This is a genomic window from Pseudomonas sp. PSE14 (assembly GCF_029203285.1).
Taxonomy (GTDB): Bacteria; Pseudomonadota; Gammaproteobacteria; order Pseudomonadales; family Pseudomonadaceae; genus Pseudomonas.
Genome location: NZ_CP115669.1, coordinates 787,003 through 842,916, shown reverse-complemented (window position 1 = coordinate 842,916; position 55,914 = coordinate 787,003). Strand labels below are relative to the sequence as shown.

Here is a 55,914-nt window from a genome sequence, read left to right as displayed (position 1 = left end):
GCCCTCCGAACCTCCCCGCGCCACCCTAGGGTCTACAACAAGACACCTCAGGGGGCAGCATGAAACGCATCCAGGTTCTCGATTCCCATACCGGCGGCGAACCCACCCGCCTGGTGCTCGACGGCTTTCCCGATCTGGGCAACGGCAGCATGGCCGAGCGCCGCGCGCGGCTGGCCAAGGAGCACGACGCCTGGCGTGCCGCCACGGTGCTGGAGCCGCGCGGCAGCGACGTGCTGGTCGGTGCACTGCTCTGCGAGCCGGTGGACCCGAGCGCCTGTGCCGGGGTGATCTTCTTCAACAACACCGGCTACCTGGGCATGTGCGGCCACGGCACCATCGGCCTGGTGGTTTCGCTGGCGCACCTGGGGCGCATCGGTCCCGGTACGCACAAGATCGAGACGCCGGTGGGTACGGTCGAAGCGACCCTGCACGACGACCGCTCGGTGAGTGTGCGCAACGTGCCCGCCTACCGCTACCGCAAGCAGGTGCCGGTGGAAGTGCCCGGTCATGGCCTGGTGCGCGGCGATATCGCCTGGGGCGGCAACTGGTTCTTCCTGATTTCCGAGCACGGCCTGCGCGTGGCCGGGGACAATCTCGAAGCGCTCACCGCCTACACCGTCGCCGTGCAGAAGGCGCTGGAGGACCAGGGCATCCGTGGCGAAGACGGTGGGTTGATCGACCATATCGAGCTGTTCGCCGACGACCCCGACGCCGACAGCCGCAACTACGTGCTCTGCCCCGGCAAGGCCTATGACCGCTCCCCTTGTGGCACCGGCACCAGCGCCAAGCTGGCGTGCCTGGCCGCCGACGGCAAGCTCGCAGCCGGCGAAGCCTGGCGCCAGGCCAGCGTGATCGGCAGCCAGTTCGAGGGCCGCTTCGAATGGGCCGGCGAGCCGGCCGAGGGGCGTATCATCCCGACCATCCGTGGCCGCGCCAACATCAGCGCCGAAGCCACCCTGCTGCTGGAAGAGGACGATCCCTTCGCCTGGGGCATCCGCCCGTGAGCGATGCCGACATCATCGTCATCGGCGCCGGCATAGTCGGCGCCGCCTGCGCCCACGCCCTCGCCCAGCGTGGGCTGGACGTGCTGGTGCTGGACGCGCGCCTGCCCGGCGCCACCGCCGTCGGCATGGGCCATCTGCTGGTGCTCGACGACAACGCCGCCGAACTCGCACTGAGCGACTACTCGCTGCAACGCTGGCGCGAGTGGGGCCGCGACATGCCCGCCGAGTGTGCCTATCGCAGCAACGGCACGCTGTGGCTGGCGGCCAATGACGAAGAGATGGCCGAAGCCGAGCGCAAGTTCGCCGTGCTGCGCGAGCACGGCGTGGCTGCCAGGCTGCTGAACGGCGCGGAGCTGCAGCGGGAAGAACCCGAGCTGCGCACCGATCTGCACGGCGGGCTGGAGATCACCGGCGACGGCATTCTCTACGCACCGCGCGCCACCGCCTGGCTGCTGGAATCGGCGCGCAAGCCGATCCGCCAGCGCCAGGCCAAGGTGGTGGAGATCGACGAACCCCGCGTGCGCCTGGACAACGGCCAGTGGCTGAGCGCCAGGGCCGTGGTGCTGGCCAACGGCATCCAGGCCGGCGAGCTGTGCCCGGGGCTGCCCATCGAGCCGAAGAAGGGGCATCTGCTGATCACCGACCGCTACCCAGGCAAGGTGCGCCGCACGCTGGTGGAGCTGGGCTACGTCACCAGCGCGCACAACGCCAGCGGGCCGTCGGTGGCCTGCAATATCCAGCCGCGCCCGACCGGGCAACTGTTCATCGGCGCCTCCCGGCAGTTCGGCACCACCGACCCGCAGGTGGAAGGCTGGATGCTGGCGAAGATGCTGCGCCGCGCCGTGGATTACATGCCGGGCCTGGCCAACCTCAACGTAATTCGCAGCTGGGCCGGCTTCCGCGCCGCCAGCCCGGACGGCCTGCCGCTGGTGGGCGAACACCCGCAACGCCCCGGCCTGTGGCTGGCGGTCGGCCACGAAGGCCTCGGCGTGACCACCGCCCCCGGCACCGCCGACCTGCTCGCCGCGCAACTGTGCGACGAGCCACTGCCGCTGGCCGCCGAACCCTATTCCCCGCGCCGCTTCCTCGGAGTCACCGCCCATGCCTGACCTGATCCTCGACGGCCGCCCGCTGCGGGTCGCCGCCGGCACCACGGTGGCCGCCGCGCTCGCCCTGGGTGGCGACGGCACCACCCGCACCTCGGTCAGCGGCCAACGCCGCGCGCCGCTGTGCGGCATGGGCGTCTGCCAGGAATGCCGGGTGAGCATCGACGGCCAGCGCCGCCTGGCCTGCCAGACCCTGTGCCGCGACGGCATGCAGGTGGAGACCCGCCCATGAGCGCAGTGGCCGATATCGTCATCGTCGGCGCCGGCCCGGCCGGGCTGTCCGCCGCTCTCGCTGCCGCACCGAGCGGCGCCAACATCGTCATCCTCGACGACAATCCGTTGCCCGGCGGCCAGATCTGGCGCGACGGTCCGGATGCGCATCTGCCGCGCGCGGCCATCGAATTGCGCGAGAAGGTTGTCGCCTGCGCCAATATCCGCATTCACAACGGCACCCGCGTGGTGGCGTTGGCCGGCGAACAGGGTCTGCTGCTGGAAGATGCCGAGCGCGGCTGGCGGCTGGATTACCGCAAGCTGATCCTCTGCACCGGCGCCCGCGAACTGCTGCTGCCCTTCCCCGGCTGGACGCTGCCGGGTGTTACCGGCGCCGGCGGTTTGCAGGCGCTGATCAAGGGCGGCATGCCGGTCGACGGGCAACGCGTGGTGATCGCCGGCAGCGGACCGTTGCTGCTGGCCAGTGCCGGCACCGCCCGCAGCAACGGCGCCCGCGTCCTGCGCATCGCCGAGCAGGCTTCGTGGCCTGCGCTGGCGCGCTTCGCGATGAAGCTGCCGCGCTGGCCGAACAAGCTGCTGCAGTCCTTCGGTCTCTACGACCGGACCTACCGCGCGGACAGCCATGTGGTCGCCGCGCTGGGCTGCGACCGTCTCGAAGCCGTGCGCCTGAACCAGGGCGGCAAGGTGGTGGAAATCGAATGCGACCGCCTGGCCTGTGGGTTCGGCCTGGTCCCCAACACCCAGCTCGGCCAGGCGCTGGGCTGCACCATCGAGAACGGCGCGATCCGCATCGATGCCTGGCAGGCGAGCACCCGCGCCGGTATCTACGCGGCGGGCGAATGCACCGGTTTCGGCGGCTCCGAACTGGCGCTGGTGGAAGGCAGCATTGCCGGCCATGCAGCCGTGGGCGAACACGAACACGCCCGCTCACTGTGGCCGCAGCGCCAGCGCTGGCAGGGCTTCGCCGATGCACTGCGGCGCGACTTCGCCCTCGCCCCGCGCCTGAGCCAACTGGCCGAGCCGGACACCCTGGTCTGCCGCTGCGAGGACGTGCCCTACTCGGCCCTCGCCGGCAAACCGGACTGGACCGCCGCCAAGCTCGCCAGCCGCTGCGGCATGGGCGCCTGCCAGGGCCGCGTGTGTGGCGCGGCGGCGCAGCAACTGTTCGGCTGGCAACCGCCGGCGCCGCGCCCGCCGTTCAGCCCGGCGCGGGTGGAAACCTTGTTGCAGTTGGCCGAAGACTGAAGGCACAAGCGGCGAGTGGCGGATAACGCTTGAGGCGTTATGCGCCCTACGTCCGCCTCACACATCGCACCCCGTAAGGCGGATAAAGCGGCACGCTTTATTCGCCGTCTCTACCTCCCGCCCTACGCACGCACACGCAGCTTCCCCCTGGCGTATTCGTCCCGTATCTTCAGCCGTGTTCCGACAGCCAAGCCGCTTCCCGATGCACGACCTGATTCCCCAGGGCGCCCGCGACCTGGACAGCCTGCTGCAGACCCTGCAGCAGATCACCCCGCTGCTAGACGCCATGCCCGGCGTGGTGTTCTTCATCAAGGACACCGCCGCGCGCTACGTGATGGTCAACCGGACCCTGGCACGGCGTTGCGGCGTGAAGGATGCCGGCGAGCTGCTCGGGCGCACCGCCGAGGACGTCTTCCCCTCGCGCTTCGGGCCGATCTACACCGAGCAGGACCGCCGCGTGCTGGAAACCGGCGGGCAGCTCAGCGACCAGCTGGAACTGCACCTCTACCCTGCACGCCAGCCCGGCTGGTGCCTGACCCACAAGCTGGCGCTGCGCGATGCAAAAGGTAACGTCATCGGCATGGCCGGCATCTCCAGCGACCTGCAGGCGGCGCAATCGACCCATCCGGCATACCAGCGCCTGGCCACGGTGGACGCCTATATCCGCGAGCACTTCGACAAGCCGATCAACCTCAGTGAACTCACCGAGCTGGCCGGTCTGTCCGTCGCCCAGTTGGAGCGTCACTGCAAGCGCATCTTCCAGCTCACGCCACGGCAGATGATCCACAAGGCGCGCCTCGGCGCCGCCACCCGCCTGCTCACCGAAGACCTGCCGATCACCGAGATCGCCCTGCGCTGCGGCTACACCGACCACAGCGCCTTCAGCCGCCAGTTCCGCGCCCTCACCGGGCTGTCGCCGACCCAGTACCGCGAGTCGCAGGCCACGCTGCGCTGACTCGCAGTGCTTCCATTCGGGGCAGCGAAACACTCGCCTGCTTCATTCGGTAACAGCCTTCGGAAGCATCCCTTCAGCCACTTCCCTCGCTTACCAAGGGTCCGCCCCCTCAACGGCGGGGCCTGCGTCCCACGACACCCGCTCGGACGATTTCTGGCACATGCCTTGCTCTAGAAAATATCGTATACGAAATCCCTAATACAAAAATCACTGCACAACACTGACCAGAGCGAGGCCCCCATGAAATTCAGTCGAATCGCTGTAGCCCTCACCGCTGTTGCCAGTACCTTCCTTATCAGTCAGGCCCAGGCCGACAAGCTCGACGACATCATCGAATCCGGCAAGCTGCGCTGCGCGGTGACCCTGGACTTCCCGCCCATGGGCTCGCGCGATGCGCAGAACAACCCGGTGGGCTTCGACGTCGACTATTGCAACGACCTGGCGAAAGTCCTCGGCGTCACCGCCGAAGTCGTCGAAACGCCCTTCCCCGACCGCATCCCGGCGCTGGTCTCCGGCCGCGCCGACGTCATCGTCGCTTCCACCTCCGACACCCTGGAGCGCGCCAAGACCGTGGGCATGACCGTGCCCTACTTCGCCTTCCAGATGGTAGTGCTGACCCGCGAAGACACCGGCATCAACAGCTACGCCGACATCAAGGGCCGTCCGGTGGGCAACACCAGCGGCACCTATGAAGCCATCGCCCTGGAGAAGGACGTGAAGAAGTGGGGCAACGGCAGCTTCCGCGCCTACCAGACCCAGAACGACACCATCCTCGCCGTCGCCCAGGGCCACATCGACGCCACCGTGGTCACCAACACCGTCGCCGCTTCCACCCTGAAGTCCGGCAAGTACAAGGGCCTGAAAGTGGCGGGCAATGCGCCCTACGTCATCGACTATGTGTCGCTGGCCGCCCAGCGCAACGAGTTCGGCCTGATCAACTACCTCAACCTGTTCGTCAACCAGCAGGTGCGCACCGGCCGCTACGCCGAGCTGTACGACAAGTGGGTCGGTGGTACCCCGGTCGAACTCACCGTTCCCCACGTGTACTACTGACGGCAGACCGATGATGTCTTCGATGCATGCATCAGACGTTATGGACGAGGCCCTCAGCGGCCGCGTCCTGATGGGCGGCAGCGCCGAGGGGGCGCTGTTGTACGCGGGGACGGGGCTGAGCCTGTGGGGTGGCGTCGATCCCTATACGAGCGAAGTCATCGACCGCCACCACCCGCTCAGCGGCAGCCTGCTGTCCGGCCGGGTGCTGGCGATCCCCTGCGGACGCGGCTCCTGCACCGGCAGCAGCGTGATGCTGGAAATGCTGCTCAATGGCCACGCGCCAGCGGCCTTGCTGTTGGCCGAGCCGGACGAAATCCTCACCCTCGGCGTGCTGGTGGCGCAGGTGCTGTTCGGCCGCGCGATCCCGGTGCTGTGCCTGGGGCGTGACGGCTTCGAGCGGCTCGCCGGCGGTGTCTGGGCGCGCATCGAAGATGACCGGGTAACGCTCCATCCACAGCGCCCCGCCGATGACTGGCGGGGCGTGATGGCCAGCGATGCCGGACCACTGCCCGAGGGCCTGGCGCTGGACGCCGATGATCGCGCCCTGCTCGAAGGCGCGCACGGCAAGGCGGCCCAGGCAGCCATGCAGATCCTCCTGCGCATGGCCGCATTGCAAGGCGCCAAGGACCTGCTGGACGTGACCCAGGCGCACATCGACGGTTGCATCTACACCGGCCCCGCGAGCCTGCGCTTCGCCCGCCAACTGGTGGAATGGGGCGCCAAGGTCCGCGTGCCGACCACCCTCAATTCGATTTCCGTGGACCACCGCCGCTGGCGCGAGCTGGGGGTAGACAAGGACTTCGGCGAGCCCGCCAGCGCGGTGGGCGACGCCTACATGGCGATGGGCGCGCAGCTCAGCTACACCTGCGCGCCCTACCTGCTGGACAGCGCGCCGGGCCTCGGCGACCAGGTGGTCTGGGCCGAGTCCAACGCCGTGGTGTACGCCAACAGCGTGCTCGGCGCGCGCACCCTGAAGTACCCGGATTACCTCGACATCTGCATCGCCCTCACCGGCCGCGCGCCGAACGTCGGCAGTCACCGCGACGAGGGCCGACTGGCCACGCTGCGGGTGGATGTCGAACTGCCGGCGGCCCATGACGAGTCGCTCTACCCGCTGCTCGGCTACCACATCGGTTCGCTGTGCGGCAGCCGCATCCCGGTGGTCGAAGGCCTGCAAGCGCTGGCCCCGGACAGCGACGCGCTGAAAGCCTTCGGTGCGGCCTTCGCCACCACCTCGGCGGCGCCGATGTTCCACGTTGCCGGAGTAACCCCGGAAGCGCCGGACGTCGCCACCGCCCTCGGCGGCCAGGCGCCGCGCCAGCAGTTGCGCGTCACCCCGGCGGACCTGGTCGCCACCTGGCGCGAGCTGGACCGCGCCAGCGAGCCGACCGTGCAGCTGGTGTCCCTGGGCAACCCGCACTTCTCCGCCAGCGAATGCGCCAGCCTCGCCCAACTGCTGGCCGGGCGCCGCAAGCATCCGGACGTCGCGCTGGTCATCACCCTCGGCCGCGCCGTGCAGGAACAGGCGCGGGCAGCGGGACACGTGCAGGTGCTGCAGGACTTCGGCGCACTGCTGGTCAACGACACCTGCTGGTGCATGCTCGGCGAGCCGATCATCCCGCCGCACTGCACCACGCTGATCACCAACTCGGCGAAATACGCCCACTACGGTCCGGGCCTGGCCGGCCGTCAGGTGCATTTCGGCAGCCTGGCTGCGTGCGTCGAGGCGGCCTGCAGCGCACGTGCCGACGGTGGCGTGCCGGCCTGGCTGAGCGGGGAGGCACACTGATGTTCAACTACAGCTTCCACTGGCGCTCCGCCTTCAAGGCGCTGCCTGACATGCTCGGCGGCGCCCTGGTGACCCTGGAGACCGCCGCCCTGTCGATGCTCCTGGGCGTGCTCATCGCCCTGCTGCTGACCGTCATGCGGCAGATGAAGAATCCGTGGCTGAAGGGCTTCGCCGATACCTGGGTATCGATCGCGCGCAACACCCCGTCGCTGTTCCAGATCTACATCCTGTACTTCGGCCTGGGTTCCTTCGGCCTGCACGTCAGCTCCTGGGTGGCGCTGCTGGCGGGGATCACCTTCAACAACGCGGGCTACCTCGCGGAGAACTTCCGCGGCGGCCTGAAAGCCGTGCCGGACACCCAGATGCGCGCCGCGCGCTCGCTGGGCATGAGCGCCTTCCAGGCGTACCGGCTGATCGTCATTCCGCAGCTGCTGCGCATCGTCTTCTACCCGCTGACGAACCAGATGGTCTGGGCGGTGCTGATGACCTCTCTGGGCGTGGTGGTGGGGCTCAACAACGACCTCACCGGCGTCACCCAGGACTTCAACGTGCGCACCTTCCGCACCTTCGAGTACTTCGCCCTGGCCGCGGTGCTCTATTACATCATCGCCAAGGTCATCGTGGCGGCCGCCCGCCTGCTGGGCTGGCGTCTGTTCCGCTACTAAGGGAGGCACGGCATGTTCGAAACGAGCTTCACCGCCAATGACCTGCAGTTCCTCCTCCAGGGAGCCTGGGTCACCGTCAAGCTGACCATCGCCGCCATGCTCATCGGCACCCTGGCCGGCGTGCTGCTGGGCTGGCTGCGCGCCACCCTGCCACGCGCCAGCCTGCCGCTGGGCTGGTTCCTCGACCTGTTCCGCAGCGTGCCGCTGCTGATCCAGTTCGTGCTGTTCAACTCGCTGAAAAGCATCGCCGGGTTGAACTGGAGCGCCTTCTCCGTCGGCTGCCTGGTGCTGGGCATCTACGCGGCGGCGTACTGCACCGAGATCGTCCGCAGCGGCATCCTCGCCGTGCAGCCCAACCTGCGCCGCGCCAGCCGCTCGCTGGGCCTCTCCTACTGGCAGGACCTGCGCTACATCGTCCTGCCGCTGGCCACCCGCGTGGCCTTCCCCGGCTGGCTGAACCTGGTGCTGGGGGTGATGAAGGACACCGCGCTGGTCATGTGGATCGGCATCGTCGAGTTGCTGCGCGCTTCGCAGACCATCGTCACGCGCATTCAGGAGCCCCTGCTGGTGCTATGCATCGCCGGGATCATCTATTACCTCATGAGCTGGGTGGTGGCGCGCCTCGGCACCCGTCTGGAAAGAAGGTGGCAGGAAAATGATTGAAATCGACAACGTGCACAAAGCCTACGGCGATCTCGAAGTGGTCAAGGGCGTGAGCCTGACCGTGAAGAAAGGCGAAGTGGTCTCGATCATCGGCGGCTCGGGCTCGGGCAAGTCCACCCTGCTGATGTGCATCAACGGCCTGGAGCCGATCCAGCGCGGCAAGATCCGCGTCGACGGCACCGAGGTCCATGCCAGGACCACCGACCTGAACAGGCTGCGGCAGAAGATCGGCATCGTCTTCCAGCAATGGAACGCCTTCCCGCACCTCACCGTGCTGGAGAACGTCATGCTGGCCCCGCGCAAGGTACTCGGCCAGAGCAAGGAAGAAGCCGAGGCGATGGCGGTGAAGCAGCTCAAGCACGTGGGCCTGGGCGACAAGCTCAAGGTCTTCCCCAACAAGCTCTCCGGCGGTCAGCAGCAGCGCATGGCGATCGCCCGCGCGTTGGCCATGTCGCCGGACTACATGCTGTTCGACGAAGCCACCTCGGCGCTCGACCCGCAGCTGGTGGGCGAGGTGCTCGACACCATGCGCCTGCTCGCCGAGGAAGGCATGACCATGGTGCTGGTGACCCACGAAATCCGCTTCGCCCGCGACGTGTCCGACCGCGTGGCGTTCTTCCGCAATGGCCTGGTGCATGAAATCGGCGCACCGGAGCAGGTGATCGGCAATCCGCAGCGGGCGGAGACGGCGGAGTTCCTTCGGTCGGTGAACTAGAAACAAGAGCCCCTCTCCCTAACCCTCTCCCGCAAGCGGGAGAGGGGACTGTTCGGAGCAGGGTGAAACCACAGCGTCAGCCGGCACGACCTGCTCCCTCTCCCTCCGGGAGAGGGCTGGGGTGAGGGAAGGCAGGCGGCACAAAGTCAGGAGATAGACATGCGTTCGAGCAAGATCATCCACGTGGTCAGCTGCCACGCCGAAGGCGAGGTCGGCGACGTCATCGTCGGCGGCGTCGCCCCGCCGCCGGGCGACACCCTGTGGGCGCAGTCGCGCTGGATCGCCAGCGACAACACGCTGCGCAACTTCGTCCTCAACGAGCCGCGCGGCGGCGTGTTCCGCCACGTGAACCTGCTGGTCCCGGCAAAGGACCCGCGCGCGCAGATGGGCTGGATCATCATGGAGCCGGCGGACACCCCGCCGATGTCCGGCTCCAATTCGCTGTGCGTGAGCACCGTGCTGCTCGATAGCGGCATCCTGCCGATGCAGGAACCGCAGACCCGCCTGACCCTGGAAGCTCCCGGCGGGCTGATCGAGGCCGTGGCCGACTGTAAGGATGGCAAGGTGCAGCGCGTAGAAGTGCGCAACCTGCCCTCCTTCGCCGACAAGCTCGACGCCTGGATCGAGGTGGAAGGCCTCGGCTCGCTGCAGGTGGACACCGCCTATGGCGGCGACAGCTTCGTCATCGCCGACGCCCACGCGCTGGGCTTCAGCCTGCACGCCTCGGAGGCCGCCGACCTGGTCGCCACCGGGCTGAAGATCACCCACGCCGCCAACCAGCAGCTGGGCTTCGTCCATCCGGAAAACCGCGACTGGGCACACATCTCCTTCTGCCAGCTGGCCGCCCCGGTGGAGCGCATCGACGGCGTACTGCACGGCCGCAACGCCGTGGTGATCCGCCCCGGCAAGATCGACCGCTCGCCCTGCGGCACCGGCTGCTCGGCACGCATGGCCGTGCTGCATGCCAAGGGCCAGTTGAAGGACGGCGACCGCTTCGTCGGTCACTCGATCATCGGCTCGCAGTTCCACTGCCGCATCGACGGCCTCACCAACGTCGGCGGCAAGGCGGCCATCCACCCGCGCATCGCCGGGCGTGCCTGGATCACCGGCACCCACCAGCACCTGCTCGACCCGGACGATCCGTGGCCCGAAGGCTACCGGCTCTCCGACACCTGGCCCAACGGTTACTGACCCACCCCTTTCGCCGCGTAGCGGCACCCAACGGACCCGCGCAACGGGTCGAATGACGAAATGCAGCGGATATCTCCAACTCATTTCGTATACGAAATACGCCAATTGGAGGCAACATGAGCAAGAAGGTTAATTGGAGCGGTGTTTTCCCTGCGGTCACCACTCAGTTCAACGACGATTTCTCGGTCAACCTGGACGCCACCCACAAGGTGATCTCCAACCTGGTGCGCGACGGCGTGTCCGGGCTGGTGGTGTGCGGCAGCGTGGGCGAGAACACCTCGCTGACCATCGAGGAAAAGATGGCCGTGACCGAAGTTGCCAAGGACGCCTCCGGCGGTCGCGTGCCGGTGATCTGCGGCATCGCCGAGTTCACCAGCCACGGCGCCTCCCAGGTGGCCAAGGCGGTGCAGAAGGTCGGCGTCGACGGCCTCATGGTCATGCCTGCGCTGGTCTACTCCTCCAAGCCGCACGAGACCGCCGCGCACTTCCGCAGCGTGGCCACCAGCACCGACCTGCCGGTGATGGTCTACAACAACCCGCCGATCTACAAGAACGACGTCACCCCGGACATCCTCATCTCCCTGGCCGACTGCGAGAACATCGTCTGCTTCAAGGACAGCTCCGGCGACACCCGCCGCTTCATCGACGTGCGCAATGAAGTGGGCGATCGCTTCATCCTCTTCGCCGGCCTCGACGACGTGGTGCTGGAAAGCATCGCGGTGGGCGCCGAAGGCTGGATCTCCGGCATGTCCAACGTCTTCCCGCAGGAAGGCGAGACCATCTTCCGCCTGTGCAAGGCCGGTCGCTTCGAAGAGGCCATGCCGATCTACGAATGGCTGATGCCGATCCTCCACCTCGATGCCCGTCCGGACCTGGTGCAGTGCATCAAGCTCTGCGAAGAGATCGCCGGCCGCGGCACCGCCCTCACCCGCCCGCCACGCCTGGCGCTGCAAGGGGCCGACCGCGAGCACGTCGAGCGGATCATGGCCAAGGCCCTGACCACCCGGCCGAAGCTGCCTGACGTAGGGCTCTGAGCCCGACTGCGCCCCCTCACAGCCGGTGCCGGCAGACCGCGTAATCTCCGCCGGCACCGCCTCGCCTCTCCCCGGGAGAGGCGAGGGTGAGGGACACCCCAACCGCCCCTTCCACCGTGGACCAACGGAGCCCCACCGCCATGACCTCCACGACGACCGCCGCATCCCGTGATCTGCCCCGCGAAACCACCCACGCACCCGCCGGCCTGAAACGCGTGGTCGCCGCCGCCATGGCTGGCACCGTGGCCGAGTGGTACGAATTCTTCCTCTACGGCACCGCCTCGGCGCTGGTCTTCGGCCAGCTGTTCTTCCGCCAGACCGACAGCCCCATCGACGGCATCATCGCCGCCTTCGCCCTCTACGCCGTGGGCTTTCTCGCCCGCCCACTGGGCGGCCTGGTGTTCGGCCACTACGGCGACAAGCTGGGCCGCAAGCACCTGCTGCAGATCAGCCTGATCGTGGTCGGCATCACCACCTTCCTCATGGGGTGCCTGCCCACCTTCGAGACCATCGGCTACGCCGCGCCAGTCCTGTTGGTGCTGCTGCGGCTGATCCAGGGCTTCGCCTTCGGCGGCGAATGGGGCGGCGCGATCCTGCTCGTCTCCGAACACAGCCCGGACGATCGCCGGGGCTTCTGGGCCAGCTGGCCGCAGGCCGGGGTGCCGGCCGGCAACCTGGTGGCGACCGTCGCCCTGTTGCTGCTTTCCAGTGGCCTGTCGGAACAGCAGTTCCTCGACTGGGGCTGGCGCGTGGCCTTCTGGTTCTCCGCCGTGGTAGTGCTGATCGGCTACTGGATTCGCAGCCGCGTCGACGACGCGCCGATCTTCAAGGAAGCCCAGGCACACCAGCAGCACGTCCAGCAGGCCCAGTTGGGCGTGGTGGAAGTCGTCACCCGCCACTGGCGCGCGGTGCTGGTCGGCATCGGTGCGCGCTTCGCCGAGAACATCCTCTACTACACAGTGGTCACCTTCTCCATCACCTACCTCAAGCTCGTGGTGCACAAGGACACCTCGCAGATCCTCCTGCTGATGTTCGGCGCGCATCTGCTGCACTTCTTCATGATCCCGCTGATGGGCTACCTGTCCGACATCGTCGGGCGCAAACCGGTGTACCTGACCGGCGCGGTGCTTACGGCACTGTGGGGCTTCGTCGGCTTCCCGATGATGGACACCGGCAACGACTGGCTGATCATGGCCGCCATCGCCCTGGGCCTGGCCATCGAGTCGATGACCTACGCGCCCTATTCGGCGCTGATGGCCGAGCTGTTCCCCACCCACGTGCGCTACACCGCGCTGTCGCTGTGCTACCAGGTGGCGCCGATATTCGCCGGCTCCCTGGCGCCGCTGATCGCCGTCAGCCTGCTCAAGGAATACAACAGTTCCACCCCGATCGCCTGGTACCTGGTCGGCGCCTCGCTCATCTCCCTGGTCGCCGTCGGCCTGACCCGGGAAACCCGTGGCAAGTCACTGCGCGAAGTGGACGCCGAAGCCGCCGCCCGCCACGCCCAATCCTGATCCGGAGCCCCCGATGACATCCGAACTCGCCCGCAACTTCATCGCCGGCCGCCGCGGCGGCGCCGGCAGCATCCGCCTGCAAAGCCTCGATGCCACGACCGGCGATGCACTGCCCCGCGCCTTCGTGCAAGCCACACCCGAGGAGGTGGACGCCGCCGCTCTCGCCGCCGAAGCCGCCTTCCCGCTCTACAGCAACCTGCCCGCCGAGCGCCGCGCCGAATTCCTCGACGCCATCGCCCGCGAACTGGAGGCACTGGACGACGACTTCATCGCCATCGTCTGCCGCGAAACCGCCCTGCCCGCCGCACGCATCCAGGGCGAGCGCAGCCGCACCGCCAACCAGATGCGCCTGTTCGCCAGGGTGCTGCGCCGCGGCGACTTCCACGGCGCCCGCATTGACCGCGCGCTGCCCGAGCGCCAGCCGCTGCCGCGCCCAGACCTGCGCCAGTACCGCACCGGCGTCGGTCCGGTGGCGGTATTCGGCGCCAGCAACTTCCCCCTGGCCTTCTCCACGGCCGGCGGTGACACCGCAGCCGCGCTGGCCGCCGGCTGCCCCGTCGTGGTGAAGGCCCACAGCGGCCATATGGCGACCGCCGAGCGGGTCGCCGAAGCGATCGTTCGCGCGGCCGAAGCCACCGGCATGCCGGCCGGCGTGTTCAACATGATCTACGGCGGTGGCGTCGGCGAGGCGCTGGTGAAGCACCCGGCGATCCAGGCCGTGGGCTTCACCGGTTCGCTGAAAGGTGGCCGTGCGCTCTGTGATCTGGCCGCCGCCCGCCCGCAGCCAATCCCGGTGTTCGCCGAGATGAGCAGCATCAACCCGGTGCTGGTCCTGCCAGCCGCCCTGCAATCGCGTGGCGAGCAAGTCGCCCGTGAACTGGCAGACTCGGTGGTACTCGGCTGCGGCCAGTTCTGCACCAACCCCGGCCTGGTCATCGGCATCGCCTCGCCGGCCTTCAGCCTGTTCACCGCCCAGCTGATCGCCGAACTCGGCCAGCGCCCGGCGCAAACCATGCTCAACGCCGGCACCCTGAAGAGCTACGAGCAGGGCCTGGCGCGCCTGCACGCCCACCCCGGCGTGCGCCACCTCGCCGGACAGGTGCAGGAAGGCCGGCAGGCGCGGCCGCAACTGTTCCAGGCCGACGCCCGCCTGCTGCTGGAGGGCGACGAATTGCTGCAGGAGGAAGTCTTCGGTCCGACCACCGTGCTGGTGGAAGTCGCCGACGAGGCCGAACTGCGCCGCGCCCTGGATGGCCTGCACGGCCAACTCAGCGCAACCCTGATCGCCGAGCCCGCCGACCTCGCGCACTTCGCCGCGCTGGTGCCGCTGCTGGAACGCAAGGCCGGCCGCCTGCTGCTCAACGGCTACCCGACCGGTGTGGAAGTCTGCGACGCGATGGTCCATGGCGGCCCCTACCCGGCCACCTCCGACGCGCGCGGCACCTCGGTGGGCAGCCTGGCCATCGACCGCTTCCTGCGTCCGGTGTGCTACCAGAACTACCCCGACGCGCTGCTGCCCGATGCGCTGAAGGACGCCAACCCGCTGGGCATCGCCCGGCTGGTGGATGGCGAGACGACACGGGAGCCGTTGTCCCGTTGAGGGTTCGTCGGTGAGGGAGTGAATGTCGGCCAGTCCCGCACCGACGATCAGCCCCGGCCTGGCGCCGGGGCTTTTTTATGCGGGGCTCTTTGTAGGAGCGAGCTTGCTCGCGAACCAACCACCGCTGCGAGCCCAGTACGTAGGGCGTACAACCGTTCGCGGTTGTACGCCGCATCACCTCCGCTCATCGCCCGCGCCAAGGCCAAACTCGGAGCGCCCTGCGATCAAGGCCAAACGGCGTATAACGCGGAGCGTTATACGCCCTACGCCAACAGCCCCTGCAAATCGGCAACCAGCGAATCGCTGATCTCCACGCCCCCGGCCAGGCTGCGCTCACGCGCGGCGAAGCGGCGTTGCGAGGGTAGGCGCGCGCCCATGTCGACGATGGATTCGAACAGCGTCTCCGCCCGCGCCAGGTGCTGCGCGGCATCGGCGCCAAGGAAGCGCGTGGGGTCGATGGCGATCAGCAGTTCGCCGTGATAAGGCGACGACTTCGTCCCGGCATCGAAGACCGAGGACTCGGCACTGGTCAGGTCGCCAATCAAGGGCCCGGCGATCAGCTCGACCATGGTCGCCAGTGCCGAGCCCTTGTGCCCACCGAAGGTCAGCATGGCGCCCTCGAGCACGGCGCCAGGGTCGGTGCTGGGGTTGCCGTCGGCATCGATGCCCCAGCCCAGCGGAATCGCCTTGCCCTCGCGCTCGTGCAGCTGGATTTCCCCACGCGCCACGACCGTGGTGGCGAAATCGAAGACGTAGGGGTTCTGCCCGGCCCGCGGCCAGCCGAACGCGATGGGATTGGTGCCGAACAACGGCCGCGTTCCGCCCGCCGGCGCCACGTAGGCCTGGGCCGGCGTGACCGCCAGCGCCACCAGGCCGTGGGCGGTGATCCGCTCGATCTCCACCCAGAGCGCCGAGAAGTGCACGCAATGATTGATCGCCAATGCGGCGATGCCCTGGCTGCGCGTCTTCTCCACCAGCTTCGGCAAGCCAAGATCGAAAGCGCACTGCGAGAAGCCGCCCTTGGCATCGACGCGCACCAGCGCCGGCGCGGGCTCCGAAAGCTCCGGCACGGCATCGAGCGACACCTTGCCGGCGCGCGCCGTATGGATGCAACCCAGCAACCGCCAGACGCCATGGGACGTACAGCCATCGCGCTCACCGGCCAGCACGGTGTCGGTCACTGCCTGCACGTGGGGTTCGCTGAAACCGTGGTGGCGCAGGATCGCCACCGACAGCTCGCGCAATGCTTCCAGGCTCAATCGGGTCACGCCGTCCTCCTCAATCCTTACCCATCGTCTACGTCCGTTGCGGCAATCCGCCGCCGGACCGTTCCGGCCTACAGTGGCCGCTCCGGCTTCCCACCGCTTGCGCACAATCGGCTAGCCCGACGACGATTTCGGCACAGCCCGCGACTGCGATCCGACCATCCGGTCAGCCGATGGATTGGCCCCACGTTGCTTGGGCCAATCCCAAGCATCAGGTAAACTCCCGCATCTTTTGCCTTCTCATAACGATCAGCCTGATGCCCACGACGTTCCACGAGATTCCCCGCGAGCGCCCCGCCACGCCCCTGCTCGACCGCGCCAGCACGCCGGTCGAACTGCGCCGGCTGGGCGAAGCGGAGCTGCTGACCCTCGCTGACGAACTGCGCCAGTACCTGCTGTACAGCGTCGGCCAGACCGGCGGCCATTTCGGCGCCGGGCTCGGCGTGATCGAGCTGACGGTCGCCCTGCACTACGTCTTCGACACCCCCGACGACCGCCTGGTGTGGGACGTCGGCCACCAGGCCTACCCGCACAAGATCCTCACCGGCCGCCGCGAGCGCATGGGCACCCTGCGCCAGAAGGACGGCCTGGCCGCCTTCCCGCGCCGCTCGGAGAGCGAGTACGACACCTTCGGCGTCGGCCACTCCAGCACCTCCATCAGCGCCGCGCTGGGCATGGCCATCGCCGCGCGTATGCAGGGCTCGGGCCGCAAGTCGGTGGCGGTGATCGGCGACGGCGCACTGACCGCCGGCATGGCCTTCGAGGCGCTCAACCACGCGTCGGACGTGAAGGCCAACATGCTGGTGATCCTCAACGACAACGACATGTCGATCTCCAAGAATGTCGGCGGCCTGTCCAACTACCTGGCCAAGATCATCTCCAGCCGCACCTATTCGAGCATGCGCGAGGGCAGCAAGAAGATCCTCTCGCGCCTGCCGGGCGCCTGGGAGATCGCGCGCAAGGTCGAGGAACATGCCAAGGGCATGCTGGTCCCCGGCACCCTGTTCGAGGAGCTGGGCTGGAACTACGTCGGCCCCATCGACGGCCACGACCTGCCGACCCTGATCGCCACCCTGCGCAACATGCGCGACCTGGACGGCCCGCAGTTCCTCCACGTGGTGACCAAGAAGGGCAAAGGCTTCGGCCCGGCCGAGATCGACCCCATCGGCTACCACGCCATTACCAAGCTGGAGCCGATCAAGGCCCCGGCGGAGCCGAAGAAGCCATCCGGTCCCAAGTACTCCAGCGTGTTCGGCCAGTGGCTGTGCGACATGGCCGCCCAGGACCCGCGCCTGGTCGGCATCACCCCGGCAATGAAGGAAGGCTCGGACCTGGTGGCCTTCGCGGATAAATTCCCGGACCGCTACTTCGACGTCGCCATCGCCGAGCAGCACGCCGTGACCCTGGCGGCCGGCATGGCCTGCGACGGCGCCAAGCCCGTGGTGGCGATCTACTCCACCTTCCTGCAGCGCGGCTACGACCAGCTGATCCATGACGTCGCGGTGCAGAACCTCGACGTGCTGTTCGCCATCGACCGCGCCGGTCTGGTGGGCGAAGACGGCCCGACCCACGCCGGCAGCTTCGACCTGTCCTACCTGCGCTGCATCCCCGGCATGCTGGTGATGACCCCCAGCGACGAGAACGAACTGCGCAAGCTGCTCACCACCGGCCATCACTTCGAAGGCCCGGCGGCGGTGCGCTACCCGCGCGGCACCGGCCCCAACGCCCCCATCGAGGCGGCGCTGGAACCGGTCGAGATCGGCAAGGGCGTGGTGCGCCGCGAAGGCAAGGCCGGCAAGGTCGCCTTCCTGGTGTTCGGCGTGCAACTGGCCGAGGCGCTGAAAGTCGCCGAGCAATTCGACGCCACCGTCGCCGACATGCGCTTCGTCAAGCCGCTGGACGAGGAACTGGTACGCCAGCTGGCCGCCAGCCACGACCTGCTGGTGACCCTCGAGGAAAACGCCGTGATGGGTGGCGCCGGTGCCGCCGTCAGCGAATTCCTCGCCCGCGAGAACATCCTGCAGCCGATCCTGCACCTGGGCCTGCCGGACTACTACGTCGAGCACGCCAAGCCCGCGCAGATGCTCGCCGAGTGCGGTCTTGACGCTGCCGGCATCGAACGCTCGGTGAGCGCTCGCCTGGAGGCGCTCGGCAACCGCTGAGCGCATGCCTCTCCCGGAGTATTGCCAGTGACGGGCGCACCGACTAAGGTGCGCCCGTTTTCGTTCGAGGTAACGGGAAGCAGGTGAAAGACCTGCGCTGCCCCCGCAACGGTAACCGACCGCAGGCCCCGGCCTGCCGCGCTGCGAACCGCCACTGTGCATCCGCATGGGAAGGCCGCAGACGTGAGTGTCGGCAGCCCGGAGACCGCCCTCGTACGCCCCGACAGGTGTTGCGGAGGGCCGCACCGTCAAGCGCGGCCCGCCGCCCTTGCCACGCCCTCCTCGAAAGTCATCCGACCGCTTTTGAGGACGATCCATGAAACTGACCCGACTCGCCCTGGCCACCGGCCTGCTGCCCGGCCTGGCCTTCGCCGATGCCGCCGTTCCGACCGGCGACGTCTACGCCATGCCCGCCCTGGTGATCACCTCCGGCCGCCACGTCCAGCCGCGCGCCCAGGCCACCGCCGCCAACAGCGTATTCACCCGCAAGGACATCGAACGTCTGCAGGTACGCAGCGTGCCCGAACTGCTCAAGCGCGTACCCGGCGTGCAGATGGGCAGCTCCGGCGGGGTGGTCTCCTACTCCGTTCGCGGCACCAGCACCGCGCAGACGCTGGTCCTGGTCGACGGCCAGCGCGTCGCCTCGGCCAGCACCGGCATCGCCCGCCTGGACTACCTGAGCATCGACAACATCGAGCGCGTGGAAGTGACCCGCGGTCCACGCTCGTCGCTGTACGGCGCCGACGCCATCGGCGGCGTGATCCAGATCTTCACCCGCCGTGGCGAGGCCGGGCTGCACCCGGAACTGCGCCTGGCGGCCGGCAGCCACGGCACCTTCGAACGCAGCGTGAATCTCTCCGGCGGCGACGAGCGCACCACCTTCAACCTGGGCGGCAGCCTCGACGAGAGCGATGGCTGGGACCGCACCAGCGACAACGTCGGCGCCGACAGCGACGACGACGCCCAGCGCAACAAGGCCGTGCACCTGAACCTCGACCACCGCTTCAACGAGGACTGGAAGGCCGGCCTGAACCTCAACGACCAGCGCGGCAAGAACGAATACGACGACGCCTACAACTTCGAGCCGGGCCTGCCGCGCGACGAATTCCGCGTCAGCAGCTACAGCGGCTACCTCGAAGGCCAGCTCACCGACATCTGGAACAGCCGCCTGGAACTGGGCCGCAGCTTCGACCGCAACAAGGCCGTGGGCGCCGCCGACAGCTGGAACAACGGCACCCTGGAAACCACCCGCCACTCGGCCGGCTGGATCAACCGCCTGCAACTGGACGCCGCCAACCAGCTCGCCCTGGGTGCCGACTGGTACGAAGACCGGGTCGAAGGCAGCACCGAGTTCGCCCAGGACCGGCGCGAGAACCACGCCTTCTTCGCCCAGCACAGCTTCAAGGGCGAACATTTCGGCACCGAACTGGGCCTGCGCCACGACGACAACCAGGTCTACGGCACCCAGAACAGCTGGAACGCCGCCTTCAGCCTGCCGGTGGGCGACAACCAGAGCTGGATCGCCAGCTACGGCGAAGGCTTCCGTGCGCCGACCTTCAGCGACCTCTACTACCCCGGCGCCGGCAACCCCAACCTCAAGCCCGAGACCTCGAAGACCTACGAGCTGCAATGGCGCGGCGATTTTTCCGGCACCCACCTGGAAGCCTCGCTGTACCGCACCGACGTCGACGACCTGATCGCCTGGGACAGCACCAGCAACCAGCCGGAGAACATCGCCAAGGCGCGCATCAATGGCTTCGAGGCCAGCGTCGCCCGCGAGGTCCTGGGCTGGCAGGCGAACCTCGGCCTGAGCCTGATCGACCCGCGCGATCGCGACACCGGCCACACCCTGCCCACGCGTGCGCGCCGCACCCTGAGCCTGGACCTCGACCGCCAGTTCGGCGCCTACGGCGTCGGCGGCTCCTGGCGCGCGGTCAGCCAGCGTTATGACGACGCGGCCAACACGCGAGAACTCGCCGGCTACGGCGTGCTCGACCTGCGCACCAGCTGGCTGGCCAGCGATGAGATTCGCTTCGACCTGAAGCTGGATAACGCCCTGGACCGCAATTACGCCCTGGGCGACTACCTGCGCCCGACCAGCCCGATGGACTTCATGGGCGAAGCGCGCCCGTACCAGGAGCCAGGCCGCACCGCGCTGCTGGCGGTGACCTGGACGCCGGAGTTGTAAGGCGTAGTGCTTTTGTAGGATGGCGTGGAGCGAAGCGATACCCATCAGCCCCTGTATAGACCGCATGGGTATCGCCTAGGCTCCACCCATCCTACGGCTCGACGTTCCCCGACATCGTAGGAGCGGGCCATGCCCGCGAATCGCGGACAAAGTCCGCTCCTACAGGGAGCATCGGTGCAGAGGGCTGTTCGCGAGCAAGCTCGCTCCTACAGGTTCGGCGTGCACAGATAGACCGGGGCATGCCGAGCCGCTGGGGGGCGCCTAACCATTGCTCGCGTACCCGCATAGGAGCGAGCTTAAGAGAGGAGCCCCGCCATCCGCCCCAGCTCCGCGCAATCCTGCGCGTGCCAGTCGGTCAGTTCCGGCCAGGGGTTGTCGGCCAGGTTCACCAGCGCACTGTGCGCCCCGGCCGCGCGGGCGCAGTCGAGATCGAAGCGATAGTCGCCGACCATCAGCATCCGCTGCGGCGCCACATCCCAACGCGACGCCAAACGCAGCAAGCCGTCCGGGCTGGGCTTCGGATCAGCCTCGCCACGGCCGAGAACATCCTCGGCGGCGAAGCAATCGCCAATGCCGATGGCCTCCAGAGTGATCAGCGCCAGCTCATGGGCATTGCGGGTCAGGATACCCAGGCGATAGCCCGCGCCATGCAGCGCCCGCACCAGCGCCACCGCACCGGGCGCTGCGGTGGAGGCCTCCGCCAGCTCGCGCTCGTGCTCCAGCAGCCAGGCGTGCTTGGCCGCCGCCTCGTCCTCCGGCAGTGCCGCGAGATGGGAGAGGATGTCGTGCTCCTGGGGAATGCCCAGGGTCCGCTTGATCGCCGGAAAATCGTGCACCGCCAGGGTCAGGGTGCCGTCCATGTCGAACACCCAGTGGCGTATCTCGTCGAGTCTCACGACCAATCCTCGCGGTGGCGGATCAGGCCTTCCTGGGTCGCCGAAGCGACCAATTGGCCGTCACGGTTGAACACGCTGCCGCGAACGAAGCCACGGCCATTGCCGGCCCAGGGACTGTCGATGGCGTAGAGCAGCCACTCGTCCGCGCGCAGGTCGCGGTGGAACCACACGGAATGGTCGATGGTGGCGACCTGCATGTCCTTCTGCCACACCGAGCGGCCATGGGGCAGCAGCGAGGTGGTGAGGAAGCCGAAGTCCGAGGCGTAGGCGAGGATGTACTTGTGCAGCGCCGGCACGTCCGGCAGCTTGCCGTCGGCGCGCAGCCAGAGGTACTTGATCGGCTCGCCGACCACCGGGTCATAAGGGTCGTTCTGGGTGACCGGGCGGATTTCGATGGGCTTGGGGTACAGCAGCTTGTCGCGGATGCGCTCGGGGAACTGCTGGGCGCTGCGCTGCTTGAGCTCGAGGTCCGTCGGCAGGTTCTCCGGGCCGACCACGTCGGGCATGGTGATCTGATGTTCGAAGCCCCCTTCGTCGGTCTGGAACGAGGTGCTCAGGGCAAAGATCGGCTGGCCCTTCTGGATCGCGGTGACGCGGCGGGTGCTGAAGGTGCCGCCGTCGCGCACGCGGTCGACCTGGTAGACGACGGGTTTGCTGGCGTCGCCCGGACGCAGGAAGTAACCGTGCATCGAGTGCACGTGGCGCTCGGGGTCGACGGTCTGGCTGGCCGCCGACAGCGCCTGGCCGAGCACCTGCCCGCCGTAGAGCTGGCGGAACCCGAGGTCCTGGCTCATGCCGCGGAACAGGTTCTCTTCGATCTGTTCCAGGCTCAGCAGAGCCACCAGGTTGTCCAGGATCTGGGTCATGCGCGTTGTTTCCTCAATTGCGGTCTTGCTGAAGTGGGGGTCGGCGTGGCGCGCTGTAGGCAGGAAGGCTGGTGAGGCGTTCATCCCAGACCGCGCGGCCGATAGTGAAATGATAGAGGCTGACCGGGCAGTCCGGACCGCCAGCGAGCAATTCGTCCAGCGCCGGATCGAAATAGCAGCCGATGCCGGTGCCCGACAGGCCCGCCGCCTCGGCTTCCAGGTAGAGCAGCTGGCCGACCTGCCCGGCTTCCCAGTACAGGCGCGGATAGGCCCAGGCGCCCTCGGCCAGCGCGGCGTCGAGATCAGCGAGCATGGCGAAGGCGACGCAGCCGTCGCCAGCGATGTCCTGCCCGCAGGACAGGAAGGCCGACAGCCCGCGCGCATCGCCGGACAGCAGGCGGTACAGCGGCACACCGCTCTCCGTCACCGGCTGCCACAGGTAATCCTCACGCAACCCGCCCGGCGAGCGACCACTGCGGCCCAGCCAGTACAGCCCCGGCTCCAGGCCCTGAACGCGGTGGACGAACAGCAGCAGGTCGATGCGCGTCGGCTCTCCCGTGCAGGCGAACGGCACCGGCGAGCGCTCCGGCAACAGGCGGCGCAGCCAGGCATACAGCAGCTCAGCCTGAATACCGCTGCGGCCATCCATGGACTGCGCGCTGCGCCGGCGATGCAGGATCGGGCGCAGCGGCAGGCCGGGGTTATCCACAGCCGGATCGGCTTTCGCGGCGCGCCATTGGCGCGCGGGCAACATCGGCGCGCGACACAGGTGATGCACGCGCTCCAGCTCCGGCCAGTGCCGATAATCCCGCGACAGGCGATTCGGCACGCCGGCCAGCGGCAGTTCGACGAGCCCCTTGAGCAGGGGCTCCGGCAATGGGAACTCGGCCGCCTGCGCCGAACCGATCCACAGCAGCGCGTCGGCGCATTCGCGTTCGCTGAAGCCTTCGCGGTCCAGGCCGATCAGCGCATCCAGCCGCGACTCGGCCACGCCTCGCAGCAGGCGAACCTCCCAGCCCTGGATCGCCGCAGCGATGCTCAGGCAGGCCAGCGCGTGGCCAAGGTCGTGATGGCAGTAGCGGTAGGCGCGCTCGCCGTACTTCCAGGCCTCGCGCCAGGGAATGCTGGCCAGCGCCAGCAGGAAGCCGCCGGCGGGCAGCGCGGCGTCCAGTTGCTCGGCCAGGGGCGCGGGCAGCTCGGCGCGCACCTCCAGCACATGCTCGCCGGCACTGTAGTGCGCCAGCAGCGCGGCGTTATCCACAGCCCCGGAAGGCAGCAGCAGATAGGCTTCGGTCGGGTGCAGGTTGCCACTGGACGGATTGACCCGCAGCGCCCAGCGACTGCCACCGGCCTCTTTCCAGGCGGAGATCGCCAGGCTGTCGTAGAGCAGCTGCGAGACGCCCTGGAGACTCAGCGGCGCCGGCTGACCGATGGGCCCGGCGAACACCTGGTCGTAGCCGGGCGATTCCTCCTGCGGCCGGTGCAGCAGTTCGATGAGGCGAGCACCGGCATAGCGGCGAAACGGCGCCGGCTGGGTCGCCCAATCGAGCTGGCCGGGGCCGGGGGCGAAGCGCTCCGGACGGTGCCGGCTCAGTTCGTGGTAGGCGCGCACGCCGTCTTCAGGAGTCATACCGCATCTTTCCGGCGGATTCGGTACAGCACGTGCTGACGCAACGCGTGGCCTTCCGGCAGGCGCGGATGTTCGAAGTCAGCGGCCTCATCGCGCTGCATGCCCAGGCGCTGCATCAGTCCCTGGGACGGCAGGTTGGCCGGCACGGTGAAGGCCACCACTTCATCCAGCCCCAGTCGCTCGAAGGCGAACGCCAGCGCCGCGCGGGCCGCTTCCAGCGCGTACCCCTGACGCCAATAAGCGGCATTGAAGCGCCAGCCGATTTCCACCGCCGGGGTGAAGGGTGCGTCGAAGGACACTCGCGCCAACCCGAGCACACCGATGAACGCTTCGTCCTCGCGGCGCTCGACAATCCACTGACCGAAGCCGTGCTCGTCGAAGTGCAGCAGGATGCGCGCGGCCAGCAGGTCGCTGTCCTCGCGGCTCAGGCAGGCGGGGAAGTGCCGCATCACCTCGGCGTCGGCGTTCAGCGCGGCGAAAGCCGGCAGGTCGGCGGCACGCCAGGGTCGCAGCAGCAGGCGCTCGGTGGTCAGGCTGGGGATATCCATCGACGGGCCTTCGGTTTTAATCGGGAGCCCCATGATACCCGCAGACGTGTCTGGCGGACGCAGTCCGTCCGGCCAGCGCAATCGATTCAGCACAGCCCCGCCCGCTTCTGGTATTTTTGTCGCTCCCTCGCTGTCGGTCACTGCCTTGACCGTGCCCTGAGCAGACAGCCGCGCCGCCACGGCGCACCTCGAAAAAGACCAAGGAAACCCCATGACCACCTCCACCTCCGGACTGCCACGCAGTACGGCCCTGGTGCTTTTCGCCCTTGCCGTCGGCGGCTTCGCCATCGGCACCACCGAATTCGCCACCATGAGCCTGCTGCCCTACTTCGCCCCGGCCCTGGGCATCGATGCCCCGACCGCCGGCCACGTGATCAGCGCCTACGCCCTGGGCGTGGTCGTCGGCGCGCCGCTGCTGGCGGTGCTCGGCGCGCGCCTGCCGCGGCGCACCCTGCTGGTGCTGCTGATGGCGCTGTTCGCCGCCGGCAACGGACTCAGCGCCCTGGCGCCGACCTACCACTGGATGCTGCTGTTCCGCTTCATCAGCGGCCTGCCCCACGGCGCCTACTTCGGCATCGCCGCGCTGGTCGCCGCCTCCGTGGTGCCGCCGCACCGGCGCACCGTGGCGGTCGGGCGGATGTTCCTCGGCCTCACCGTCGCCACCATCATCGGCGTGCCGCTGGCCAACTGGCTGAGCCAGGCCGTGGGCTGGCGCTGGAGCTTCGCCCTGGTCGCCGCCCTGGGCGTCGCCACCATGATCTGCGTGCGCCTGTTCGCCCCGTACTCGCCGGCCGAGCCGGACTCCAGCCCGCTGCGCGAGCTGGGTGCGCTCAAGCGCGGGCAGGTCTGGCTGACCCTGGGTATCGGCGCCATCGGCTTTGGCGGGCTGTTCGCGGTGTATACCTACCTGGCCGACATCCTCGGCGCCGTCACCCACGTCTCGCCGAGTGTCGTGCCGCTGGTGATGGCGGTGTTCGGCGTCGGCATGACCCTGGGCAACCTGTTCATCCCGGTGCTCGCCGACCGCGCCGTGATGCCCACCGCCGGCGGCCTGCTGGTGTGGAGTGCGGTGGTGCTGGCGATCTTCCCGTTCACCGCCGGCAACATCTGGACCATCGCCATCTGCGTGTTCTTCGTCGGCTTCGGCGGCGCCCTGGGCACCGTGCTGCAGACCCGCCTGATGGACGTTGCCGAAGATGCCCAGGGACTGGCAGCGGCGTTGAATCACTCGGCATTCAACTTCGCCAATGCTCTCGGCCCGTATCTGGGCGGCCTGGCCCTGGCGGCCGGCTACGGCTGGACCTCGCCGGGCTGGGTCGGCAGCCTGCTGGCCATCGGCGGCTTCGTGCTGTGGTCGGTCGCGGTGGCCACCAGTCGCAACGAGCGCCGCGGCGCGGCACTGTCCAGCGAAGGTTGAACGCAAAAGGGCCGGCGCACTGCCGGCCCTTTCGTCTGCGCGCTCCGCCGACGTAACCTGTGGTGTCTCTTCCGATCTGCCGACACCATGCCACTGCCCCTGGTCTACCACGACGACTACAGTCCGCCGTTCCCGGACAACCACCGCTTCCCCATGGAGAAGTTCCGCTTGCTGCGCGACCATCTGGTGGACAGCGGGCTGGTCGGCGATGCCGAACTGCTGCGCCCGGAACTCTGCCCGGTGGACATCCTCGCCCTGGCCCACGACCGCGCCTACATCGAGCGCTACTGCAGCGGCGAGATGAGTCGTGAGGAACTGCGCCGCCTCGGCCTGCCCTGGACCGAAGCCTTGGCCCGTCGCACCGTACGCGCGGTCGGCGGCTCGGTGCTGAGCGCGGAGCTGGCCTTGCAGCACGGCCTGGCCTGCCACCTGGCCGGCGGCACGCATCACGCGCACTACGACCATGCCTCGGGCTTCTGCATCTTCAACGACCTGGCAGTGATCAGCCTGTACCTGCTGGAAAGCGGCAAGGCCAACCGCGTGCTGATCTTCGACTGCGACGTGCACCAGGGCGACGGCACCGCGCGCATTCTGGAGAACGTGCCGGATGCGGTGACGGTGTCACTGCATTGCGAGAAGAACTTCCCCGCGCGCAAGGCGCAGAGCGACTGGGACATTCCCCTGCCGCTGCACCTGGGCGACGCCCAGTACCTGAAGGTGGTCGAGGAGGCGCTGGACTACCTGCTGCCGCTGTACCAGCCGGACATCGTGCTCTACGACGCCGGCGTGGACGTGCACAAGGACGACGCCCTGGGCTACCTGCAACTCACCGATGCCGGGCTGGCCGCGCGTGACGAGCATGTCATCCGCCGCTGTCTTTCCAGCGACATCCCGGTGGTCGGCGTGATCGGCGGCGGCTACGACAAGGACCGCCAGGCCCTGGCGCGGCGCCATGGCATCCTGCACCACAGCGCCAGCCGGGTGGCGAGGGAGTTTCAGCTCACGCGGTAGCGCGAGTTGTTGGTGCACATGCGCGAAGGCAGGCGTTGCTGCTCCCAGCGCGTCAGCTCCTGCTCGGAGAACCCCAGCAGGACCGCCGCACGCTGCCGGGCATCCGCGCCAAAGACCTTCTCGCAGACGCCCAGCACCTGTTCCGGCACATGGTGCTTGAGCAGCTCCTGAGCCCGCAGCGGGCCGGAGTAATCCAGATAACGCGGCAGGAAGCGGCTCCAGTTGGTGAACACATAGAGGTTGTGCAACGCCACCTGCAGCGAGATACGTTCGAGCAGCTTCTGCTCGAACTTCAGCTTCGATGGCCGGATGTTCTTTTCCAGGCGCACCAGCATGTGCGCCACGGCTTCGTTCAACAGGCCGCGAATCTCATCGCTGGGCAGCCGTCGAATGACGATATCGACGCCATTGACGCGCACTCGGGTATCGTTGCCCTCACTCCACAGGTGAGCTTCATGGGAACGGAGATAATCACGCACTTTCATCGACAGACAGGACCGTTTTTGCAACAGGCCGGCATGCTGATGGATTCACAAAAGCGCCAGAACTAGGCGCCCTCCCGATCCCTTGTAGGAATTCTCGTAATCACCTCCAACTGAGAACCACGGAACGGCAGAGCGATCCGCTTCCGTGGATGATCCGCGCCCCTCCGCACGCCCGCGGTTGTCCACGGCAACTGTGGAGCAGCCTGTGGATAAGCTGCGGGAAAGCGCGTGCAGCGCCGATGCGCCCGGCGTTCCGCGGCACTGGCTGGAAAATGTTCAGCCGCCGGGCGAGGCCGCTGCGCTAGAATTGCGCCCCGATCGCACCTTCCCGCCTGGCCACCGCATGACCCACACCCCAGCCCCCACTCCTCGTACCGCTGCCATCATCGGCGGAGGCCCCGCCGGCCTCATGGCCGCCGAAATCCTGGCCGGCGCCGGCGTGAAGGTCGAGCTGTTCGATGCCATGCCGTCGGTCGGGCGCAAGTTCCTGCTGGCCGGCGTGGGCGGCATGAACATCACCCATTCGGAGGCGCGCGAGCCTTTCCTCTCGCGCTACGGGAAACGCGCGCAAATCCTCGCGCCGCTGATCGATGCCTTCGACAACCAGGCGCTGTGCGCGTGGATTCACGGCCTGGGCATCGACACCTTCGTCGGCACCTCGGGCCGCGTCTTCCCCACCGACATGAAAGCCGCGCCGCTGCTGCGCGCCTGGCTCAAGCGCCTGCGCGACGCCGGCGTGGTTATCCACACCCGCCACCGCTGGCTGGGCTGGGCTGCCGAGGGCGCCCTGCTGGTCGACAGCCCGGAAGGTCAGCGAAGTGTCAGCGCCGACGTCGTCGTGCTCGCCCTGGGCGGCGGCAGCTGGCAGCGCCTGGGCTCTGACGGCGCCTGGGTACCACTGCTGGCCGAGCGCGCTGTGGATATCTCGCCGCTGCGTCCAGCCAACTGCGGTTTCGAGGTAGAGGGCTGGAGCGAGTTCTTCCGCGACAAGTTCGCCGGCGCGCCGGTCAAACCGGTAGCCATGTCCATCGCCGGCAGCGAACCCCGCCAAGGCGAATTCGTAGTCACCGCCGGCGGCATCGAAGGCAGCCTGGTCTATGCACTGTCCGCCGCGATCCGCGAGTGCATCGAACAGCACGGCCGCGCCACGGTGCATCTCGATCTGCTGCCCAACCGCAGCCAGGAGCAGGTGGCGAAGGCCGTAGCGCAGCCGCGCGGCTCCAAGTCCATGGCCAACCACCTGCGTGGCCGCCTCGGTCTGGACGGCGTGCGCGCCGGGCTGCTGCGGGAGTTGTCCACAGCCGCCGACTACGCCGACCCGCAACGCCTGGCCACGCTGATCAAGGCCCTGCCGCTGACCGTGGTTCGCACCCGTCCGCTGGACGAGGCCATCAGCAGCGCCGGTGGGGTGACCTTCGAGGCGCTGGACGAAAACCTGATGCTCAAGGCACTGCCGGGCGTGTTCTGTGCCGGCGAGATGCTCGACTGGGAAGCGCCCACCGGCGGCTACCTGCTCACTGCCTGCTTCGCCAGTGGCCGCGCCGCCGGGCTCGGCGCCCTGCGCTGGTTGCAGCGGGAAAACTGAGCACTGCACAACTGGAACTATGGTGCTAGATTGCAGACTCCCACCCAGGAGTCGCCTGCATGCCACTGACCTTCCGCCGTGCCTGCCCTGCCGACGTCGACGCCACCATCCCACTGATCTACAGCTCCGGCCCCGACGCCTTCGACTACGCCTTCGCTCGCCCCGGTCGCAACAGCGCTCAGGACTTCCTGCGCTACGCCTTTCTCCAGGGCGGTGGCCAGTTCGGCTGGCGCCAGCACTGGGTCGGTGAGCGGGACGGTGAGGTGGTGGCGGCGGGAACGGTGTTCGGCGGCGAAGTGAACCTGGGCTACATGCTCGCGGCGACCCGGCAGATCCTCGGCTACTTCGGGCTCGCCTCGCCGCGGGTGATAGTCCGCGGCCTGCAACTGGAACGGATCATCTGCCCGCCGCCCCGGCGCACGCTGTACCTGGCGCACCTGGGCGTCACCCCGGACCTACGCGGCGAAGGGCTGGGCAGCCAGTTGATCGACCATTTCCTGCAGCAAGGCCGCCACCTCGGCCTGCCGATGGCGGCGCTGGATGTCTCGGTGGCCAATCCCAGGGCCCAGGCACTCTACGAGCGCCTCGGCTTCAACGTGCAGGTCGAGCGCACCTCGACGCTGCCCGGCGTCTCCAGCCACCGCTACATGCAGCGGCCGCTGTGAGCCCTGCCTGGGCATAGTGCCTGGAAGGCTCTTCGTAGGATCGAGGGGACGCCTAGGCGCCCCCGTCTCTCCTACGGGAGCGCACCTTCCGCCCTGGCTCTCGCTCTTAAAGACTTCCAGAGAAATATCCGATCACTCCGGCCGGCCCCTTTCAGGAGGCCTCGTTGAATTGAAGTTTCAGGGGTTGAGCGACATGGATGTCGCGAGAGCTGCGATGGGCCAGGAATGGCCCTTCGCAGCGTGCCTCTGAAACTTCGATTCGACGAGGGTATTTTTCGCCCCAAGCGAAAAACCGGATGGAGGGGCAAGCCTTTTGGTTACTTTTCGGCGCTTGGACAAGTGACTCGCCCGAGGGGGCGAAACAAGAAACATCCGAGTACGCCGAAGCGGCGCAGACACACCGAACACCGCGGCGGATAACGCCTTAGGCGTTATTCGCCCTACGCTCTCGCCTACTTCAAGTACCACCCCCACGGCTGCTCCGAGACGTACTCGGTCACCTGCTTCACCTCCAGGTAATTCTCCAGTCCCCACACGCCCAGCTCGCGGCCGATGCCGCTCTGTTTCATGCCGCCCCAGGGCGCCTGGGTGAAGGTAGGCTGCGAGCAATTGACCCAGACAATCCCCGCGCGCAGCCCATCAGCCACCCGCGCAGCGCGCTGCGGGTCGCCCGACATCACCGCACCAGCCAGGCCGAAGCGGCTGTCGTTGGCCAGGCGCAGGGCATCGGCTTCGGTCTTGAAGCGCTTCACGCAGAGCACCGGGCCGAAGATTTCCTCGCGCCAGATCAGCGCGTCCTCGGTCGGCTCGTCGAAGATCGCAGGCTCGATGAACCAGCCCTGGTCCAGCCCCGTCGGGCGCTTGCCGCCGGTGAGCAACCGGGCGCCACCGACGCTGCCCTTCTCGACGAACCCCAGCACCTTCTCATGCTGCCCCTGGCTGACCAGCGGGCCGAGCAGCACGCCCGGCTCCAGGCCATTGCCGATGGTAATCGCGCGGGTCGCTTCCACCAGGCGCTCGATCAGGCGCGGCGCGATGCCCTCCTGCACCAGCAGGCGCGAGGTGGCGCTGCACACCTGGCCCTGGTTCCAGAAGATGCCGAACAGAATCCACTCCACCGCCGCCTCGACATCGCTGTCGTCGAAGACGATGAAGGCCGACTTGCCGCCCAGCTCCAGGCTGACGTTCTTGATGTCCTGGGCCGCCGCCGACATGATCCGCGAGCCGGTCGGCACGCTGCCGGTGAAGGCCAGCTTGTCCACACCCGGATGCTGGCTGAGCGGCCCGCCGGCGTCCGCGCCGAGGCCCGGCAACACATTCAGCACACCCGCCGGCAGGCCCACGGCGTCCGCCGCGGCGGCCAGTTCCAGCGCACTCAGCGGCGTCAGTTCCGATGGTTTGAGTACACAGGTGGCGCCCGCCGCCAGGGCCGGCGCGACCTTCCAGGCTGCCATCAGCAGCGGATAGTTCCAGGGAATGATCTGCCCCGCCACGCCCACCGGCTCCTGGCGGATACGACAGCGAAAACGCTCGTCGGGCAGGGGCAGAGCCTGATCCTGGCGCTCGTCCAGCTCGCGCGCCAGCTCGGCGTAGTAGCGGAAGCAGCCGATGGCATCGGCCACGTCCCACTGCGCCTCGGGCAGCGGCTTGCCGTTGTCGCGCACTTCCAGTTCCGCCAGCGAATCCTGGTTGCGTTCCAGCTCCCCGGCCAGCGCCTCCAGCCACTCGGCGCGCTCGCTGCCACGGCTCTGCCCCCAGCCGCGATTGAACGCGGTACGCGCAGCGCGCACCGCATGGTCGACATCTTCCTCGGTGGCCGCCGGCACTTCGCGCAGTGCCTGGCCGTTGGCCGGGTCGAAGCTGGTGAAACTGCCACCCAGGTCCGGCCTGACCCATTGCCCGTTGATATAGAGCTGGTCACGCATCCTCGAGTCTCCTAGAAGTCGGCCCTCAGGCGGCCTGAACGCCGGTGCGGCGGTTCTGCAGGTAGCGGGAAGTGAACAGCAGCGCCAGGGAGGCGCAGATGATCACCGTGGAGATGGCGTTGATCTCCGGCGTGATGCCCCGGCGGATCGACGAGAAGATGTAGATCGGCAGCGTGGTTTCCGAGCCGGCGACGAAGAAGGCGATGATGAAATCGTCGAAACTGAAGGTGAACGCCAGCAGGAAGCCGGCGAGGATGGCCGGGGCGATCTGCGGCAGGGTCACCCGCCAGAAGGTGTCCAGCGGCGGCGCGTAGAGGTCGGCGGAGGCTTCCAGCAGCGACTTGTCCATCGCTTCGACGCGGGTGCGAACGATCACCATCACCAGCGCCATGGTGAACAGCGAGTGCGCCGCCACCACGGTGCCGAAGCCCATGTTGAGTTTCGGCAGGCCGATGTCCAGCAGCGCCAACAGCGGGTTGATCACGTCGAACAGGGTGATGAAGGCGATCAGCGTGGCGATGCCGATGACGATGCCCGGCACGATGATCGCGCAGTAGGTCAGCGCGTCGAACAACAGGCGCACACGCTTGCCGACCCGCTGCAGGCCGAACACCGCGAGAGTGCCGAACAGCGTGGCGATCAGCGCCGAGCAGGTGGCGATCATGGCGCTGTTGCCCAGCGCTTCCATGATGAACGGGTTGCCGAAGGCGCGGCCGAACCACTGTACCGAGCAGCACTGGAAGCTCAGGCCGCTGCGCCCTGCGTTGAAGGCGAAGAGCATGATCAGCGCGATGGGCGCATAGAGGAACAGGTAGACCGAGGTGGAGTAACTGCGCAGCCACATGTCAGAGCACCCCGTCGTTGCGCGAGCCGCCGAAGCGGGCCACGAGTTTCAGGTAGACGCCGATGATCACCAGCATCATCGCCACCAGGGTCATCGCCACCGCGCTGCCGAAGGGCCAGTTGCGCGATTGCAGGAACAGGTCGACCAGGGCGTTACCGACGAAGAACACCTTGCCGCCGCCGAGGATCGCCGGGATCAGGAACTCGCCCATGAGCAGGATGAACACCAGCATCACCCCGGTGATCACCCCCGGCGCGGACAGCGGCAGGGTGACCCGGCGGAAGGTCTCGAAGGCGCTCGCGCCGAGGTCGCCGGAGGCCTCCAGCAGGCGCTTGTCGAGCTTCTCCAGGGTCACGTAGATGGGGAACACCATCAGCGGCAGGTAGCCGTAGACGATACCGATCAGCACCGCATAGGGCGTGTTGATCAGGCGCACGTCGGCGATGCCGAAGCTCTCCAGCAGCGCCGGGATGCCCCGGCCGCTGAGGATGAAGATCCAGGCGTAGGTGCGGATCAGGAAGCTGGTCCAGAACGGCACGATCACCAGCGTGAGCAGCAGCGACTTGTTGCGCCGCACCTTCACCGCGAGGAAGTAGGCCAGTGGATAGGCCGCAAGCAGACAGGCCAGGGTGCCCAGCGGCGCCAGGGTCAGGGTGTTCCAGAAGGCCTGGGCACGGGAACCGAGGTTCAGGTAGTTCTCCAGCGTCAGCCCGCCACCGTAGCCGCCCACGGCGCTGCGTTCGCCGAAGCTGAAGACCAGGATGATCACCAGCGGCATCAGCAGAAGCAGCAGGAACCATAGTGTGGACGGCAAGAGCAGCAGCAAGGTGACGCGACGGCCGAGGCTTTTCGCGCGCGAGACCGTGGGGGCCGCCCGGGTCTGCGGCAACGGAGCGCTGACAGCGATGTTCATGTTCGATTCCCTACGCATAGGAGTTGCTCGGAGCCCTCTCCTGTAGGAGCGAGCTTGCTCGCGAATGAGTTTCCCGGCAGCTCGGGAGCTGGGCGGGTTCGCGCGCAAGCTCGCTCCTACATGAAGCCCCCGTCAGGCGGCCTTGAACCGCGCCATCAGTTCGGCGCGCGCCGGGCTGGTGAGAGTCGCCGCAGCGCCGAATTCCAGCGGCGCCAGACGCTCGGCCGCCGGGTACATGATCGGGTCGTCGAGCATCGACTGGGAGAGCAGCGCATCGACGCGCTTGTCCCCGCTCGGGTAGCCGTGGGCGAGCACCTCCAGCTTGTTGTGCTGCGGGTCGAGTAGGTAGTTGATGAACGCGTAGGCGGCGTCCTTGTGCTCGGCGCCCTTGGGAATGGCGAAGAAGTCGCTCCAGATCTCGCCGCCTTCCTTGCCCAGCACGAAGGTCATGTCCGGGTTGTCGCGGTGCAGTTGGGAGGCGTCGCCGGTCCAGGCCATGGCCATCCAGGCGTCGCCATTACGCAGCGAAGGCTGGATGTCGGAGTTGATCGCGAACAGGTGCGGCTTGGCCTGGATCAGCAGCTTCTCGGCCTCGGCCAGCTCCTTCGGGTCGAGCGAGTTGAAGCTGTAGCCGTAGTACTTGAGTGCGTTGCCGATGGCGGTGAGCTGGTAGTCGTGGACGATGGTGCGGCCGGAGGCGCTGGTCAGCGTCAGGTCCCAGAACTGCTTCCAGGAATCCGGATTGCCCTTGACCTTGCTGGCGTCATAGACGATGCCGGTGGTGCCCCAGTTCTTCGGCACCGCGTAGACCTTGCCGTCCACCGTGCCCTGGGCCATGAAGCGTTCCTGGAAGGCCTTGGGATCGAAGTTGGGGATGCGCGAGAGGTCCAGCGGTTCGATCAGCCCGAGCTTCACGTAGGTGCTGATGGTGTAGTTGGTCGGCACGAAGACGTCCCAGCCGCTGCCGCCGGCCTGCAGCTTGGCGAGCATCTCCTCGTTGGAGCCGAACACGTTCATCTGCACCCGCGCGCCGGTGGCCTTGGCGAAGGCGTCGAAGTTTTCCTGGCTGTGGTAGTTCGGCCAGGTGGCCAGGGCCAGACGGTCGCCAATGGCGGTGCTCTCGCCGGCATAGGCCTTGCCGGTCAGCAGACCGGGGGTGTTGGCGGCGACCACCGCCATCGCCAGCCCGAGGCCGGTCTTGCCAAGGAACTCGCGCCGCGTGATGGAGCCGTTCTCCCAGCTGCGCATCGTCTTGATGAAGCTCTTCTTGTCCATCGTCACTCCCCGCCTGTCTGCTGATTGTCGTTATGGTTGGATCGTTGAATTCACAGAGCCATGGCCAGGCCGCTGGCCTGGTTCCAGCCGACCTGCACCGGCGCGCCGTGCTCGAACGCCTCGACTTCACCACCGGCCTTGCGTGGCACGCGCACGCAAACGATGCCGAAGGCGTCAGTGCGCACGCGGTATTCGGTGAGGTTGCCCAGGTAGATGCGGTCCTCGACACGGCCCTTCAGGCGCACGTCGCGCGGCAGGTCCGAATCGGCGGCGGCGATGCCGACCAGTTCGGGGCGCACCGCGATGCAGCCCTCGGCCTGGGGCGCCAGCGAGGGGCCAGTGGGTGTCGGTGGGCTGCTCAACTCCAAGCCAGCCGAGGTGCTCAGCACCACACGCTCGCCCTCGAAGCGGCGCACGGTACCGGAGAACAGGTTGGATTCGCCGATGAAGTCGGCCACGTAGCGGCTCGCCGGAGTTTCGTAGAGCGCTTCGGGGGTGGCGGTCTGGATGATCAGGCCGTCCTTCATGATGCTGATGCTGTCGCTCATCGACAGCGCCTCTTCCTGGTCATGGGTGACCAGTACGAAGGTGATGCCGACCTCGCGCTGCAAGCGCAGCAGCTCCGACTGCATCTCCTTGCGCAACTTGCGATCGAGCGCAGCCAAGGGCTCATCGAGCAGCAGTACGGTGGGCTTGTTCACCAGCGCGCGAGCCAGCGCCACGCGCTGCTGCTGGCCGCCGGAAAGCTCGTGCGGCTTGCGCGTACCGAAGCCGGACAGGCGCACCATCTCCAGCGCCTCGTCGGCCATGCGGCGCTGCTGCGCGCGGTCCGGGCGCGGCGTGCGGTAGCGCAGGCCGTAGGCGATGTTCTCGGCTACCGTCAGGTGCGGGAACAGCGCGTAGTGCTGGAACACCATGTTCACCGGGCGCTGGTGCGCCGGCACGCCGGCCACTGCCTTGCCGGCCAGCAGCACCTCGCCTTCGCTGGGCTGCTCGAAGCCGGCGATCATCCGCAGGGTGGTGGTCTTGCCGCAGCCGGAGCTGCCGAGGAAAGAATGGAAGGCGCCGCGCTTCACCTTGAAGCTCAGGCCGTTCACCGCCGGCACACTGCCGTAGCGCTTGACCACGTTACGGAATTCGATATCGAAGTCCTGACCGCTCTCCATCACCGCGCTCCCACTTTGTTCTTGTTGGTGGTCACGCTAGCAATGGGGCTTTCGGGGTGTATATATCCCTCGGGGGATAGATGGCGGGATTGAGCTTTTTTCTGTAGGAGCGAGCGTGCTCGCGAACAGACTTCCCGATGACTCCGACGCTGGGCGGTTCGCGAGCAAGCTCGCTCCTACAGAAGGACGGAAGGCACGGCACGAATGTCGTCCGGAGCGTAGGGCGTATAACGTTCGACGTTATACGCCGTTTGACCTTGATTTCCGGGCACTCCGGTCCCGGCACTGGTGCCGGCTTCAGGGCACTTCGGGCTCAGCCGTGGAGCCGTCACGACTCAAGGTGTATCGGCGTACAACCGCGAACGGTTGTACGCCCTACGGGTTAGCCCACCGCAAGCATCCCACCCGCCGCATCCCGCCCCGCCAGCTCGCGGATGAACAGCCCGAGCAGCTCCGACTGGCTGCCGATACCGAGCTTGGCGTAGATGTTCTTGCGGTGGATCTTCACCGTGCCGGGGCTGATGTCCAACTGCTCCGCCACCGAGGCGCTGGAGTGGCCGCGCAGCAGCAGCTGGACGATTTCCTGCTCGCGGGCGGTGAGCACCTGGGCGCCGAACTGGTCGAAGGCCTCACGGATCTGGTAGTCCAGGTCCTGCGCCGGGCGCGGTTGCGCACGCCGCAGCTCCCAGGCCTCGCGCACCACCTGCTCGACCACCGGGCGCGCGCACTCCAGCAACTGCATCTCGTCGCGGCTGTAGGCGGGGCTGGAGGTCTTGCGCATCAGCGAGAGCACCGCCGTGGCGCCGTCGGCCAGATCGACGAAGAAGGCGATCTCCTCGGTCAGGCCGGTCTGCTGGTAGTAGGTCTGGTAGTACTCGCCCAGGTAGAAGTGGTCCGGTGCGAACTGGCGCAGACGCCATAGCCCCGGTGCCTGGTTGCGCGTGCAGGCGAGGTAGAAGGGATCGAGCAGGTAGGGGCCGACCTGGTAGTCCTCGACATAGACGTGGCGGACATCGGCCGGGAAGGTGTCGAACAGGTCCAGCGGCCGGTGGTTGCCTTCGTAGACGAAGAGCACGAAGTTATCCACCGCGCAGACCTGTTGCAGCCATTGGCTGAGGCCGAGCAGACGCGGACGACCGGGGGCCAGCGGGAGCAAATGGGCGACTCCGCCGGTCCAGGCTTTGAGTTCCTTGTGGCGCATGGGCTGTCGTTCTTGTTGTGTGCGCGATGGGCACACTATAGGCGTTCGGGATTCCACACGGAAATGCAGCTTTTGCGCCACACCGCCGAATGCCACGAATTTCCCGGACTCAGCCCCCTGCTTCGCACCGCAATGGAGCAGGCGCGCGCCTTATCGGCTCACGGGCGGCGACCGCCCTTGCCGCCACCCGGCTTGCCAGAAGACGACTTTCCGCCGACGGGCTTGCCGCCGGCCGGTTTACCACCGAGCCCGAACCCCGGCGCCTTGCGCACCGCCTTGACCTGCGGCTTGTCATCCAGCAGCGAGCCCAGGTGCACCTTGCCCTGCTTGCCGTCCGGCACCTTGGGTTGCTTGGGCTTCTTCGGCTTCTTCAGCACCTGGCCGCCCGGCGCGGTGACCGGCACCCGGTGGTCGGGCTCGAAGCCGTCCTCGTCGCGGCGCTGAAGGGTCTGGCCGATCAGCGTCTCGATGGCCGCCAGTTGCTGTACTTCGTCAGCACAGACCAGCGAGATCGCCTGCCCCGTGGCGCCGGCGCGGCCAGTACGGCCGATGCGGTGCACGTAGTCCTCGGGGACGATGGGCAGGTCGAAGTTGACCACCAGCGGCATCTCCTCGATGTCCAGGCCGCGGGCGGCGACGTCGGTGGCGATCAGGAAGTCCACCTCGCCGGCCTTGAACCGCGCCAGGGCGCGCAGGCGCGCCGGCTGCGGCTTGTCGCCGTGGATCGAGTCGGCGCGTATGCCCTCCTGCTGCAACAGGCCGACCAGTTCGTCGACGCCCTTGCGGGTCTTGGCGAACACCAGCGCCTGGCGCCAACCCTGCTCGCGCAGCAGGTGCAGGAAGAGTTCAGCCTTGCGCTTCTTGTCCACCGTGACCAGATGCTGCTTCACCGTCCTGGCCGCCGTGTTGCGCGGCGCCACGTCGATGGTCAGCGGGTCGCGCAGCAGATTGCGCGCCATCTGGCGGATGGCGTCGGAGAAGGTCGCGGAGAACAGCAGCGTCTGCCGGCGCTTGGGCAGCGCGGCGAAGACTTCATCCAACTCGCGGGCGAAGCCCAGGTCGAGCATGCGGTCGGCTTCGTCCAGCACCAGGGCCTGGAGCTGGGTGAACTTCAGGGCGTTCTGCCGATAGAGGTCGAGCAGGCGGCCGGGAGTCGCCACCAGCACGTCGACGCCTTTGCGCAGCTTCATCATCTGCGGGTTGATGCTGACCCCGCCGTAGGCCACGGCGGTGCGCAGCGGCACGTGCTGGCCGTAGGCGCGGAAGCTCTCGTGCACCTGCTCCGCCAGCTCGCGGGTCGGCACCAGCACCAGCGCGCGAATGGAGTTGGCCGCCACCTGCGGGCCTTCCTGCAACAGCTTCTGCAGCAGCGGCAGGGCGAAACCGGCGGTCTTGCCGGTGCCGGTCTGGGCGGCGGCCAGCAGGTCGCGGCCCTTGAGCACGGCGGGGATGGCCTGGGCCTGCACCGCCGTCGGGTTCTGGTAACCGAGCCCGTCGAGGGCGCGCAGGAGAGGATCGATCAGGCCGAGGGTGGCGAAGGTCATGGAGCGCTCGCAGAAACGAATCGGAATGGGCGGCATTGTAGCCGCAAGGGTCAGGAACGCAGCAGCAGCGCGCCTTCGATAGGCACGTAGCGGCTGGCCGCGCGGATCAGCGCCTGGGCGGTGAGGCCCGGCACGCCATAGGCGGTGGCGTCGGTGCCGCCGGCACGGACGCGGTCGAGCAGCAGGTCGAAATCACCGTCGCCGGAGGCCAGGACGATCTCGTCTACCTTGGGCGCGGCGTCGAGAATGTCGATGGTGATACCCACGTCCCAGTCGCCCTTGGCCGAGCCATCGGCGCGCTGGATGTAGGGCTTGAGCTTCACGGTGAAGCCGAGCTTGCGCAGGATCTGCTGAAACTGCTGCTGCCTGGCATCGCCCCGGTCGATGGCATAGGCGTAAGCCTGGACGATGCTGCCCTGGGCGCTCAGCTCGGCCCACAGGGCCGCGTAGTTGAAGTGGCAGCCGTAGGCCTGACGCACGGTGTAGTAGAGGTTCTGCACGTCGGCGAACAGGGCGATGGACTTCAACGAAAACTCCGGAACGAAAGCAGCGGGGGCGCATTATCGACGCAGCGCCCCGCCCCCCGCCAGTCCCGGCGGGCGGGACAGCTCAGGCTCGATCAGCTGAACATGTCGCCGTCGTCGTCGAAGAAACTGGTGTCATCGCCATCGCTGTAGTTGTCGCCGTTGTCGGCGTAGCGATCGCCTTCGCCCAGCGAGTCATCGAAGTTCGACGGCTCCGGCTGCACCGGCGCCTGCTCCTGGATCACCTCGACGATTTCCTGCGGCTGGTTGTGGTGGAACATGCTGGTCAGCAGGTCCGCCACCATCACGCCGCCGGCCACGCCCGCCGCGGTCTGCAGCGCGCCGCGCAGGAAACCGCCGCCCTGGGGCGCGGCCTGGGCAGGCTGGGCCGGGCGGAAGTCGTTGGGATTGCTGGCGTAACCGGCGCTGCCGCCGGGCTGGGAGAAACGCGTCTGCCCCCAGCCGTCTGGGCGCTGCTGGGTTTGCGCCGGGCGCGGCTCCTGGCTCTGGCCACCGCCGAACAGGCCGGCGAGGAAGCCGCCGCTGCTCGGACGGCTCTCCTTCGCCTGGGCTTCCAGTTCCTTGACGCGCTGATCCAGGCGCTTGATCGCCGCTTCCTGGATCAGCATCGCCTGGGCCATGTAATAAGGCGCCGCCGGCTGCTGCACCAGATGCCGGTTGATCTGTGCCTCGGCCTGGGCGTCGCGCGGCGCGGTCTGCGCCTCGGCGTCGCGTAGGCGGGCGAACAGACCATCGATCAGGGATTGCTCTTCGGAATTCATGGCGGGCCTCGAGTGAGCGGGGTGTTGAACAGAAGATTGGATCGGGACGGCAAAAAACAAGTTCCGGTGACGGAAATGTCCTACCTTCAACTGAAGGTTTGCTTAAGTTAGAGTCGAGGCCCGTCGATCCGTCTCCCATGCCGATGAATCCCATCTCAGTCCTGCGCGACACCTGGTTCTTCTTCACCCGTCACATCGGCACGCTGCTACCGCTGTGCCTGCCGTGGATCATCGTGGAAACGCTGGTCCAGCAGCAGATCGACGTCAACGTCGACTCGCAGAACTTCGCGCCCTGGGGCATGGCCGCCGGGCTGGTGTTCTATCCGCTGTACACGGCCAGCCTGATTCTCTTCATGATCGATGCCGGCGAGGGGCGCGAGCGGGGAGTCCGCGAGCTGTGGAATGCGGCGCTGCGGTTGTGGCCGGCGTTCGCCCTGCTCTCGGCGCTGAGCTCGCTGCTGATCCTGGTGGGCCTGGCGCTCTACGTGCTGCCGGGACTGTTCTTCATGGTCAAGATGACCTTTTCCGAATTCCTCCTGGTGCAGCGCGGCAACTCGCCCATCGACGCCATGCGCGAGAGCTTCCGCCTGACCACCGGGCACTTCTTCCTGCTGCTCACCACCACCCTGGTGATCCTCGCGCCGGTCTGGATGGCGGAGGGCTGGATCAGCCAGGTCGCCCAGGACTCGCCCGGCCTGGGCGTGCTGCTGCACTCGCTCAGCGGTTTCTTCCAGTTGCTGGTGACGGTGGCGGCCTACCGCATCTTCATCCTCGGCCCCGGGCGCGAGGAAAACGAAGGGCGCGAGGCCTGAGGCCCGCAGCAATCGGCAACACTTCCCCACGGCGAACGGTTCGTTCGCCTTCTACGCTGGAGCCTCCCGCCTTTTGACTGGAGACTCCCCGTGAGCGACCAACCGAGCTACCCGCCCAGTTGCATTTCGCACATTTCCATTGGCACCAATGACTACGCCCGCGCCAAGGCGTTCTACGACGCGGTGCTGCCCAGCCTGGGCTGCCAGCCGATCATGGAACACCCCGGCGCCGTGGCCTACGGCCGCGAATTTCCGGAGTTCTGGGTACAGACACCGATCGACGGGCGACCCGCCAGCGTCGGCAACGGCACCCACGTCGGCTTCATGGCCAACTCCCGCGAGGAAGTGGACGCCTTCTACCGCGCGGCGATAGCCGCCGGCGCCACCGACGAAGGCGCCCCCGGCCCGCGTCCGCTCTATGGCGATCCCTACTACGGCTGCTTCATCCGCGATCTGGACGGGCACAAGGTCGAAGCCTCGTTCTGGGACATGGCGCTGGCGGGCGGCGGATTCGACTCGCACTCGCATTGAGCGGCTCTACCTGTAGGAGCGAGCTTGCTCGCGAACAGCGCCAACTGGCGCTCAAAAAACTTCGCGAGCAAGCTCGCTCCTACAAGGGTTCGTACCCGGTCGGGGGATCAATGCCCCGGCTTGAGCCCCGACATCTTCGGCACCAGCAGCTTCTCGAACAGCCGCGGGAAGAACCTGGCCAGCACCCGCGCCCGCCAGTTGACGTTGGACAGCACCAGCAGCCGCTTGCGGCGCAGCGCACCCTGGTAGATGGCCTCGGCCACGTCGCGCGGCGAGGCTACTTCGGCGCCCAGTACCACCGCCGGCTGGCGGATCACCGAGCCGTCGCCCACCAGCGCGTTCTTGCGCAGGTCGGTGGCGGTGAAGCCAGGGCAGGCCAGGGTGATCGCCACGCCCGTGCCGTCGAGCTCCATGCGCAGCGTGTCGAACAGCCCGTGCAGCGCATGCTTGCTGGCGTTGTAGGCGCTGCGGTAGAGCAGCGGCGCGAAGCCGGTCAGCGAGCTGAGCACGACGATCTGCCCGCGCCGCGCCAGCAGGCTGGGCAACGCCGCCTGGGTGCAGTGCAGCGCGCCATAGAAATTCACCGCCATGACCCGCTGGAACACCGTCAGGTCCGTGTCGGCGAACTGGCTGCGGTGGGTGATGCCGGCGTTGTTCACCAGCACGTCGATGCCGCCGAAGCGCTCGATGGCCAGCGCTATGCAGCGGCGCACCGCCTCGGCGTCGGCAATGTCGCAGCGCAGGCCGAGCGCCTCGATGTTGTGGTGCTCGCGCAGGTGCTGGACCAGGCTGTCCAGCGCCGCCTGATCGAGGTCGAGGATCACCAGGTGCGAGCCGGCCTGGGCGAAGCGCAACGCCAGGGCACGGCCGATCCCCGAGCAGCCGCCGGTGACCAGCACCACCTTGTGCCGATAGGCCTGATGGGTGAAGAGCTTGCGCGGCATGCCGACCTCCTCAGAGGGATGCGTGGGTCCCGTCGCAGCACGGCGGCGTGTGGGTGTGCTTGCAGCCGCAGAAGAACAGCAGCTCGTCCCGCGGTGCGTGGTACTTCAGCGGAAACAGGCCGGTGCCCTTGTGCGAGCCGTCGCAGAACGGCTGGTTGGCGCTACGGCCGCAGCGGCACCAGAAATAGTCTTCGCCGGCGTGGACCTCCACCGCATAGGGTCCGCGCTGGGCAATCAGCGCCTCGGTCATGGAACGAACCTCCCGGCGCAGCCACGCCTCAAGGTTGCAGGATGCTTCGCGAAGGAAACGCGCAGGTGAAATGCGCGGTCACAAACACTATCCTCTCGCACATCAAGGATAGTCCCTAGGCTGTATGAACCTCTCGCTGCCACGCCGCATCCTGTTCCTGCTGCTCATCCTCCTGCTACTCGCCGCTACCGCCGGCGCCTGGCTGCTGGCCTGGCGTCCCGCCGAACGAGAGGCGGTGGCCGCGCAATGCCGCGCACCGGCGCCGCAGCTGCAACCAGGGCAGATGCTCAAGGTGATGACCTGGAACGTCCAGTACCTGGCCGGCAAGCGCTACATCTTCTGGGACGACCTGCCCGACACCGTCGGCCCGGACGACAAACCCAGCGCCGAAGACATCGCTTACAGCCTCGACGAGGTGGTGCGGGTGATCCGCGAGGAAGCGCCGGACATCGTGCTGCTGCAGGAGGTCGACGATGGCGCGGCGGCTACTGGCAAGCAGGACCAGCAGGCACTGATCGGCGACCGCCTGACCGACCTCTACCCCTGCTCCACCGCCGCCTTCGACTGGAAGGCGCGCTTCGATCCCAACCCTCACGTGTTCGGCAGCGCCGGGCGCAAGCTGGTGACCTTCAGCCGCTTCCAGATCGCCGGCGGCGAGCGCATCGCCCTGCCGCAGCGTTCGTCGATCCCACTGCTACGCCTGTTCGCCCCGCAACCCGCGTTGCTGCAAAGCACGCTGCCGATCCGCGGCGGCGGCCAGCTCACGGTGATCAATACCCGCCTGGAGCGTCCCAACGGCGACGACACCCCGCAGCGCCAGGTCGAAGCCCTGGAAGCCCACCTCAACGCCCTGCAGACCACCGGCAGCCCCTGGCTGCTGGGCGGCGACCTCGGCCTGCTGCCGCTGGGCCAGTACCCTTACCTGCCCGAGGTGCTGCGCGCGCCCTACCGCGCCAACAGCGAGCTGAACCTGCTGGCGGCGCGCTACCCGGTGATCCCGGCGGTGCAGGAATCCAGCGGCGCCGAGCAGGCGCAGTGGTACACCCACTTCCCCAACGACCCGCGCGTGCACAACCCTGACCGCACCCTCGACTACCTGTTCTACAGCCCCCGCCTGAGCCGCCTCGACGCCAGCGTGCGGCGCAACGACACCCTGCGCATCTCCAACCACCTGCCGCTCAACGGGCGCTTCCTGCTGCCGCACTGAGTGTTGCCGCACGAGTGCACCGGCCGGCGCTGGACAGCACGCAGGCACCGACGCATGCTGCGCCAGCCGCGCACAATAACGACAAGCCCCACCGCAGGTAGCCATGCTTTTTCGCCGTATCGCCTGGCTGATCGCCTGGCTGATCGCCATGCTGTTCTGCCTACACGCCAGCGCCAGTGACCTCCCGACCCTGGCCAACCGCCTGCCGCGCCCGCTGCCGGTGCTGGACGTCGGCTACTACGAATTCCCGCCCTACACCTACACCGCCCCGGATGGCAGTACCCGCGGCAGCGGCGCCGACCTGGTCCGGCGCATCCTGCTCAAGGCCGGCTACCGCGCCAACTTCCGCTCGCTGCCCAGCGCGCGCCTGTACCTCGGTCTGCAGGACGGCAGCGTACAGCTGTGGGCCGGCGCCCCCGGTAAGCCCGAGCTGGTCGGCAGTACGCTTGAGTGCGAGCGCACGCTCGGCCACGTCGACCTCAACCTCTACCGACTGCCATCACACGCCGCGCCTCGACTGCCGCAGGGCCTGACCGGCAGCCGAATCATCCTGATCAGCGGCTACAGCTACTGGAAGCCGATCACCGACCTGCTGGACGACCCGCACCTGAAACTGGAGCTGCACCGCACCAGCACCCATGTGGCGGCGCTGCAGATGCTCGAGCGCGACCGCGGCGATTACCTCATCGATTACCAGGCGCCTGTGGAGCAGGCCCGAAGGGAGCTGAACATGGCGCCGCTGGCCTTCGACACCCTGTACAGCGTGCCGACCAAGCTGATCGTCTCCCGCCACGCGCCCGATGCCGAACGGCTGCGCGAACAACTGGACCACGCCTACGACGAGTTGCAGGCAGCGGGATATGAAATGCAGTTGCCGTAGGGCGTACAACCGTTCGCGGTTGTACGCCGATTCACCTTGTCCCGTCGCTGGTGCCGGGGCTGAACTCGGAGAGCCCCGATATCAAGGTCAAACGGCGTATAACGTCGAACGTTATACGCCCTACGCTCCGGCTTGAACCGCATCATCCGCCGGCACGGACAGCTCCCTCTGGGAGAGGGCTGGGATGAGGGCAATCCAGCGCACCGGTCTCACCCCTTGCGCGGCTTCGCCCTCGCCGTCGGCTCGGCGATCAGCGGATCATCCGGCCAGTAATGCTTCGGATAGCGTCCCTTCAGGTCCTTCTTCACCTCGGCATAGGTGCTGCGCCAGAAGTTGGCCAGGTCCTGGGTCACCTGCACCGGCCGCTGCGCCGGCGACAGCAGGTGCAGCTTCACCGCCACCCGGCCATTGGCGATGCGCGGCGTGTCGGCCAGGCCGAACAGCTCCTGCAGTCGAACCGCGAGCACTGGTGGGGACTCGGTGTAGTCCAGGCGAATATTTGAACCAGACGGCACCTGCAAGGTACGCGGCGCCAGCTCGTCCAATCGTTGCGGCAGCGGCCAGGGCAGCACGGCATGGAGAATCCCGGCCAGCTCCAGGTTGGCGAAGTGCGCCAGCCGCGAAACCTTGCCCAGGTACGGCAGCAGCCAGTCCTCCAGCGAATCCAGCAGGGCCGCATCGCTGACGTCCGGCCACTCGCTCTCGCCCTTGCCCTCGATATCCAGTCGCCGCAGCAGCGCGACCCGCGCCTGCCACTGGCGCAGTTCCGGCGTCCACGGCAGCAGCTCCAGGCCCTTGCGCCGCACCAGTCCGAGCAATGCGCGGCTGCGGGCCTCCTCGTCGAGCGAGGGCAAGGCTTCCGTGGCCAGCACCAGCTCGCCGACCTTGCGCTGGCGCTCGGCGCGCAGCACGCCTTCGCGCTCGTCCCAGTCCAATTCGTCGTGGACGCTGACCTGCTCGGCCAGGATCGACTCGAACAATGCCGGCTCCAACGCCGCCGCCAGGTATATGCGCTCCTCGCGCTGGCCCTGTCGGCTGCCCAGGTCGGCGATCACCAGCCAGGGCTCCTTCATCAGCGCGTCCGGCTCGCCGAACTGCGCAGCGCGGCCGTTGGCCAGGCGGTATTCGCCACCGCCGGCGCGGCGTTGGCGGGCAATGCGGTCCGGGTAGGCGAATGCCAGCAGGCCGCCGAGCCAACGGGGATGATCGGGATCGCTCACCACCTCGCGGGCCGGGCCACGCAGGTAGCCCTTGAACTGCCGGGACAGCTGCCGCACCCGCTGCACCGCACCGCGACTGGCGCGCGGGGCATTCTGCTCGCCGGCCAGCAGGGCGATGCGGTGGTGCAGGTCGGCGTCGTTGCCACGCAGGATGTCACGCTCGCCGAGCAGCGCGGCGAGATCGCAGGCCAGCGCGCCCAGCCCCAGCGCATGGCCGCGCAGCAGCAGATGGGCGATGCGCGGGTGCGCCGGCACCTCGGCCATGGCCTGGCCGTGGGGCGTCAGGCTGCCGCCGCCGGCGCGGGAGGCCAGCGCGCCCAGGCGCTCCAGCAAATCGAGCGCCTGTGCATAAGCGGCCGCCGGCGGCAGGTCGAGCCAGGCCAGCTCCTGCGGGGCGACGCCCCAGCGCGCCAGTTGCAGGGCCAATCCGGCGAGATCAGCCTGGAGGATTTCCGCCGTGCCATAGGCCGGCAGTTGGTCGTGCTGGGCTTCGGACCACAGCCGGTAGCAGGCGCCAGGCTCCAGTCGCCCGGCCCGGCCGGCGCGCTGGGTGGCGGAGGCGCGGGAGATGCGCTGGGTATCCAGGCGGGTCATGCCGCTGCCCGGATCGAAGCGCGGCACCCGCGCCAGCCCGGCATCCACCACGACGCGCACACCGTCGATGGTCAGGCTGGTCTCGGCGATGTTGGTCGCCAGCACCACCTTGCGTTTGCCCGCCGGCGCGGGCTCGATGGCGGCGCGCTGGGCGTCGAGATCGAGCTCGCCATGCAGGGGACAGATCAGGATTTCCGGGCGACCGGCCAGCGCCTCGCCCAGTTGCTCGGCCACCCGGCGAATCTCCGCCTGGCCGGGCAGGAACACCAGCAGGCTGCCGCACTCGTCGGCCAGCGCCTGCTGTACCGTCTGCACCACGCGCGGTTCGATGAATTCGCCGGCCTGCCAAGGCCGGCCCCAGCGGATATCCACCGGGAACATGCGGCCCTCGCTGCGCACCACCGGGGCGTCGTCGAGCAACGCGGACAGGCGCTCACCTTCGAGCGTCGCGGACATCACCAGCACCTTCAGCGCCGGCTCGTCGCGCAGCAGTGCGCGGCCGTTGAGGGTCAGCGCCAGGGCCAGATCCGCGTCGAGGCTGCGTTCGTGGAATTCGTCGAAGATCACCAGGCCGACGCCGTCCAGCGCCGGGTCGTCCTGCAGGCGACGGGCGAGGATGCCTTCGGTGACCACTTCAATGCGCGTCTTCGGGCCGACCCTGCTGTCGAGGCGGATACGGTAGCCAACGGTTTCGCCGACCTTCTCGCCCAGCTCGGCGGCCAGGCGCTCGGCGGCGGCGCGGGCGGCCAGGCGGCGCGGCTCCAGCATCAGGATCGACTGCCCGGCCAGCCATGGCTCATCGAGCAGCGCCAGCGGCACGCGGGTGGTCTTGCCCGCGCCGGGTGGCGCTTCCAGCACCACCTCGTGGCGCGCGGCCAGTGCCTGGCGCAACTCGGGGAGGACGCTGTCGATGGGAAGGGCGTTCATGCCGGCTCCTGATTCAAGCTTTCACGGTGCGGTAACCCGGCTGACGCGGGGGCCGGCGATTATACCGGGCGAACCGCAAGGTCGACTTGGCAGTCTTAGAAGCAACGAGCCCGCCACAGCGTGCGAATCCACCAGCAATGGCCATGGGCTCGTTGATATAGTTATTCGCATCATCCTCCCGGAGGTTCTCCATGCGTCTCGCCACCCGTGTGTCCTGCGCGGTTCTTTGCGCCACCCTGTTCAGTCAGCTGACGGCCTGCGGCACCCTGTTCTACCCCGATCGCCGCGGCCAGATCGACGGTCGTGTCGACCCGGCCATCGTCGCCTTCGACGCCATCGGTCTGTTGTTCTACATCATCCCGGGCCTGATCGCCTTCGGCGTAGACTTCGCTACCGGCGCCATCTACCTGCCCGATGCCAAGTACTCGGTCGCGCCGGAAAAGCTCAAGGATGCAGTGAGTGAAGACGGCACCGTGGACAAGGCTAAACTCAAGGCGATCCTCGAGCGTGAAACCGGCCGCAGCCTGCCCCTGGACGACCCGCGTCTGATCCAGCGCAGCGGCAGCCTCCAACAACTCGCCAGCCTGGGTCTGCACCCGGAGGCCTGATATGCACGGCGCTCTCGCTTCACACCTTCGTCAACTCCTGGCGTACCACCAGTGGGCCTACGACCGCATCCTGGAGGCCGTCGAGCCTCTGGATGAGGCGGCCTATCGCGCGCCGCGCGGGCTGTTCTTCGATAGCCTGCACGGCACCCTCAATCACCTGGCGGTGGTCGATCGCATCTGGTTCGCCCGTGTGCAGCGAGAGCCCTGGCAGTTCGAGCGGCTGGATGCCGAGGCGGCCCCTGACCGCGATGGCCTCGCAGTATTCCTCAAGGAGGGCGTCGACGCCTGGCGGCTGTGGCTCGACAAGCAGACCGACGCCACCCTCGGCAGCTCGCTGGACTACCGCAACATGGCCGGCCAGGCGCACCGCCAGAGCCTGGCCAACATCGTCCAGCACCTGGTCAACCACGGCACCCACCACCGCGGCCAGATGAGCGCGGCGCTGACCGCCATCGGCCAGAAGGCGCCGCTGCTGGATTACATCTACTTCCTACCCAACCGCATGGACACATGATCACCCACGCCAGCCACTCCCAACTGCTGCGGCTGGCGACCTTCGCGTCGCTCGGCGTGGCCATCACACTGGTGGTGGCCAAGGCCATCGCCTGGTGGTTCAGCGGCTCGGTCAGCCTGCTCGCCGGCCTGACCGACTCGCTGCTCGACGGTGCAGCCTCCTTCCTCAACCTGCTGGCGGTGCACTACGCCATCCGCCCGGCTGACGACGATCACCGCTACGGCCACGGCAAGGCCGAGTCCCTCTCGGGGCTGGCCCAGGCACTGTTCATCGCGGTGAGCGCGGTGCTGGTCGGCACCCAGGCCATCGACCGCCTGCAGCATCCGCAACCGGTGGAATCGGCCGGCTGGGGCATCGCGGTGATGCTGCTGTCCCTGGCGCTCACCGCCGCCCTGCTGGCGGTGCAGGGGTACGTGGTGAAGATCACCGGCTCCAACGCGATCCGCGCAGACTCCCTGCACTACCGCTCGGACCTGCTGCTCAACAGCAGCATCCTGGTCGCCCTGCTGCTGGCGCAATTCGGCTGGCAGCAGATGGACGCGATCTTCGGCCTGGGCATTGCCCTGTACATCCTCTGGAGTTCCTTCCAGATCGCCCGCGAATCGGTTGCCGTGCTGATGGACGAGGAGCTGCCGCCGGATGTCAGCACGCGGATGCTCGAACTGGTGCGCGAAGTGCCCGGCGTGCTCGGCGCCCACGACCTGCGCACGCGGATTTCCGGCACCCACTGGTTCGTCCAGTTGCATCTGGAACTGCCCGGCGAACTGACCCTGTCCAAGGCGCATCAGCTGTGCGACGAGGCGGTGCTGGCGATCCACAAGGAATTCCCGCGAGCCGAGGTGCTGGTGCACGCCGACCCGCAGGAAGTGGTGGGCAAAGAGACCATCAGTTGATGCTGTAGCCGCGTCCGCTCAGGCAGGCGCCCAGGGCGCGGCGGTAGTTGTCGGCGACATAGGCCGGCGGCGCGTAGGTCGCCGAGGCCGGGTCGAAGCCGCTCTGGCTGGCGGCCCAGTGGTGGCATTCGTAGCGGTCGCGATTCTGCTGTTCCGGCCCCTGGCCATACAGCGGGTAGGCGATCACGTCGTAGGACGACTGCGCCACCAGCGGCTGCTCCATCGGCGGCGCCACCACCTCGTACTCCTGCGAACCGGCCTGCCACAGGTAATAGGTCCCCGCCACCAGGAAGTAGCCGATGCTGCCGATCCAGACCTGCTCGGCGTACGACGGCAGATAGCGCACCCGCACTCCATAAGGCGGCGTTACCACCACGTAGCGCGAACCATAGGGGCGATACCAGTAGCCGTCACCGAAGAAGTAATCGGACCCGCGATAAGGCACCCGGTAATGCCCCGCCGGCACGCTGTTCACCACGTAGCCCGGACGCCAGTACGAGGGATGCGGCCCCCAGTTGCCATGGGACGGCGGCGGGCGCCCCTGCCAGCCACCGGGCGGTGGACGCGAGCCTCCCTGCCAGCCCGGTCGATCGGAATGATCGTCCTGCCATTGGGTGGTGCCAGCGCCGATGGGACGGCCTTTCCACTGGTCGTTTCCGCTCGGCGGGCGAATCCCTGGATTGGCGTTATTGACGGGCGGACGTCCAGACCATTGCCCACCGTTGTTGCCCGGTGGGTTGCCATGCCAGTCATGATCGCCCCCTGGATTACCCTGCCAATGCCCGCCGTTGTTGACGGGGGGACGCCCCTGCCACTGGCCGTTGCCATTCCACTGGGGGTGGCCCTGCCACTGGCCGTTGCCGTTACCTTGCGGGCGGCCCTGCCATTGCCCGCCGGAGCTCTCCGGCGGCCGCTGCTGCCAATTGCCCATGGGCCGGCCCGGTCCCTCATGGGACATGGGCGTGCGCCCGCCTCCGGCATTGTTGCCCTGGCCGGCGGCAGGCCGCCCCTGGGACTGACCGGAGAGGTCCGGCGGCTCGGCTGCCAACGCCTGGGCAGCAATGGCCAGGGAGAGCATGGCAACCCCGGCGAACGGCCAGATGCCCGACTTCATGGAACCCTCACTTCGGCCTCGGCCGAAAACAGTGATGCGACAATGCCATAGACCACGGCACAGACCGCGTATTGCAAGGCGCTGAGTAAAGTCAGGGTAAAGATGGCAGAGAAATCGCGGGCAAGAAAAAGGGAGGCTCGTCAGCCTCCCTTTCGGAATCTCGTCCTGCTCGTCGCTGTTGGCGCCGGCTCACCTCGCTCCGCCTTCTGGGCAGTGCGTAGCCCGGTGGCCGGCGCGATCCTGTTGGGTCGGCGGGCCGCGAAGCGCCTGATTGGGCGGATCGCAGGGGACGTGATGTCCGGGCTGTGAATCTGGAAGAAATACTACGGCGACAGAGCGGGGAAATGATTGCTAAGATTGCTCATAAAGGCATTAGCTGAGCAATAAATAGCTAAAAATTACGCCACAAGCGCAATTGAATAGATACACGGGGTTTTCATGGACAAGCTGGACCGCTACGACCTGCGCATTCTTGCCGAACTGCAACGCGACGCGCGCATCTCCAACCAGGAGCTCGCCGAACGCATCGGCCTGTCGCCCTCCCCCTGCTCGCGACGGGTCAAACAGCTGGAAGACGACGGCTACATCGTCCGCCAGGTCGCCCTGCTCGACAGCAAGAAGCTCGGCCTGAGCCTCACCGCCTTCGTCCTGATCGGCATGGACCGCCACACCCCGGAGCGCTTCGAGCACTTCCAGCAGATCATCGGCAAATGCCCGGAAGTGCTGGAATGCAGCCTGGTGACCGGGATGGACGCGGACTACCAGCTCAAGGTGATGGTGCCGGACATGGAACGCTACCAGCACTTCCTGCTCGGCACATTGACCCGCATCGAAGGGGTGACCAGCGTGCGATCGAGCTTCGTGCTACGCAATGTGTTGGCCAGTACCGAGTTGCCGTTGGATCACTTGCGGGTTTGATCGCAGAGTTGACGTTCTTCGTAGGAGCGAGCTTGCTCGCGAACCGAGCCTGGCTGGTGCCTTATCGCCTGCCTCACCTCCGCTCGCAGGCATGGCCCGCGAGGCCCTCGATTCCTGCTCGGCGTTTCTGCGCCGCTTCGGCGCGCGCTGGGATTTCTTGTTTCGCCCCCTCGGGCGAGTCACTTTCTCAAACTACGGATGGCCGCCCCACAGAAAGTAACCAAAGGTCTTTGCCCCATCATCCGGGTCCCGCTTCGCGGGACTGATTCGCTTCGCTCACCCTTCGGGCCAGCCTTCGGCTGTTACTTCGCTTCGCTCCGTTTCCCTCGTTCCATCGAAGTTTCAGGGGCACGAACTAGGCGTCCCCCTTGACGGGCCATCCATGGCCCAACGACGCTCTCGCGGCATCCATGCCGCTCAACCCCTGAAACTCCGATCCCACTCGGCCTCCTGAAGGGGCGCTCCGGCGTGTGCGGATATTTCTCTGGAAATCCTCAAGGGCGAAACCAGAACAAAGGGCGAGCTGGGCTCCCGTAGGAGCGGACCTTGTCCGCGAAATCCATCGCTAAGGAATCCAACCCCACAGGTGGATGCCGATGCATGGCGCCTACGTAGAAGCGGACTCTGTCCGCGATTCGGCCGCAAACCCGGCGCCAGCCCCTTCGCGAGCAAGCTCGCTCCTACAACCTCCGCCTCCCCTGCGACACAGCACCGCACCCCGCGTCCCGCAAGACCAATCCATTACCGGAAATTTCCCCGCCAGCCGCGCCGCAGCGGGAATTTTCGGGGCGTTCCCCCCCTCCCACAGCAAGAACTGATCAATTTCTGAGCACCCCTGATCATCAAACAACCAGATGCGTATAATGCGCGCCTTCTCCACCACCACCCTCAGCCCCGGCGTCCCTCGGACAACCTCCGCACCGGGCAGGAGCAGCAATGAACGAAAGTTTCGAAGACTGGATGATGTACGGCCTGGTCACCGGCCTGATCCTGTTCATGGCCTTCATCGTCTGGGATCTGGCGAAGAAGTCCAAAGCCGGCCGCATGGGCACCATGGTGCTGTTCTTCGCCCTGGGCCTGGGTGTACTGGGTTTCCTGATCAAGTCCGTCGTCGTCGCGGGGCTCGAAGGCGGCTTCTGACGCCCGCTCCCGCGCCCGCCCCGGTCGTCAGAGATCGGGGCTGACTTCCCGCCACTGCCCCGGCTGCAGGCCGTCCAGGCTCCACGGCCCGATCCGCACGCGCACCAGACGCAGGGTTGGCAGGCCAACGGCCGCCGTCATCCGCCGCACCTGGCGGTTGCGGCCCTCGCGGATCACCAGTTCCAGCCAGGCCGTGGGCACCGACTTGCGGAACCGTACCGGCGGGTTGCGCTCCCACAGCTGCGGCTCCTCCAGCCGCCGCGCTTCGGCCGGCAAGGTCGGGCCGTCATTGAGTTGCACGCCCTTGCGCAGTTGTTCCAGCTGCTCGTCGCTCGGCTCCCCCTCTACCTGCACCCAGTAGGTCTTCGGCAGCTTGTGCTTGGGATCGGCAATGCGCGCCTGCAGGCGGCCGTCGTTGGTCAGCAGCAACAGGCCTTCGCTGTCGCGGTCCAGCCGTCCGGCGGGATAGACGCCCGGTACCTCGACGAAATCCTTCAGGGTCGCCCGGCCCTCGCTATCGTTGAATTGAGTCAGCACGTCGAACGGCTTGTTCAGCAGGATCAGCCGTGGCTGTGCCGGCGGCGCCTTGGCCACGCGGCGCGGCGCAGGACGGGGAGCGGAACGACGGGAAACTGGACGAGGCGGACGGGGCATGGTGAAAAGACTGGTAACCGGAGATGGGGGTGAAGCGATTGCCCGGCATGCTAGGTTGTGCCGAGCCCTCCCTGCAAGAGCACGCCCATGAGCCACCCCACCTGGCTGATCACCTTGCGCAATCTCAGCGGCCGCCTCGGCGCCCGTTACCGTGGCCCGCAAACCGCGAACTTCGACGGCCAACGCTTCCACAACCTCGACCGCCGGCCGCACCACGGCCTGCGCGCCTTCCTCAAATGGCAGCGCGAGCGTGGACGACAGACGCCCTGGATCGACCAGCCGGGCCCGGCCACGCGGCCGGACGTACAGGCCCAGGTCAGCGGCGAAGAGCTGCGCGTCACCTACATCAACCACGCCACCCTGCTGATCCAGCATCGCGGGCTGAACATCCTCACCGACCCACTGTGGTGTGAACGCACCAGCCCGTTCAGCTTCATTGGTCCGCGCCGCCATCACCCGCCGGGACTGGCGCTGGACGAACTGCCGCCGATCAACCTGATCCTGGTCAGCCACAACCACTACGATCACCTGGACATCGGTAGCCTGCGCGAACTGGCGCGGCGCTTCCCGGAGGCAAAGGTGGTAACCGGCCTGGGCAACGGCGAATTGATCCGCGCCTGCGGCTTCAATGACGTGTCGGAGCTGAACTGGTGGCAAAGCCTGCCGCTGCCCGAAGGCATGCTGCTCACCGGCGTGCCCGCGCAGCACTGGTCGGCGCGCTCGCGGCGCGACACCAACCGCACCCTGTGGCTGGGCTTCGTGCTGGAATCGCCGGACGGCCCGGTGCTGTTCCCCGGCGATACCGGCCTGGGCGAGGAGTTCAAGCTGATGCACCAGCGCTTCGGCCCAATGCGCTTTGCCGCCCTGCCCATCGGCGCCTACGAGCCGCGCTGGTTCATGCGCCACCACCACATGAACCCGGATGACGCCGTGCAGGCGCACCAGCAGCTCGACTCGCAGTGCAGCATGGCCATCCACTTCGGCACCTTCCGCCTGAGCGACGAAGGGCAGTTCACGCCGGTCAGCGACCTGGCTCGGGCGCTGGAGCAGCACGGCGTTGCGACCGAGCGCTTCCGGGCGCCCAAGCCGGGGGACCAGTGGCACATAGCACCGCTGCCGTGGGTGACATTGTAGGAGCGAGCTTGCTCGCGAACCGCACAACGCCGCAGCCGCCGGCAAGTTCGTTCGCGAGCAAGCTCGCTCCTACAAAGAGCCGCCTCAGCTCTCGCGCACCCGCTTGCTGCAACAGCTGCGATAGCGTTTGCCGCTGTTGCACGGACACGGTTTGTCACCCCGGCCGCCCAACTCCAGCCAGCTTTCCAGACGCAGGCGCATGCCCTCGCGGATTTCCCGCTGCTCGTCGTCGAGCGGGTTGCGCGCCAGTTCGCGGCAGAGCCAGAGGTAGTCCTCCAGCAACTCGTCGCGTTCCAGGGCGTGGAACTGCTCGGCCAGCGGCACACCTTCGTAGCGGCGTTTCGGATCGGGCAGGAAGGCGATCGCCCCACCACCGGGCAGCACGTTCCACAGCCGTCCCTGGGCATCGCGCCAGCAGGCACTGAAGCGGGCGCGCAGGGCCAGGCCCGGCCACTCTTCCAGGCACCAGCCGTCGACGCGCTCGCCGCCGAGACCTTCCACCGCCTTGCCCACCGAGAACCAGGGCTCGCCGGCCAGGCTTTCCGGCAGCGGCAATGGCGCGGCAACTTCCGGGGTGCCGCCTTCCACCAGCCGGCGGGCGAATCGGCGCAAGGGATTGGTGAGGTGCGAGGGGGCGCGGAAGGACATGGGATCACCAGCGAAAGGGTCGGCGAAGGTCCGACCGGAGGGCCGCGCCACGGTTCCCCATGGCGCGCGAGGCGAGCATTCTAGGCGCGCCCCGAAACTCGTCAACGCACGCCGATCAATAGTTACGAGTGGACACGGGTTGCGCATCCACACCCAGCTCGCGCAGCAGATCATCCAGCAGCGACGAGGCGCCAAAACGCAGGTGCTCCGGGGTGATCCAGGCAGCGCCGAAGCGTTCCTCCACCAGTGTCTGGTAACGCTGCGCATCGGCCAGGGTGCGCAGGCCGCCGGAAACCTTCAGGCCCACCTTGCCACCGGCTTCCCCGATGCATTCGAGCATCACCCGTACGGCTTCCGGCGTAGCGTTCACCGCCGCCTTGCCCGTGCTGGTCTTGAGGAAGTCGGCGCCGCCGGCGATGGCCTCGCGGCAGGCCGTGCGGATCAGCTCCGGATCGGCGAGCTCGCCGGTTTCGAGGATCACCTTGAGCCGATGATAAGGGCCGCACAGCGTCTTGCAGGCACGAATCAGCTCCACCGCACCGGAGGGGCCGCCCGCCATGAGCCGGCGCCACGGGTAGACCAGATCGATCTCGTCGGCGCCTTCGGCCAGCGTCCTGCGCACCTCCTCCACCACGTCGGCCAGGGACGCGCTGCCGGCGGGGAAGTTGCACACGCTGGCAACTTTCACACCGCGTCCGCCCAGGGTGTTGAGCGTGCGCCGCGCGATGTGCGCCAGCTTCGGCCAGACGCACACCGCCGCCACTTCGCCATAGGGCGTCAGCGCCCGGCGGCAGAGGTCGACGGTGCTTTGCAGGTCATCGCCATCGTTCAGCGAGGTCAGGTCCAGCAGGGCGAGCACCCGGCCCGCCGGTGTCTTGCGAGGATCGGTCATCGGCAGCCACCTCCTGCGGCTGGCGGCGGGGCAAGCGGTGCCCCGCCGCGCTCTGGGATCAGCGGAACGGCGGCTCGTCGAAGCTGCGCAGCTTGCGCGAGTGCAGCGAGTTGAGCTGGGTACGCAGCAGGTCGACGGCGGCGATGCCGATGGACAGGTGCTGGCTTACCGCGCGCTGGTAGAAGGCCGTGGCGGCGCCGGGCAGCTTGATCTCGCTGTGCAGCGGCTTGTCCGAGACGCACAGCAGCGTGCCGTAGGGCACCCGCAAGCGGTAACCCTGGGCGGCGATGGTGCCGCTCTCCATGTCCACGGCGATGGCCCGCGCCAGGTTGATCAGCGGGCGCTCCTGGGCCCAGTGCAGCTCCCAGTTGCGGTCG

The 55,914-nt window shown here is 67.7% G+C and carries 53 protein-coding genes and 1 riboswitch (1 of these 54 only partly in view); of the genes, 30 read left to right on the top strand and 23 right to left on the bottom strand.

The window, feature by feature from the left end:
- The first annotated feature begins 59 nt into the window (after positions 1-59).
- The 14 genes from O6P39_RS03985 to O6P39_RS03920 all read left to right on the top strand — a co-directional run bounded on the left by O6P39_RS03985 (position 60) and on the right by O6P39_RS03920 (position 14,765).
- The gene (locus tag O6P39_RS03985) at positions 60-1,004 is read left to right on the top strand and encodes a 4-hydroxyproline epimerase (protein ID WP_275610134.1); all 945 of its coding nucleotides are present in this window, start codon (positions 60-62) and stop codon (positions 1,002-1,004) included.
- On the top strand, positions 1,001-2,113 hold the full coding sequence (locus tag O6P39_RS03980; protein ID WP_275610133.1) for an FAD-dependent oxidoreductase: 1,113 nt from the start codon (positions 1,001-1,003) through the stop codon (positions 2,111-2,113). The genes O6P39_RS03985 and O6P39_RS03980 overlap by 4 nt, the downstream gene beginning before the upstream one ends.
- A complete protein-coding gene (locus O6P39_RS03975; protein WP_275610132.1) occupies positions 2,106-2,342 on the top strand; it encodes a 2Fe-2S iron-sulfur cluster-binding protein in 237 nt (78 codons plus the stop codon). Before O6P39_RS03980 ends, O6P39_RS03975 begins: the two co-directional genes overlap by 8 nt.
- A complete protein-coding gene (locus O6P39_RS03970) occupies positions 2,339-3,586 on the top strand; it encodes an FAD/NAD(P)-binding oxidoreductase (protein WP_275610131.1) in 1,248 nt (415 codons plus the stop codon). The genes O6P39_RS03975 and O6P39_RS03970 overlap by 4 nt, the downstream gene beginning before the upstream one ends.
- A 202-nt stretch (positions 3,587-3,788) precedes the next feature.
- Positions 3,789-4,541, top strand: coding sequence for an AraC family transcriptional regulator (locus O6P39_RS03965; RefSeq protein WP_275610130.1), 753 nt, complete (start codon positions 3,789-3,791; stop codon positions 4,539-4,541).
- A 240-nt stretch (positions 4,542-4,781) separates the two neighbouring features.
- A complete protein-coding gene (locus O6P39_RS03960) occupies positions 4,782-5,594 on the top strand; it encodes a transporter substrate-binding domain-containing protein (RefSeq protein WP_275610129.1) in 813 nt (270 codons plus the stop codon).
- A 22-nt stretch (positions 5,595-5,616) separates the two neighbouring features.
- Positions 5,617-7,383 (top strand): aconitase family protein, encoded by a 1,767-nt coding sequence (locus O6P39_RS03955; protein ID WP_275610128.1) that lies wholly within the window; start codon positions 5,617-5,619, stop codon positions 7,381-7,383.
- The gene (locus O6P39_RS03950; RefSeq protein ID WP_275610127.1) at positions 7,383-8,048 is read left to right on the top strand and encodes an amino acid ABC transporter permease; all 666 of its coding nucleotides are present in this window, start codon (positions 7,383-7,385) and stop codon (positions 8,046-8,048) included. The genes O6P39_RS03955 and O6P39_RS03950 overlap by 1 nt, the downstream gene beginning before the upstream one ends.
- A gap of 12 nt (positions 8,049-8,060) precedes the next feature.
- Positions 8,061-8,711, top strand: coding sequence for an amino acid ABC transporter permease (locus O6P39_RS03945; protein ID WP_275610126.1), 651 nt, complete (start codon positions 8,061-8,063; stop codon positions 8,709-8,711).
- Positions 8,704-9,426, top strand: a complete 723-nt coding sequence (locus O6P39_RS03940) for an amino acid ABC transporter ATP-binding protein (protein WP_275610125.1) — start codon at positions 8,704-8,706, stop codon at positions 9,424-9,426. Before O6P39_RS03945 ends, O6P39_RS03940 begins: the two co-directional genes overlap by 8 nt.
- A gap of 159 nt (positions 9,427-9,585) precedes the next feature.
- Positions 9,586-10,617, top strand: coding sequence for a proline racemase family protein (locus O6P39_RS03935; RefSeq protein ID WP_275610124.1), 1,032 nt, complete (start codon positions 9,586-9,588; stop codon positions 10,615-10,617).
- A 116-nt stretch (positions 10,618-10,733) separates the two neighbouring features.
- A complete protein-coding gene (locus O6P39_RS03930) occupies positions 10,734-11,651 on the top strand; it encodes a dihydrodipicolinate synthase family protein (RefSeq protein ID WP_275610123.1) in 918 nt (305 codons plus the stop codon).
- 140 nt (positions 11,652-11,791) lie between these two features.
- Positions 11,792-13,165, top strand: coding sequence for a fosfomycin efflux MFS transporter AbaF (gene abaF / locus O6P39_RS03925; RefSeq protein ID WP_275610122.1), 1,374 nt, complete (start codon positions 11,792-11,794; stop codon positions 13,163-13,165).
- 13 nt (positions 13,166-13,178) lie between these two features.
- Complete coding sequence (locus tag O6P39_RS03920; RefSeq protein WP_275610121.1) at positions 13,179-14,765, top strand: aldehyde dehydrogenase (NADP(+)); 1,587 nt, start codon at positions 13,179-13,181, stop codon at positions 14,763-14,765.
- Positions 14,766-15,028: 263 nt separating this feature from the next.
- On the opposite strand, the gene O6P39_RS03915 is transcribed toward O6P39_RS03920, so the two are convergent.
- The gene (locus tag O6P39_RS03915) at positions 15,029-16,033 is read right to left on the bottom strand and encodes an Ldh family oxidoreductase (RefSeq protein ID WP_275610120.1); all 1,005 of its coding nucleotides are present in this window, start codon (positions 16,031-16,033) and stop codon (positions 15,029-15,031) included.
- Positions 16,034-16,287: 254 nt separating this feature from the next.
- Between O6P39_RS03915 and dxs the strand changes: the two genes are divergently transcribed.
- Both dxs and O6P39_RS03905 read left to right on the top strand, forming a co-directional pair.
- Positions 16,288-18,192 (top strand): 1-deoxy-D-xylulose-5-phosphate synthase, encoded by a 1,905-nt coding sequence (gene dxs / locus O6P39_RS03910; protein WP_275610119.1) that lies wholly within the window; start codon positions 16,288-16,290, stop codon positions 18,190-18,192.
- A 28-nt stretch (positions 18,193-18,220) separates the two neighbouring features.
- Positions 18,221-18,421: riboswitch (cobalamin riboswitch) on the top strand.
- A gap of 87 nt (positions 18,422-18,508) precedes the next feature.
- Entirely contained in the window at positions 18,509-20,380 is a 1,872-nt protein-coding gene (locus tag O6P39_RS03905) for a TonB-dependent receptor (RefSeq protein WP_275610118.1), read from the top strand.
- 296 nt (positions 20,381-20,676) lie between these two features.
- Here O6P39_RS03905 and O6P39_RS03900 read toward each other — a convergent pair whose 3' ends face one another.
- From O6P39_RS03900 to O6P39_RS03885, 4 genes are read right to left on the bottom strand one after another with little or no spacing between them, the layout of a single operon-like run.
- Positions 20,677-21,276 (bottom strand): HAD family hydrolase, encoded by a 600-nt coding sequence (locus O6P39_RS03900; protein ID WP_275610117.1) that lies wholly within the window; start codon positions 21,274-21,276, stop codon positions 20,677-20,679.
- A complete protein-coding gene (gene tesB / locus O6P39_RS03895; RefSeq protein ID WP_275610116.1) occupies positions 21,273-22,142 on the bottom strand; it encodes an acyl-CoA thioesterase II in 870 nt (289 codons plus the stop codon). The genes O6P39_RS03900 and tesB overlap by 4 nt, the downstream gene beginning before the upstream one ends.
- A 13-nt stretch (positions 22,143-22,155) precedes the next feature.
- Positions 22,156-23,772 carry a nitroreductase family protein gene (locus tag O6P39_RS03890; protein ID WP_275610115.1) on the bottom strand — a complete coding sequence of 539 codons (1,617 nt, stop codon included), beginning with the start codon at positions 23,770-23,772 and terminating at the stop codon, positions 22,156-22,158.
- A complete protein-coding gene (locus O6P39_RS03885) occupies positions 23,769-24,320 on the bottom strand; it encodes a GNAT family N-acetyltransferase (RefSeq protein WP_275610114.1) in 552 nt (183 codons plus the stop codon). Before O6P39_RS03885 ends, O6P39_RS03890 begins: the two co-directional genes overlap by 4 nt.
- A gap of 211 nt (positions 24,321-24,531) precedes the next feature.
- Here O6P39_RS03885 and O6P39_RS03880 point away from each other — a divergent pair, with 211 nt between their 5' ends.
- Positions 24,532-25,737: an MFS transporter gene (locus O6P39_RS03880; RefSeq protein ID WP_275610113.1), complete on the top strand. Its 1,206-nt coding sequence runs from the start codon at positions 24,532-24,534 to the stop codon at positions 25,735-25,737.
- 87 nt (positions 25,738-25,824) lie between these two features.
- Entirely contained in the window at positions 25,825-26,748 is a 924-nt protein-coding gene (locus O6P39_RS03875; RefSeq protein ID WP_275610112.1) for a histone deacetylase, read from the top strand.
- Here the strand turns inward: O6P39_RS03875 and O6P39_RS03870 are convergent.
- Positions 26,733-27,167, bottom strand: coding sequence for a hypothetical protein (locus O6P39_RS03870; RefSeq protein ID WP_275610111.1), 435 nt, complete (start codon positions 27,165-27,167; stop codon positions 26,733-26,735). The two genes, O6P39_RS03875 and O6P39_RS03870, sit on opposite strands and share 16 nt — an antisense overlap.
- Before the next feature lie 475 nt (positions 27,168-27,642).
- On the opposite strand from O6P39_RS03870, the gene O6P39_RS03865 reads away from it, so the two are divergent.
- Positions 27,643-28,818: a TIGR03862 family flavoprotein gene (locus O6P39_RS03865; protein WP_275610110.1), complete on the top strand. Its 1,176-nt coding sequence runs from the start codon at positions 27,643-27,645 to the stop codon at positions 28,816-28,818.
- A 59-nt stretch (positions 28,819-28,877) separates the two neighbouring features.
- Positions 28,878-29,483 carry a GNAT family N-acetyltransferase gene (locus tag O6P39_RS03860; RefSeq protein WP_275610109.1) on the top strand — a complete coding sequence of 202 codons (606 nt, stop codon included), beginning with the start codon at positions 28,878-28,880 and terminating at the stop codon, positions 29,481-29,483.
- 452 nt (positions 29,484-29,935) lie between these two features.
- On the opposite strand, the gene O6P39_RS03855 is transcribed toward O6P39_RS03860, so the two are convergent.
- The 9 genes from O6P39_RS03855 to O6P39_RS03815 form a co-directional block, all read right to left on the bottom strand.
- Positions 29,936-31,408 carry an aldehyde dehydrogenase family protein gene (locus O6P39_RS03855; protein ID WP_275610108.1) on the bottom strand — a complete coding sequence of 491 codons (1,473 nt, stop codon included), beginning with the start codon at positions 31,406-31,408 and terminating at the stop codon, positions 29,936-29,938.
- 25 nt (positions 31,409-31,433) lie between these two features.
- Complete coding sequence (locus O6P39_RS03850; RefSeq protein WP_275610107.1) at positions 31,434-32,252, bottom strand: ABC transporter permease; 819 nt, start codon at positions 32,250-32,252, stop codon at positions 31,434-31,436.
- Position 32,253: 1 nt separating this feature from the next.
- Positions 32,254-33,165 (bottom strand): ABC transporter permease, encoded by a 912-nt coding sequence (locus O6P39_RS03845; RefSeq protein ID WP_275610106.1) that lies wholly within the window; start codon positions 33,163-33,165, stop codon positions 32,254-32,256.
- Between the two features lie 132 nt (positions 33,166-33,297).
- Entirely contained in the window at positions 33,298-34,440 is a 1,143-nt protein-coding gene (locus O6P39_RS03840; protein ID WP_275610105.1) for a spermidine/putrescine ABC transporter substrate-binding protein, read from the bottom strand.
- A 50-nt stretch (positions 34,441-34,490) separates the two neighbouring features.
- Entirely contained in the window at positions 34,491-35,606 is a 1,116-nt protein-coding gene (locus tag O6P39_RS03835) for an ABC transporter ATP-binding protein (RefSeq protein ID WP_275610104.1), read from the bottom strand.
- 382 nt (positions 35,607-35,988) lie between these two features.
- Positions 35,989-36,807: a LuxR C-terminal-related transcriptional regulator gene (locus O6P39_RS03830; protein ID WP_275610103.1), complete on the bottom strand. Its 819-nt coding sequence runs from the start codon at positions 36,805-36,807 to the stop codon at positions 35,989-35,991.
- Between the two features lie 158 nt (positions 36,808-36,965).
- Positions 36,966-38,351 (bottom strand): DEAD/DEAH box helicase, encoded by a 1,386-nt coding sequence (locus tag O6P39_RS03825; protein WP_275610102.1) that lies wholly within the window; start codon positions 38,349-38,351, stop codon positions 36,966-36,968.
- 50 nt (positions 38,352-38,401) lie between these two features.
- Positions 38,402-38,878, bottom strand: coding sequence for an NYN domain-containing protein (locus O6P39_RS03820; RefSeq protein WP_275610101.1), 477 nt, complete (start codon positions 38,876-38,878; stop codon positions 38,402-38,404).
- 92 nt (positions 38,879-38,970) lie between these two features.
- Complete coding sequence (locus O6P39_RS03815; RefSeq protein ID WP_275610100.1) at positions 38,971-39,657, bottom strand: DUF2076 family protein; 687 nt, start codon at positions 39,655-39,657, stop codon at positions 38,971-38,973.
- A gap of 143 nt (positions 39,658-39,800) precedes the next feature.
- Between O6P39_RS03815 and O6P39_RS03810 the strand changes: the two genes are divergently transcribed.
- Together O6P39_RS03810 and O6P39_RS03805 are read left to right on the top strand one after the other, a co-directional pair.
- A complete protein-coding gene (locus tag O6P39_RS03810; RefSeq protein WP_345774674.1) occupies positions 39,801-40,469 on the top strand; it encodes a YciC family protein in 669 nt (222 codons plus the stop codon).
- Positions 40,470-40,559: 90 nt separating this feature from the next.
- On the top strand, positions 40,560-41,000 hold the full coding sequence (locus O6P39_RS03805; RefSeq protein WP_275610098.1) for a VOC family protein: 441 nt from the start codon (positions 40,560-40,562) through the stop codon (positions 40,998-41,000).
- Between the two features lie 107 nt (positions 41,001-41,107).
- On the opposite strand, the gene O6P39_RS03800 is transcribed toward O6P39_RS03805, so the two are convergent.
- Both O6P39_RS03800 and O6P39_RS03795 read right to left on the bottom strand, forming a co-directional pair.
- A complete protein-coding gene (locus tag O6P39_RS03800; protein WP_275610097.1) occupies positions 41,108-41,944 on the bottom strand; it encodes an SDR family oxidoreductase in 837 nt (278 codons plus the stop codon).
- A 10-nt stretch (positions 41,945-41,954) separates the two neighbouring features.
- Positions 41,955-42,194 carry a CDGSH iron-sulfur domain-containing protein gene (locus O6P39_RS03795; protein WP_275610096.1) on the bottom strand — a complete coding sequence of 80 codons (240 nt, stop codon included), beginning with the start codon at positions 42,192-42,194 and terminating at the stop codon, positions 41,955-41,957.
- Positions 42,195-42,318: 124 nt separating this feature from the next.
- Here O6P39_RS03795 and O6P39_RS03790 point away from each other — a divergent pair, with 124 nt between their 5' ends.
- Positions 42,319-43,401, top strand: a complete 1,083-nt coding sequence (locus O6P39_RS03790; RefSeq protein WP_275610095.1) for an endonuclease/exonuclease/phosphatase family protein — start codon at positions 42,319-42,321, stop codon at positions 43,399-43,401.
- Positions 43,402-43,504: 103 nt separating this feature from the next.
- Positions 43,505-44,281 (top strand): bifunctional lytic transglycosylase/amino acid ABC transporter substrate-binding protein, encoded by a 777-nt coding sequence (locus tag O6P39_RS03785; RefSeq protein ID WP_275610094.1) that lies wholly within the window; start codon positions 43,505-43,507, stop codon positions 44,279-44,281.
- Positions 44,282-44,490: 209 nt separating this feature from the next.
- Here the strand turns inward: O6P39_RS03785 and hrpB are convergent, their stop codons facing one another.
- Positions 44,491-47,022, bottom strand: coding sequence for an ATP-dependent helicase HrpB (hrpB, locus tag O6P39_RS03780; protein ID WP_275610093.1), 2,532 nt, complete (start codon positions 47,020-47,022; stop codon positions 44,491-44,493).
- A 191-nt stretch (positions 47,023-47,213) separates the two neighbouring features.
- Between hrpB and O6P39_RS03775 the strand changes: the two genes are divergently transcribed.
- Genes O6P39_RS03775 through O6P39_RS03765 form a run of 3 tightly spaced genes read left to right on the top strand, consistent with a single transcriptional unit; the run spans position 47,214 to position 49,037 of the window.
- A complete protein-coding gene (locus O6P39_RS03775; RefSeq protein WP_275610092.1) occupies positions 47,214-47,630 on the top strand; it encodes a polyribonucleotide nucleotidyltransferase in 417 nt (138 codons plus the stop codon).
- Between the two features lies 1 nt (position 47,631).
- Entirely contained in the window at positions 47,632-48,144 is a 513-nt protein-coding gene (locus tag O6P39_RS03770; RefSeq protein WP_275610091.1) for a DinB family protein, read from the top strand.
- Positions 48,141-49,037 (top strand): cation diffusion facilitator family transporter, encoded by an 897-nt coding sequence (locus O6P39_RS03765; RefSeq protein WP_275610090.1) that lies wholly within the window; start codon positions 48,141-48,143, stop codon positions 49,035-49,037. The genes O6P39_RS03770 and O6P39_RS03765 overlap by 4 nt, the downstream gene beginning before the upstream one ends.
- Here the strand turns inward: O6P39_RS03765 and O6P39_RS03760 are convergent.
- Positions 49,030-50,151 carry a DUF6515 family protein gene (locus tag O6P39_RS03760; protein WP_275610089.1) on the bottom strand — a complete coding sequence of 374 codons (1,122 nt, stop codon included), beginning with the start codon at positions 50,149-50,151 and terminating at the stop codon, positions 49,030-49,032. The genes O6P39_RS03765 and O6P39_RS03760 overlap by 8 nt on opposite strands.
- A 438-nt stretch (positions 50,152-50,589) precedes the next feature.
- On the opposite strand from O6P39_RS03760, the gene O6P39_RS03755 reads away from it, so the two are divergent.
- Together O6P39_RS03755 and O6P39_RS03750 are read left to right on the top strand one after the other, a co-directional pair.
- On the top strand, positions 50,590-51,069 hold the full coding sequence (locus O6P39_RS03755) for an Lrp/AsnC family transcriptional regulator (protein WP_152220126.1): 480 nt from the start codon (positions 50,590-50,592) through the stop codon (positions 51,067-51,069).
- 936 nt (positions 51,070-52,005) lie between these two features.
- Positions 52,006-52,209, top strand: a complete 204-nt coding sequence (locus O6P39_RS03750; protein ID WP_015475469.1) for a DUF2788 domain-containing protein — start codon at positions 52,006-52,008, stop codon at positions 52,207-52,209.
- Between the two features lie 27 nt (positions 52,210-52,236).
- Here O6P39_RS03750 and O6P39_RS03745 read toward each other — a convergent pair whose 3' ends face one another.
- A complete protein-coding gene (locus tag O6P39_RS03745; protein ID WP_275611879.1) occupies positions 52,237-52,803 on the bottom strand; it encodes a pseudouridine synthase in 567 nt (188 codons plus the stop codon).
- A 147-nt stretch (positions 52,804-52,950) separates the two neighbouring features.
- Here O6P39_RS03745 and O6P39_RS03740 point away from each other — a divergent pair, with 147 nt between their 5' ends.
- Entirely contained in the window at positions 52,951-53,997 is a 1,047-nt protein-coding gene (locus O6P39_RS03740) for an MBL fold metallo-hydrolase (protein WP_275610088.1), read from the top strand.
- A gap of 84 nt (positions 53,998-54,081) precedes the next feature.
- Here the strand turns inward: O6P39_RS03740 and O6P39_RS03735 are convergent, their stop codons facing one another.
- The 3 genes from O6P39_RS03735 to amn form a co-directional block, all read right to left on the bottom strand.
- Positions 54,082-54,645, bottom strand: coding sequence for a hypothetical protein (locus tag O6P39_RS03735; protein ID WP_275610087.1), 564 nt, complete (start codon positions 54,643-54,645; stop codon positions 54,082-54,084).
- Positions 54,646-54,760: 115 nt separating this feature from the next.
- Complete coding sequence (deoC, locus tag O6P39_RS03730) at positions 54,761-55,537, bottom strand: deoxyribose-phosphate aldolase (protein ID WP_275610086.1); 777 nt, start codon at positions 55,535-55,537, stop codon at positions 54,761-54,763.
- 58 nt (positions 55,538-55,595) lie between these two features.
- Positions 55,596-55,914, bottom strand: the 3' portion of a protein-coding gene (amn, locus tag O6P39_RS03725; RefSeq protein ID WP_275610085.1) for an AMP nucleosidase. Its footprint extends 1,157 nt past the window's final position; 319 of the gene's 1,476 nt are visible here — the last part of the coding sequence; the start codon falls outside the window, past its right edge; the stop codon is at positions 55,596-55,598.

Excerpts from the sequence above, each read along its gene's own strand:
- O6P39_RS03985 (WP_275610134.1), top strand. The coding sequence starts at position 60 with ATGAAACGCATCCAGGTTCTCGATTCCCATACCGGCGGCGAACCCACC.
- O6P39_RS03975 (WP_275610132.1), top strand. The coding sequence starts at position 2,106 with ATGCCTGACCTGATCCTCGACGGCCGCCCGCTGCGGGTCGCCGCCGGC.
- O6P39_RS03970 (WP_275610131.1), top strand. The coding sequence starts at position 2,339 with ATGAGCGCAGTGGCCGATATCGTCATCGTCGGCGCCGGCCCGGCCGGG.
- O6P39_RS03965 (WP_275610130.1), top strand. The coding sequence starts at position 3,789 with ATGCACGACCTGATTCCCCAGGGCGCCCGCGACCTGGACAGCCTGCTG.
- O6P39_RS03960 (WP_275610129.1), top strand. The coding sequence starts at position 4,782 with ATGAAATTCAGTCGAATCGCTGTAGCCCTCACCGCTGTTGCCAGTACC.
- O6P39_RS03955 (WP_275610128.1), top strand. The coding sequence starts at position 5,617 with ATGCATGCATCAGACGTTATGGACGAGGCCCTCAGCGGCCGCGTCCTG.
- O6P39_RS03950 (WP_275610127.1), top strand. The coding sequence starts at position 7,383 with ATGTTCAACTACAGCTTCCACTGGCGCTCCGCCTTCAAGGCGCTGCCT.
- O6P39_RS03945 (WP_275610126.1), top strand. The coding sequence starts at position 8,061 with ATGTTCGAAACGAGCTTCACCGCCAATGACCTGCAGTTCCTCCTCCAG.
- O6P39_RS03940 (WP_275610125.1), top strand. The coding sequence starts at position 8,704 with ATGATTGAAATCGACAACGTGCACAAAGCCTACGGCGATCTCGAAGTG.
- O6P39_RS03935 (WP_275610124.1), top strand. The coding sequence starts at position 9,586 with ATGCGTTCGAGCAAGATCATCCACGTGGTCAGCTGCCACGCCGAAGGC.
- O6P39_RS03930 (WP_275610123.1), top strand. The coding sequence starts at position 10,734 with ATGAGCAAGAAGGTTAATTGGAGCGGTGTTTTCCCTGCGGTCACCACT.
- abaF (WP_275610122.1), top strand. The coding sequence starts at position 11,792 with ATGACCTCCACGACGACCGCCGCATCCCGTGATCTGCCCCGCGAAACC.
- O6P39_RS03920 (WP_275610121.1), top strand. The coding sequence starts at position 13,179 with ATGACATCCGAACTCGCCCGCAACTTCATCGCCGGCCGCCGCGGCGGC.
- dxs (WP_275610119.1), top strand. The coding sequence starts at position 16,288 with ATGCCCACGACGTTCCACGAGATTCCCCGCGAGCGCCCCGCCACGCCC.
- O6P39_RS03905 (WP_275610118.1), top strand. The coding sequence starts at position 18,509 with ATGAAACTGACCCGACTCGCCCTGGCCACCGGCCTGCTGCCCGGCCTG.
- tesB (WP_275610116.1), bottom strand. The coding sequence starts at position 22,142 with ATGACCCAGATCCTGGACAACCTGGTGGCTCTGCTGAGCCTGGAACAG.
- O6P39_RS03890 (WP_275610115.1), bottom strand. The coding sequence starts at position 23,772 with ATGACTCCTGAAGACGGCGTGCGCGCCTACCACGAACTGAGCCGGCAC.
- O6P39_RS03885 (WP_275610114.1), bottom strand. The coding sequence starts at position 24,320 with ATGGATATCCCCAGCCTGACCACCGAGCGCCTGCTGCTGCGACCCTGG.
- O6P39_RS03880 (WP_275610113.1), top strand. The coding sequence starts at position 24,532 with ATGACCACCTCCACCTCCGGACTGCCACGCAGTACGGCCCTGGTGCTT.
- O6P39_RS03875 (WP_275610112.1), top strand. The coding sequence starts at position 25,825 with ATGCCACTGCCCCTGGTCTACCACGACGACTACAGTCCGCCGTTCCCG.
- O6P39_RS03865 (WP_275610110.1), top strand. The coding sequence starts at position 27,643 with ATGGCCGCCGAAATCCTGGCCGGCGCCGGCGTGAAGGTCGAGCTGTTC.
- O6P39_RS03860 (WP_275610109.1), top strand. The coding sequence starts at position 28,878 with ATGCCACTGACCTTCCGCCGTGCCTGCCCTGCCGACGTCGACGCCACC.
- O6P39_RS03855 (WP_275610108.1), bottom strand. The coding sequence starts at position 31,408 with ATGCGTGACCAGCTCTATATCAACGGGCAATGGGTCAGGCCGGACCTG.
- O6P39_RS03850 (WP_275610107.1), bottom strand. The coding sequence starts at position 32,252 with ATGTGGCTGCGCAGTTACTCCACCTCGGTCTACCTGTTCCTCTATGCG.
- O6P39_RS03845 (WP_275610106.1), bottom strand. The coding sequence starts at position 33,165 with ATGAACATCGCTGTCAGCGCTCCGTTGCCGCAGACCCGGGCGGCCCCC.
- O6P39_RS03840 (WP_275610105.1), bottom strand. The coding sequence starts at position 34,440 with ATGGACAAGAAGAGCTTCATCAAGACGATGCGCAGCTGGGAGAACGGC.
- O6P39_RS03835 (WP_275610104.1), bottom strand. The coding sequence starts at position 35,606 with ATGGAGAGCGGTCAGGACTTCGATATCGAATTCCGTAACGTGGTCAAG.
- O6P39_RS03830 (WP_275610103.1), bottom strand. The coding sequence starts at position 36,807 with ATGCGCCACAAGGAACTCAAAGCCTGGACCGGCGGAGTCGCCCATTTG.
- O6P39_RS03825 (WP_275610102.1), bottom strand. The coding sequence starts at position 38,351 with ATGACCTTCGCCACCCTCGGCCTGATCGATCCTCTCCTGCGCGCCCTC.
- O6P39_RS03815 (WP_275610100.1), bottom strand. The coding sequence starts at position 39,657 with ATGAATTCCGAAGAGCAATCCCTGATCGATGGTCTGTTCGCCCGCCTA.
- O6P39_RS03810 (WP_345774674.1), top strand. The coding sequence starts at position 39,801 with ATGAATCCCATCTCAGTCCTGCGCGACACCTGGTTCTTCTTCACCCGT.
- O6P39_RS03800 (WP_275610097.1), bottom strand. The coding sequence starts at position 41,944 with ATGCCGCGCAAGCTCTTCACCCATCAGGCCTATCGGCACAAGGTGGTG.
- O6P39_RS03795 (WP_275610096.1), bottom strand. The coding sequence starts at position 42,194 with ATGACCGAGGCGCTGATTGCCCAGCGCGGACCCTATGCGGTGGAGGTC.
- O6P39_RS03790 (WP_275610095.1), top strand. The coding sequence starts at position 42,319 with ATGAACCTCTCGCTGCCACGCCGCATCCTGTTCCTGCTGCTCATCCTC.
- O6P39_RS03785 (WP_275610094.1), top strand. The coding sequence starts at position 43,505 with ATGCTTTTTCGCCGTATCGCCTGGCTGATCGCCTGGCTGATCGCCATG.
- hrpB (WP_275610093.1), bottom strand. The coding sequence starts at position 47,022 with ATGAACGCCCTTCCCATCGACAGCGTCCTCCCCGAGTTGCGCCAGGCA.
- O6P39_RS03775 (WP_275610092.1), top strand. The coding sequence starts at position 47,214 with ATGCGTCTCGCCACCCGTGTGTCCTGCGCGGTTCTTTGCGCCACCCTG.
- O6P39_RS03770 (WP_275610091.1), top strand. The coding sequence starts at position 47,632 with ATGCACGGCGCTCTCGCTTCACACCTTCGTCAACTCCTGGCGTACCAC.
- O6P39_RS03765 (WP_275610090.1), top strand. The coding sequence starts at position 48,141 with ATGATCACCCACGCCAGCCACTCCCAACTGCTGCGGCTGGCGACCTTC.
- O6P39_RS03760 (WP_275610089.1), bottom strand. The coding sequence starts at position 50,151 with ATGAAGTCGGGCATCTGGCCGTTCGCCGGGGTTGCCATGCTCTCCCTG.
- O6P39_RS03755 (WP_152220126.1), top strand. The coding sequence starts at position 50,590 with ATGGACAAGCTGGACCGCTACGACCTGCGCATTCTTGCCGAACTGCAA.
- O6P39_RS03750 (WP_015475469.1), top strand. The coding sequence starts at position 52,006 with ATGAACGAAAGTTTCGAAGACTGGATGATGTACGGCCTGGTCACCGGC.
- O6P39_RS03740 (WP_275610088.1), top strand. The coding sequence starts at position 52,951 with ATGAGCCACCCCACCTGGCTGATCACCTTGCGCAATCTCAGCGGCCGC.
- O6P39_RS03735 (WP_275610087.1), bottom strand. The coding sequence starts at position 54,645 with ATGTCCTTCCGCGCCCCCTCGCACCTCACCAATCCCTTGCGCCGATTC.
- deoC (WP_275610086.1), bottom strand. The coding sequence starts at position 55,537 with ATGACCGATCCTCGCAAGACACCGGCGGGCCGGGTGCTCGCCCTGCTG.